This is a genomic window from Bradyrhizobium sp. SZCCHNRI3052, from assembly GCF_032484895.1.
Classification (GTDB): domain Bacteria; phylum Pseudomonadota; class Alphaproteobacteria; order Rhizobiales; family Xanthobacteraceae; genus Bradyrhizobium.
The window spans coordinates 112,539-157,016 of sequence record NZ_JAUETW010000017.1 but is presented as its reverse complement, the minus strand read 5'-3'; the positions used below and the strand labels follow the sequence as shown (position 1 = coordinate 157,016).

Annotated in this window: 43 protein-coding genes and 1 tRNA gene (1 of these 44 cut by a window edge); 25 read left to right on the top strand and 19 right to left on the bottom strand. The window is 64.3% G+C overall.

What is annotated here, in order from left to right; all coding sequences use genetic code 11:
• Positions 1-63 precede the first annotated feature (63 nt).
• Genes QW887_RS31970 through hemA form a run of 4 tightly spaced genes read right to left on the bottom strand, consistent with a single transcriptional unit; the run spans position 64 to position 5,089 of the window.
• Positions 64-684 carry a penicillin acylase family protein gene (locus QW887_RS31970; RefSeq protein WP_316195891.1) on the bottom strand — a complete coding sequence of 207 codons (621 nt, stop codon included), beginning with the start codon at positions 682-684 and terminating at the stop codon, positions 64-66.
• The gene (locus tag QW887_RS31965) at positions 684-2,189 is read right to left on the bottom strand and encodes a hypothetical protein (RefSeq protein WP_316195889.1); all 1,506 of its coding nucleotides are present in this window, start codon (positions 2,187-2,189) and stop codon (positions 684-686) included. Before QW887_RS31965 ends, QW887_RS31970 begins: the two co-directional genes overlap by 1 nt.
• Positions 2,186-3,724, bottom strand: a complete 1,539-nt coding sequence (locus QW887_RS31960; protein WP_315752039.1) for a B12-binding domain-containing radical SAM protein — start codon at positions 3,722-3,724, stop codon at positions 2,186-2,188. The genes QW887_RS31965 and QW887_RS31960 overlap by 4 nt, the downstream gene beginning before the upstream one ends.
• A 57-nt stretch (positions 3,725-3,781) precedes the next feature.
• Positions 3,782-5,089 carry a 5-aminolevulinate synthase gene (gene hemA, locus QW887_RS31955; RefSeq protein ID WP_316195896.1) on the bottom strand — a complete coding sequence of 436 codons (1,308 nt, stop codon included), beginning with the start codon at positions 5,087-5,089 and terminating at the stop codon, positions 3,782-3,784.
• Positions 5,090-5,606: 517 nt separating this feature from the next.
• Between hemA and QW887_RS31950 the strand changes: the two genes are divergently transcribed.
• Genes QW887_RS31950 through QW887_RS31935 form a run of 4 tightly spaced genes read left to right on the top strand, consistent with a single transcriptional unit; the run spans position 5,607 to position 10,003 of the window.
• Positions 5,607-6,416 carry a hypothetical protein gene (locus QW887_RS31950; protein ID WP_316195886.1) on the top strand — a complete coding sequence of 270 codons (810 nt, stop codon included), beginning with the start codon at positions 5,607-5,609 and terminating at the stop codon, positions 6,414-6,416.
• A complete protein-coding gene (locus QW887_RS31945) occupies positions 6,413-7,321 on the top strand; it encodes a DMT family transporter (protein WP_316195885.1) in 909 nt (302 codons plus the stop codon). The genes QW887_RS31950 and QW887_RS31945 overlap by 4 nt, the downstream gene beginning before the upstream one ends.
• Positions 7,318-8,769, top strand: coding sequence for an amidase (locus QW887_RS31940; protein ID WP_316195883.1), 1,452 nt, complete (start codon positions 7,318-7,320; stop codon positions 8,767-8,769). The genes QW887_RS31945 and QW887_RS31940 overlap by 4 nt, the downstream gene beginning before the upstream one ends.
• A 46-nt stretch (positions 8,770-8,815) precedes the next feature.
• The gene (locus QW887_RS31935) at positions 8,816-10,003 is read left to right on the top strand and encodes an amidohydrolase (protein WP_316195881.1); all 1,188 of its coding nucleotides are present in this window, start codon (positions 8,816-8,818) and stop codon (positions 10,001-10,003) included.
• Between the two features lie 191 nt (positions 10,004-10,194).
• Here QW887_RS31935 and QW887_RS31930 read toward each other — a convergent pair whose 3' ends face one another.
• Together QW887_RS31930 and QW887_RS31925 are read right to left on the bottom strand one after the other, a co-directional pair.
• A complete protein-coding gene (locus tag QW887_RS31930) occupies positions 10,195-10,662 on the bottom strand; it encodes a GNAT family N-acetyltransferase (RefSeq protein ID WP_316195879.1) in 468 nt (155 codons plus the stop codon).
• A 936-nt stretch (positions 10,663-11,598) separates the two neighbouring features.
• A tRNA-Gln gene (locus tag QW887_RS31925) sits at positions 11,599-11,673 on the bottom strand.
• Positions 11,674-11,962: 289 nt separating this feature from the next.
• Here QW887_RS31925 and QW887_RS31920 point away from each other — a divergent pair.
• Positions 11,963-13,741, top strand: a complete 1,779-nt coding sequence (locus QW887_RS31920; RefSeq protein WP_315828096.1) for an acyl-CoA dehydrogenase — start codon at positions 11,963-11,965, stop codon at positions 13,739-13,741.
• Between the two features lie 1,044 nt (positions 13,742-14,785).
• On the top strand, positions 14,786-15,079 hold the full coding sequence (locus QW887_RS31915) for an HdeA/HdeB family chaperone (protein ID WP_315715557.1): 294 nt from the start codon (positions 14,786-14,788) through the stop codon (positions 15,077-15,079).
• A 115-nt stretch (positions 15,080-15,194) separates the two neighbouring features.
• On the opposite strand, the gene QW887_RS31910 is transcribed toward QW887_RS31915, so the two are convergent.
• Together QW887_RS31910 and QW887_RS31905 are read right to left on the bottom strand one after the other, a co-directional pair.
• The gene (locus tag QW887_RS31910) at positions 15,195-15,887 is read right to left on the bottom strand and encodes a phytanoyl-CoA dioxygenase family protein (RefSeq protein ID WP_315715556.1); all 693 of its coding nucleotides are present in this window, start codon (positions 15,885-15,887) and stop codon (positions 15,195-15,197) included.
• A 353-nt stretch (positions 15,888-16,240) separates the two neighbouring features.
• Positions 16,241-16,411: a hypothetical protein gene (locus QW887_RS31905; protein WP_316185993.1), complete on the bottom strand. Its 171-nt coding sequence runs from the start codon at positions 16,409-16,411 to the stop codon at positions 16,241-16,243.
• Between QW887_RS31905 and QW887_RS31900 the strand changes: the two genes are divergently transcribed.
• Together QW887_RS31900 and QW887_RS31895 are read left to right on the top strand one after the other, a co-directional pair.
• Positions 16,404-16,526, top strand: a complete 123-nt coding sequence (locus QW887_RS31900; protein ID WP_316185992.1) for a hypothetical protein — start codon at positions 16,404-16,406, stop codon at positions 16,524-16,526. The genes QW887_RS31905 and QW887_RS31900 overlap by 8 nt on opposite strands.
• A 265-nt stretch (positions 16,527-16,791) precedes the next feature.
• Positions 16,792-17,049 carry a hypothetical protein gene (locus QW887_RS31895; RefSeq protein WP_315715554.1) on the top strand — a complete coding sequence of 86 codons (258 nt, stop codon included), beginning with the start codon at positions 16,792-16,794 and terminating at the stop codon, positions 17,047-17,049.
• Between the two features lie 337 nt (positions 17,050-17,386).
• On the opposite strand, the gene QW887_RS31890 is transcribed toward QW887_RS31895, so the two are convergent.
• Positions 17,387-18,655, bottom strand: coding sequence for a DUF892 family protein (locus tag QW887_RS31890; RefSeq protein ID WP_316195876.1), 1,269 nt, complete (start codon positions 18,653-18,655; stop codon positions 17,387-17,389).
• Between the two features lie 395 nt (positions 18,656-19,050).
• On the opposite strand from QW887_RS31890, the gene QW887_RS31885 reads away from it, so the two are divergent.
• Together QW887_RS31885 and QW887_RS31880 are read left to right on the top strand one after the other, a co-directional pair.
• On the top strand, positions 19,051-19,551 hold the full coding sequence (locus tag QW887_RS31885) for a hypothetical protein (protein WP_315752048.1): 501 nt from the start codon (positions 19,051-19,053) through the stop codon (positions 19,549-19,551).
• Position 19,552: 1 nt separating this feature from the next.
• Complete coding sequence (locus tag QW887_RS31880) at positions 19,553-19,927, top strand: hypothetical protein (protein WP_315828092.1); 375 nt, start codon at positions 19,553-19,555, stop codon at positions 19,925-19,927.
• Between the two features lie 26 nt (positions 19,928-19,953).
• Here QW887_RS31880 and QW887_RS31875 read toward each other — a convergent pair whose 3' ends face one another.
• Positions 19,954-20,766 (bottom strand): hypothetical protein, encoded by an 813-nt coding sequence (locus QW887_RS31875; RefSeq protein ID WP_316195874.1) that lies wholly within the window; start codon positions 20,764-20,766, stop codon positions 19,954-19,956.
• Between the two features lie 246 nt (positions 20,767-21,012).
• Here QW887_RS31875 and QW887_RS31870 point away from each other — a divergent pair, with 246 nt between their 5' ends.
• Together QW887_RS31870 and solA are read left to right on the top strand one after the other, a co-directional pair.
• Positions 21,013-21,777, top strand: a complete 765-nt coding sequence (locus QW887_RS31870; protein ID WP_316195872.1) for a crotonase/enoyl-CoA hydratase family protein — start codon at positions 21,013-21,015, stop codon at positions 21,775-21,777.
• A gap of 21 nt (positions 21,778-21,798) precedes the next feature.
• A complete protein-coding gene (gene solA / locus QW887_RS31865) occupies positions 21,799-22,992 on the top strand; it encodes an N-methyl-L-tryptophan oxidase (RefSeq protein WP_315715548.1) in 1,194 nt (397 codons plus the stop codon).
• Positions 22,993-23,004: 12 nt separating this feature from the next.
• Here solA and bla read toward each other — a convergent pair whose 3' ends face one another.
• Positions 23,005-23,892, bottom strand: coding sequence for a subclass B3 metallo-beta-lactamase (bla, locus tag QW887_RS31860; RefSeq protein WP_315828088.1), 888 nt, complete (start codon positions 23,890-23,892; stop codon positions 23,005-23,007).
• Between the two features lie 107 nt (positions 23,893-23,999).
• Here bla and QW887_RS31855 point away from each other — a divergent pair, with 107 nt between their 5' ends.
• The 7 genes from QW887_RS31855 to QW887_RS31825 all read left to right on the top strand — a co-directional run bounded on the left by QW887_RS31855 (position 24,000) and on the right by QW887_RS31825 (position 32,697).
• On the top strand, positions 24,000-25,676 hold the full coding sequence (locus QW887_RS31855; protein WP_315715546.1) for a bifunctional metallophosphatase/5'-nucleotidase: 1,677 nt from the start codon (positions 24,000-24,002) through the stop codon (positions 25,674-25,676).
• 111 nt (positions 25,677-25,787) lie between these two features.
• Complete coding sequence (locus QW887_RS31850; RefSeq protein ID WP_315715545.1) at positions 25,788-26,717, top strand: histone deacetylase family protein; 930 nt, start codon at positions 25,788-25,790, stop codon at positions 26,715-26,717.
• Between the two features lie 100 nt (positions 26,718-26,817).
• Positions 26,818-27,069, top strand: coding sequence for an exodeoxyribonuclease VII small subunit (locus QW887_RS31845; protein ID WP_315715544.1), 252 nt, complete (start codon positions 26,818-26,820; stop codon positions 27,067-27,069).
• Between the two features lie 963 nt (positions 27,070-28,032).
• Positions 28,033-29,958, top strand: coding sequence for a 1-deoxy-D-xylulose-5-phosphate synthase (gene dxs, locus QW887_RS31840; protein ID WP_315715543.1), 1,926 nt, complete (start codon positions 28,033-28,035; stop codon positions 29,956-29,958).
• Positions 29,959-29,987: 29 nt separating this feature from the next.
• Complete coding sequence (locus QW887_RS31835) at positions 29,988-30,548, top strand: nucleoside 2-deoxyribosyltransferase (protein WP_315715542.1); 561 nt, start codon at positions 29,988-29,990, stop codon at positions 30,546-30,548.
• Between the two features lie 183 nt (positions 30,549-30,731).
• Entirely contained in the window at positions 30,732-31,469 is a 738-nt protein-coding gene (locus QW887_RS31830; protein WP_315715541.1) for a TlyA family RNA methyltransferase, read from the top strand.
• On the top strand, positions 31,462-32,697 hold the full coding sequence (locus QW887_RS31825; RefSeq protein ID WP_316174743.1) for a class I SAM-dependent RNA methyltransferase: 1,236 nt from the start codon (positions 31,462-31,464) through the stop codon (positions 32,695-32,697). The genes QW887_RS31830 and QW887_RS31825 overlap by 8 nt, the downstream gene beginning before the upstream one ends.
• Positions 32,698-32,895: 198 nt before the next feature.
• Here the strand turns inward: QW887_RS31825 and QW887_RS31820 are convergent, their stop codons facing one another.
• Positions 32,896-33,468 carry a septal ring lytic transglycosylase RlpA family protein gene (locus QW887_RS31820; protein ID WP_316174744.1) on the bottom strand — a complete coding sequence of 191 codons (573 nt, stop codon included), beginning with the start codon at positions 33,466-33,468 and terminating at the stop codon, positions 32,896-32,898.
• A 199-nt stretch (positions 33,469-33,667) separates the two neighbouring features.
• Between QW887_RS31820 and QW887_RS31815 the strand changes: the two genes are divergently transcribed.
• Positions 33,668-34,510 (top strand): nucleotidyltransferase domain-containing protein, encoded by an 843-nt coding sequence (locus QW887_RS31815; protein WP_316174746.1) that lies wholly within the window; start codon positions 33,668-33,670, stop codon positions 34,508-34,510.
• A gap of 64 nt (positions 34,511-34,574) precedes the next feature.
• On the opposite strand, the gene QW887_RS31810 is transcribed toward QW887_RS31815, so the two are convergent.
• Positions 34,575-35,429, bottom strand: coding sequence for a DUF1194 domain-containing protein (locus QW887_RS31810; protein WP_316164255.1), 855 nt, complete (start codon positions 35,427-35,429; stop codon positions 34,575-34,577).
• A gap of 226 nt (positions 35,430-35,655) precedes the next feature.
• Between QW887_RS31810 and clpS the strand changes: the two genes are divergently transcribed.
• Positions 35,656-35,961, top strand: coding sequence for an ATP-dependent Clp protease adapter ClpS (gene clpS / locus QW887_RS31805; RefSeq protein WP_315715536.1), 306 nt, complete (start codon positions 35,656-35,658; stop codon positions 35,959-35,961).
• 59 nt (positions 35,962-36,020) lie between these two features.
• On the opposite strand, the gene QW887_RS31800 is transcribed toward clpS, so the two are convergent.
• The 4 genes from QW887_RS31800 to fabI all read right to left on the bottom strand — a co-directional run bounded on the left by QW887_RS31800 (position 36,021) and on the right by fabI (position 39,901).
• Positions 36,021-37,196: an adenylate/guanylate cyclase domain-containing protein gene (locus tag QW887_RS31800; protein WP_316164254.1), complete on the bottom strand. Its 1,176-nt coding sequence runs from the start codon at positions 37,194-37,196 to the stop codon at positions 36,021-36,023.
• A 58-nt stretch (positions 37,197-37,254) separates the two neighbouring features.
• Positions 37,255-38,340, bottom strand: coding sequence for a chorismate synthase (gene aroC, locus QW887_RS31795; protein ID WP_315715534.1), 1,086 nt, complete (start codon positions 38,338-38,340; stop codon positions 37,255-37,257).
• Between the two features lie 115 nt (positions 38,341-38,455).
• Complete coding sequence (locus QW887_RS31790) at positions 38,456-39,055, bottom strand: histidine phosphatase family protein (RefSeq protein WP_315715533.1); 600 nt, start codon at positions 39,053-39,055, stop codon at positions 38,456-38,458.
• A 12-nt stretch (positions 39,056-39,067) separates the two neighbouring features.
• On the bottom strand, positions 39,068-39,901 hold the full coding sequence (fabI, locus tag QW887_RS31785) for an enoyl-ACP reductase FabI (RefSeq protein ID WP_316195868.1): 834 nt from the start codon (positions 39,899-39,901) through the stop codon (positions 39,068-39,070).
• 206 nt (positions 39,902-40,107) lie between these two features.
• Here fabI and QW887_RS31780 point away from each other — a divergent pair, with 206 nt between their 5' ends.
• Positions 40,108-40,596, top strand: a complete 489-nt coding sequence (locus QW887_RS31780) for a sigma-70 family RNA polymerase sigma factor (RefSeq protein WP_316195866.1) — start codon at positions 40,108-40,110, stop codon at positions 40,594-40,596.
• 91 nt (positions 40,597-40,687) lie between these two features.
• Complete coding sequence (locus QW887_RS31775) at positions 40,688-41,461, top strand: anti-sigma factor (protein WP_316164252.1); 774 nt, start codon at positions 40,688-40,690, stop codon at positions 41,459-41,461.
• 361 nt (positions 41,462-41,822) lie between these two features.
• Here QW887_RS31775 and QW887_RS31770 read toward each other — a convergent pair whose 3' ends face one another.
• Together QW887_RS31770 and QW887_RS31765 are read right to left on the bottom strand one after the other, a co-directional pair.
• Positions 41,823-42,785 carry a DnaJ C-terminal domain-containing protein gene (locus QW887_RS31770; RefSeq protein ID WP_316195863.1) on the bottom strand — a complete coding sequence of 321 codons (963 nt, stop codon included), beginning with the start codon at positions 42,783-42,785 and terminating at the stop codon, positions 41,823-41,825.
• 112 nt (positions 42,786-42,897) lie between these two features.
• On the bottom strand, positions 42,898-43,302 hold the full coding sequence (locus QW887_RS31765; protein WP_315752065.1) for an RT0821/Lpp0805 family surface protein: 405 nt from the start codon (positions 43,300-43,302) through the stop codon (positions 42,898-42,900).
• A 125-nt stretch (positions 43,303-43,427) separates the two neighbouring features.
• On the opposite strand from QW887_RS31765, the gene pdxH reads away from it, so the two are divergent.
• Positions 43,428-44,078: a pyridoxamine 5'-phosphate oxidase gene (gene pdxH / locus QW887_RS31760; RefSeq protein ID WP_316195861.1), complete on the top strand. Its 651-nt coding sequence runs from the start codon at positions 43,428-43,430 to the stop codon at positions 44,076-44,078.
• A gap of 139 nt (positions 44,079-44,217) precedes the next feature.
• Positions 44,218-44,478: the beginning of an SDR family oxidoreductase gene (locus QW887_RS31755; protein WP_316195860.1), read on the top strand. Its footprint extends 492 nt past the window's final position; the window shows 261 of its 753 coding nt (coding positions 1-261); it begins with the start codon at positions 44,218-44,220; its stop codon lies beyond the right edge, outside the window.

Sequence of the window (44,478 nt, the reverse complement as noted above, 5' to 3'; positions counted from 1 at the left end):
CGCTTTCGCTTCATCTGTCCGTCCTTCGTCAGGCCGGACTCTAAATCGTTCTGGAGGAAATTCTTAGGGGCAGGTCATCAGCTCGGCGAGATAGTTCCGGCTCATTTGCCAAGCCATGAGCTTGCCCCACACGATTGAATCAATGGGAGACCATGGCTCCGGCCGGATTCTCAACCAGACCATCTCAAACGGCAGTTTGCTTCGGTGGGTCGACAAGAATGCATTGACGCCGTCCGCATAGGCCGAAAGCGTGGATTGAGTTTCCGGCGCAAGCGCGGCAAAGCTGGCCTTGGCCAGCTGGTAGAGACCTAGAACACGAATGATTTTGTCTGTGTCGACGAAATCCGCCCCGAAGATTTCGGAAAGTCGCCCTTGTCCAGCACGTCGGTGAATTTCCATCTGAAACAGGCGCTCGCTTGCGTGCAGGTAACCCAGGCACCGCGCGGCATCCTGAAAATTCTCCGAGAAGATATGGGGAACGCCATGCTTGTCGTGATAAATCCTGACCTCGTTCCCCAACCCGGCAAGCCTGCGTTCACCCGATCGCCTTGGCATCGCGCGCACGAAGATCGTCGCGACCAGCGCCAGCCCGAAAAGAAAACACGGCCCAACAACGCATAGCGTCCCTGTCACCACCACGGCCGTGAAAGCAGGCATCGAAAATGAGTTGTTCAGCACGAACATCAGTCCGAGACGGCCGCCAAGCGCCGCGTCGCCTCCGCGTTCTTCTCTGACGGGGCGATATCGAGGCGAAGGCTCGGATCTCCCATCAGCAGGATCGGCTCATCGCCCAGGCACTCTTCGCGGACCAATCGGATTGATTGTCCGATCGCATAGCCAACCTTCAGCAATTCTGAAATGGACGCTACGGCAGCTCGCCATATCCTGGCGGGCACGACGAGCAAATGATACGGGCCAATCGTGGCGACGGTCATTTCTGGTCCACCGGCGAGGCTCCACAAACCTGGGCCGAGCCCACCACCGCACGCGCCTGTCGGCGCCTCGTACGACACAAGACCCACCGGACGGACCGCGATCGCGACTTGTGTTGGTCCAATGAAGTTCAGATACGAGCCGAGCAACGTGGACGAGAGAGCCGGCAGGTCCGCGGCGGTCAGGAGCCCGATAGCGCATCGGCGTTGCGCTGCCGATAAAACCGCCTTCGACAGCGCCCGGTCAGCCGGTCCGATAATGGCTGTCACGCTCGATACGGACGGTGGGCAGAGAGAGGGCAGTTCCCCCCAATCGTTCAACTCGACCAGACGCTTGCAGGTCAGGACAGCGTATAGTCGCGCGAAGACCAACGCCTCCGAGTCGACAAGAACCGCCACCAGGGTCTTGGACGAAAACCGAGCATTCAGATGCGCGAACCGACTGCTCGCGGTGATGGTCGTGCGATCCGGGCAGGCAGGGCGAGTGGGAGATGCTGTTGAAGTTGCCGAAAAGAATTCATCGTCATCTGACCGCACCTCGACTGTCCTCAGATGACGCGTAAACGCCTCATCGTGCGGCAGGTCGATCACCCGGTCGGGACGAGCCAGATACGGCAGATGCCCAGGGATCAGATCCTTTTCGAGAAGGGTCTCGAAAGTCGCCCCGAATGCCGACGCGGTGTCACACCGATGAAACACGGTGTCGAACACCCATGTCAGATCGCTCTCGGTCCACGGTTCAAAATGAGCCGCCGCGCGTTCTGAAAGACTTTCCTCCGCCGCTGCATTGACACCAATGTCGTAGCGCATCGGTGTCCAGTCGCAGACAAATCCTGGCTTCTTGAACTTTCCTCCGATGGGAACGCACCCCATCGCCTGATACATCATCAGATTTGCGTCGGACGAATCCGCCCTGATTGACCTGATCCCATTTCGCTTCATGAGCAGAATAATGGCTCCGAACAACAGCCGCAGATGCGCTTTCCGGCGGTATTGCGCCGCGAGGCATAGGTAGCTGACATAGTACTCCTGCCAATCTCGGATGTAGGCAAGACGAACAGCACCTATCAAACGGTTGCCCGCAAGCAAAACGACATTCTTCGAATACCAATCGAAAATGACGTCGTGATAGGATCGCTCCTGAATCCCAAGCTCATCGCAGAACACCTCGCCCCGCAGAGACCTAAGCGCGGCAAAATCGTCGGGGCGTCCGAAGCGCAGCTTGATATCATTCGTGACGTCGGCCTCGTCCGTCATGACGGAACCCCTGTCGGAAACACCTTGTCGATGTCGACGGAGCCATATTTCTTGTCCGCTACCGCGTCACCGCCGCAGCTTCCGCGCCGCATATCAACCCATGGAAGTGTTGGAAGTTCGCCCCCGCTTCGCTCTACGTAGCCGTAGTGCTTGTAAGACGTGTAGACGCGAAGAAAGTAGATCCAGAATGACGGAACGTTACAAATGAATTTGAACAGACCTATGCGCCGGATCTGCTCGAGTGGCGGTCTCTGGACCTTGAGCAGCATCTTCCCATAGAGATGGCAGAACTCCTTGATATCGAGCCTTGTGGGGAGCACGGCGTGCTGAAAATCGTAGTACGTCGGGTTCTTGTAAATGAGCGCGTCTTCGTTCTTGGCGTAGTCTGTCGTCCCCGGCATCGGCGTCGCGACAGTGATGTTCGGGATATCGACTTTTCGGCTGCGGATGTAGCTCGTCAAGTTTTCGAACTGTTCTCTTTTGTAGTCGACACCGACGATAAACAGGCCTTCGATCAAGACTTCATGCTTCTTGAGAATCTCGATGGCCCTGTCGTTGTGCGCCACGGAGCTGCCCTTTTCCATGGCACCGAGCTCGGAATCGGAATAGCTCTCCAGACCCATCCGAAGGCGCTTGAGCCCAACCCGCGACCACAGCGCGACCAAGCTCGGGTCTCTGACAATCGCGTCCGCCCGACTGTAGAACAAGTACTCCTTCTTGATGCCCGCCCGAAGGATCGCTTCACCAATGGCGTGCGCCCGGCGCCCGTCCCCGAAGAAGTGGTCGTCTGTAAATATGACATACGGCTCCTCGATCGTCTTGAGGTACTCGACGATGTATTCCGGGCTCCACGTTAGATACTTTCCGAGGTTCGGCCGCCACAAGTTGCAGAACGAGCATCTTGCGGGACATCCCATGGACGTCCTCAGGGCAGCAACCGGCTTCCACCAGAGGTGATAGTATCTGCCCTTATACTTGCCGAGGATGCTTCGGTCCGGGAGGGGGAGGCTGTCGAGATCGAAGGACTTCGGAACGACCGCCTTGCCGTTCGAGAAGAATTTGCCGTTGTCCTGCCAGGCAACGCCTGCCAGATCAGCTACGTTACGCTCGCTTTCCCGGCAGCGCAGGATCAGATCCCGGAAAGAGAGATAAGCCTCTCCCATCATGACGTAGTCAATGTTGGGGTCCGCAAAGTCGGACGGACTTAGGCTAGCATGATGCCCCCCTACCGCAACGATGATCGACGGGTCGATCTGCTTGACCAGCGCCGCCTGCATCCGCACGAGGTCGACATGCATCGTCCAAGACGTGAATCCGACGAAGTTTGGACGCAGGCGCCTTATCGTCTCGAGCAGGGCCAACGGGCGGCGATCAAGGCGCTGATCCAGCAGAGAAATGTCCACCTCATCCTTGTCCAGCATGGACGCCAGCACTTCGTACTGGATGGGTTCGACAATATAGATCCGGTCGTCTGCCAGATGAATTGGATGATAGTGCTGCGTTACGAACAGGATCTTGTACTTGGAATGCGTCATGTATCCGCCCTCGCCATGCCTGATGCCGCATCGTCACGACGCGCGGTGCGTTCGCCTTTACTCCGCCGGAACCGACCGCTGATTCGTCATGTCTTTCGGATTGACCGCGTCGTCCGTCATGCCAACGATCGGAGATCGCGCGGCCCGTTCATCGTACGGAAGCTCGAGAGACGCCCAGACGTCAGAGAGAGCAGCGACCAACAGATCGATGTGCACGTCTCGATGGGCCGGTGTCGGAGTCAGACGAAGCCGCTCCGTGCCTTTGCTCACAGTGGGATAATTTATGGGCTGAACATATATCCCGTGTCGTTCCATCAGCATCTGGCTTGCGGCGGTACATTTCTGCGCGTCGCCCACCACGACCGGAATGATATGCGATTCATTGGCCATGACCGGCAGGCGCGCGGCCTGGAGCGCGCGCCGGACCCTGCGCGTCACCGCCTGCTGTTGGTCGCGTTCGGCCTTGGACCGGCGCAGATGACGTACCGCCGCCGTTGCGCTCGCGGCGACGTTTGGCGGCATCGTCGACGTGAAGATGAACGACGGCGCATAGCTTCGGATTGAATCGACGATCGATGCATTTGCGGCGACATAGCCGCCAAGCGATCCGAACCCTTTGGCGAGCGTACCTTGAATGACGTCGATCCGATCTGCGAGGCCGTCTCGATCGCAAATGCCCCCACCTTGAGGTCCATACAGCCCCACCGCATGAACTTCGTCGATGTAGGTCATGGCACCGTAGCGTTCAGCGAGAGCAGCGATCCCGCCGATGGGCGCAATACTGCCGCTCATCGAATAGAGACTTTCAAATACGATGAGCTTTGCGCGATTGCGGGGCTCCGCGGCAAGCAGCTGCTCAAGATGCCTCACATCGTTATGACACCAGATCTTCTTCTCGCATCTCGAGCGGCTGATACCCTCAATGATCGAGTTATGGTTGTCCGCGTCTGAAAATATCACGCAGTCCGGCAACAGGGTCCCGATGGTAGAGATTGCTGCGAAGTTCGAAACCCAGCCTGACGTAAAGACGAGCGCCGCCTCCTTTCCATGCAGACTGGCCAGCTCCTGCTCCAACTCTACGATTTTTTGGTGCGTGCCGGAGATGTTCCTTGTTCCTCCCGCGCCCGTGCCAAAGCTCCGGGACGCTTCCGTGGACGCTTCGATCACATCCGGATGCAGGCCCATGCAGAGATAGTCATTGGAGCACCAGACGGTGACCGGCTGTGGTGCTCGTGTCTCGCCCGGCGGTCGCCAGAGCGCAGTCGGCGCAGTCTCGGGATTGCGCACCAGAGTGGCAAATGTCCGATATCGCCTTTCCTCACGAAGAGCGTCGATCGCCCGGACAAATATGCCTTCATAATTCATCATCGCTGATTCCACTCTACTGAGCGAACACATCGTCGGTGAAGTCGAGGTGGCTTGAGAGAGAGCTCCGAGCAGCGGTGGATGACACGGTGATTAGCAGGCAAGCAGCGCCGCGGCGAACGGCACCGACGATGAACGCCGAACAGGTGGCGTGACGTAGGGAGGATGTCCGTCGAAGACGCACTCATTAATTTCGCGACACGATACTGAACGCCAAGGAGCCGCGTCGAACATTCGCAATATCGCGCCGCATCCTGCTTGTCTCTCGCTCACCGACGCCGTCCTTCGTGATTTGTCACCTTCAACGCGAAGCAGAGCGAGCCCAATGCCCTGTTGTCCATAGCTACCGACGACCACCGCGGGCGGCCATATCCGAAAAATACGGTATCGATACTTCCATGGCCCACAGGCACCGTACAGAACGACGGAGGCAGTCGCGACGCGCGCGATGCATAGCCGCACGTCCTCGGGCGGGGGGATCCGCCCTGGCTCTTTCAGCAGCGAAATTGAGGTTGCAATGAATCTGTCAGCAAACTGCACGTCCACAGACACCGAGCTGCGCCTCGCCAGTCACATTGGCGGCCTGTCGCAAGGCGCCATCGATCAGCTGTCACAAACGTTCAGGAGCAACCACGTCGCGGTCATCGATCAGCTTCTTCCGAAGGATATGGTCGAAGCGCTCACCAGCGAAGCGAATATCCTGCTCGACCGGGAGTCGAAGCGGCGAAAGCTGACCATCAAGGAAAGCGGCAATACACCAAGAGCCTACAGTAGCGTCGGGCGCGACGCTATTTGTCAACATGACGGGATTATTCCGGCCATCTTCAATAGCGACGCGGTTCTCTCCTTCCTCCGGAAGCTCGCCGGTGAGAACATCGAACGGGTTCCTTACCGACCCGAGGAGTATATCATCAACAGCCAGTGCGAGCCTGGCGACACCCATGGATGGCATTGGGACGATTATGCCTATGCCCTCATTTTTGTCATTGAGGCTCCAGATCCGCTCCTCGGGGGACGCGTCGAGTACCTCTCGAACGTCGAATGGCAGAAAGGCTCCACTGAGCCATATCTCCGGCGGGTCCTGCAAGACAACGTCGTTCGGTCTCTCTACGTCAACAGCGGACATTGCTATTTTATGAAGGCGAATACGACACTGCATCGTGTGGCGCCCCTGACGGGATCTACCAAGAGAACCGTTGTGGTCCTGACGTTTGCGTCGCCGGAAGACATGGTGTCGGATTCCATAACGCACAACTCGATGGAAGACATCTATCCAGACGATACCAGGTCTGATGACGCAACAGTCGAGACGGCTAACGTCGGATGACGGTCGGCGTCGAAGTTGCCGGGCTTGGAACCGCTGCGTGCCTGGCGATCAGTAGCCTCATTGCCGCTGACGTCAGTCGCACCACAGGTGTTTTCGAGTTCACGAAGACGCGAATGATCTTCGCGTCTTTTTTCATGCTTCCAGTTCTGCTCATCGCCGATGTTCCGCTTCGCGTGAGTGTCGCGGACGCGCTGACGCTCGCGGCATCGAGCCTCATCGGAATTGTGATCGGCGACCTGTCTCTCATTGCCGCAATCAGCAAAATTGGGCCGAAGAAGACCAGCATCATATTCTCATCCAACGTCGTTATCGGCGCCGTGCTGGAGGCTGCCATCTATCACAAGAGGACCACGATAGAGGCAGGAGTTGGTATTCTTCTTGTACTGACTGGGGCGTTGATCGTCATTGCCTTCAGAGGAGGCGCCGGCGCTCCCCTGAATGGACATCTCAACGCCGAACGTCAGAACACGGGCGTCGCATTGGCGGTTCTTGCAGCCGGATGCCAGGCGATCGGCACGCTGATTTCGACTCCCGTCGTAACGGCGGGAACGTCGCCCATCATGGCGACGACAATACGGTTTTGCGCAGCGTCCCTATTGTTTGTCATCATGGGCCGGACCCGCAGCGACGACATCAGGACAGACGCCAGCTCAGCCACCGTTTACGCCAAGATCGTTGTGAGTGCGCTCGTTGGAATGTGCGGCGGCCTGACGCTTCTTATGCTGGCGATCACGAGCGGAAAAATCGCAATATCTATGACATACGCGTCCTCGACGCCGCTGGTGCTCCTGCTTCTGCTCTGGCTTACGCGGGGTGAGAGACCGAATGCAAGTTCGCTCCTGGGCGCAATCACGACAGTGGCGGGCACCGCTTTACTCATCTTCGAAGGGGCACACCAGCGATGAACGCCTTGCTCGACTATTCGGCTGTTGAGGTCGTGTCCCTGCTTAGACGCGGTGACGTGACTCCGCATGATTGCCTTGATGCGGTGGAACAGCGCGTCGGCGAGGTCAACTCGACCGTCAACGCCCTGCCGACGCTCTGCTTCGATAGGGCGCATGATCGTGCATCAAAATTGATGCAGAAGCCTCGCGACGAGCGCGGCCAACTGTCTGGCCTGCCGCTGGTCATCAAGGACCTTCAGAGAGTGTCCGGGGTTCGATCGACAGCCGGATCTCTCATATATAGCGATCATGTTCCAGCCTTCACTGATGCGGTCGTCCAGCACATCGAAGATGAAGGGGGACTTGTATTTGGAAAGTCCAACGTCCCTGAACTCGGCGTTGGATTCAATTCTCTGAATCCGGTCTTTGACCCATGTTTGAACCCTTGGAACGTCAAATATTCGCCGGGGGGATCATCTTCCGGTTCGGCTGCTGCTCTGGCGTTGAATATGACGTGGCTTGCTCATGGCTCTGACATGGGGGGATCCTTGCGCATTCCCGCGAGCTTTTGTGGCGTTGTTGGGATGAGGCCGTCGCCGGGGCGGGTCGCGATGGCTAACCGCGCATCCGTTGATCAGACGCTAGCCGTCCAAGGCCCCATGGCACGAAACGTCGTCGATCTTGCAATGTTCCTTGACGCCATGTCGGGCGAGACCCACAGGGATCTGCTTTCCAAACCACGTCCATTGCGGTCGTTTGCCAGCGCGGCTGAAGTCCAGAAGTTGCCGAAGCGAGTCGCCTTCTCTGCTGATCTGAACATCGGCCCTGTGGACCCCGAAGTCGCTTGCATCGTGCAAAATGCCGCGGCGCGACTTCAGGCCGATGGCGTCGTCGTGGATCAGGCGTCTCCGAATCTAGATGGTGTCCAGCGATGTTTTCGAGTGATGCGTGCTTACGTATTGGCGTGCAGCCTTGGTAGCGTCCTGAGGAAGCAGGGTACGCTGGTGAGATCAACCGATATCAGGGAGAACGTGACCGAGGGGCTGCAGCTGACGATCGACCAGATGCTTGAAGCCGAACAGGCGCGGGTTCGCATCGTGCAGCATGTGGCTGATTTCTTCGAAACATATGATCTCTTGATATGTCCGTCGACAATCGTGCCGGCTCATCCGATCGATCAGCCGACCGTGGTTGAATGTGCAGGCCATGTATTCGATGGCTATTTCGACTGGACAGCGTTGACCTACGTTGCGGCCGTGGCCGGTCTTCCTGCGTTGTCGCTGCCTTGCGGTATGACGCGGTCGGGTCTTCCAGTAGGACTGCAGGTGATCGGGCCGACAAATGGCGACCACGACGTCATTTCCTGTGCGGCCGCCCTGGAGGACATGCTGTCGTTTCACCAACTCGCTCCTGTTCGTGGAAGGTCGGGGGCAATGGCCTTGTCCGAGAACATCCAGAGGCTGGCGTAGCGGGTCGCAGCGACGAGGACGCCCGCTTCGAGACAAAGGAGATGATATGTCATTGCGTGACGCACTGCAGCCAGACACTCTCGATCAAGCGATACGCATCCGCAGGGCGCTGCATTCGATTCCGGAGTTAGGGTACAAGGAGCTCAAGACGTCGGCGATGGTTGTGGAGTGTCTGCAAGCGCTCGGTGCCGACGAGATACAAACCGGGATCGGCGGAACCGGCGTGGTCGGCATCATTCGCGGCATCAAAGGGACTGGCCCCAGAAAGTATGTGGGGTTGAGGGCAGAGTTGGACGGCCTGGAATTGACGGAGCAGACGGGTCTTGCTTGGCAGTCGCAGAACAGCGGCTGCATGCATGCGTGTGGTCACGACGGCCACATGGCCATTCTGCTCGCCACCGCACGAGAGCTTTCAGCGAACCGTGAGTTTTCCGGAACCGTATGTTGCATCTTTCAGCCCGCTGAGGAGGGGGGAGCGGGTGCAAAAGCGATGATCGAAGATGGATTGCTTGAGAGATTCCCGCTCAGCTCGATCTATGCAATTCATAATGCGCCGTGGCTTCCAATCGGAAAGATCGCCATCAATAGCGGGGCGGTGATGGCCGCGGCGGACCGGATCGAAATCTCCGTCCTTGGAGCGGGTGGCCATGGCGGAATTCCCCACCAGACGAGGGATCCGATCGTTGCCACCGCAAACATCATCTCGATGCTGCAAAACGTCGTATCGCGCTATGTGGATCCCGGGGAGGCTGCCGTCATATCTATCGGAGGCATTCACGGCGGAAGCCCTCTCAAGGGCAGCATGATTCCCGATCGGGTCGACTGTGTCGGCACGGTTCGTACATATTGTACGGACGTTCAATCGACTATTGAGAAGAAGATCCGAGATATCGTGGACCACGTCTGCGATGCCCATGATTTGACGGGATTGGTGACCTACAAAAAGCTCTATCCAGCCACGATCAATCATGCGGACCGCGCTGCTCTCGTGACCGGCGTTGCAGACATCTTGCTTGATCAAGACGACATCCTGAGCAACGTTCGTCCGAGCATGGCCGGAGAGGACTTTTCGTTCTTTCTACAAAAGGTCCCGGGGGCGTATTGCTTGATTGGTCAGGGGACGGACAGCGCTGCCAGCCTGCACAGCCCCTCATATGATTTCGACGATCGCAATATCGAGCGTGCCGCGTTGCTGTTGAAGCGCATAGCCCTTAGGGAACTGGCGTCCACTTGATGCTCCTCAAATGGAAAGACAGGGTTCTAATGCCCTTCTCTCCGATTCAAATCCTGTTCGAGCTTGACCTCAATAGGCCACCTGCGGCCGCCGCGCAGAAGAGCGAATACCGCGCAACGACCAAGACAATGACAGAGTCCAACATCGGCACCAAAGTGCAGGCAGATGCCTGTGGGACATTCAGCAGGTTGCTAAAGGTCGCGCTGCATGAATATGCTCAGCGGGTCGATGCCGTAACCGCCGAACGGCGGAATTTCGAAGAAGCCGTTCTTTCGATACAATGCTATCGCGGAATGCTGCAAGTATCCGGTTTCCAAACGAATACAAGATAGCCCTGCCCCTCGCGAGGCCTGCAGGATCGTATCCAGCAGATCTTGCGCGACCCCCAGCCCCCTATAGGCAGGATCTACATACATGCGTTTCAACTCACCATAGTCAGGTGACAAGACGAGGGCCGTGCAGCCAATCACCCTGTCGTTGATCTGAGCGACGAAGAAAAGAGTATCGTCCTTCGCCAACTCATTCACATCGATCAAGTGGTTGCTTTCTTGCGGGTAAAGCGACGCATAATATTCGTCTGCGTCTCTGAGCATACGGACGACATCTGCGTGAAAGGGATTTCCCTTCGCGATCTCGACGCCTCCACCCTGCTTGTTCATCTCCAGCAACTCCATTGCACCTACATCGACGTATGACGATGATATCTTTCATGTCGTAACAAGGATAGCGAACTACGCCGAAAAAGATAGAACGGGCACGAAGAATCTAGGCTCTGTTACCAAGATCTCGCCGAGCCAAGGCGGACGTCTCTCTCGTCATCGCTCAAGCCCCGGCTCATCACCCGTGAGGCCATAGCCGCTTGCATCTGCGCTTCCCTCAACGTCTTCGATCAGATGGTGCAGGCAGGAAGTATGCCGAAGCCCGCACTCATTGGCGCTCGCCGAAGAGCATGGAACGTCGGAGAGCTTGATTGTGCCAATGATCGGCTGCCTTCGGATGACAGTGATTCTGACGACGAGACGTGGAGTGATGCCGATGCCAAAATCGAAAGGGCATCCCCGATCCAAAGGCTTCTGTAGCGCGCGTCGGCTCGGTTGATTGGCTTTTCCGCGAATATGCGCAGACAAAGGCATGTCTCGAAAAGGTCTCGAAGCGCTCGCGACCCGGCTACGAGCACAGCATGCAAGCCATCTGCGACGTGCGCAACAAAGGAGGCGAGCGCATCGGGTGCTTGCCGATCAAGAGTATCACCCCGCGTGCCGCTGATAAGCTCTACGAAACGTTCATCAGGATGACGCGGGCGAGAGCACACTCTTTCGGCGCGGCGAGAAATTCGTTGGCCTGTGCCGCAAGGCATGGCGCGTGGTTCATCGGCTGTACCCGGCCGAATTCGCCAGGGATATCCCGAATCCTTGGCCCGGAGTAACGCCGGCTACGCCAAGCGCACGGCTCCGCGCGTCCTTGCGGCAACACGCAAACGACGAGCTCACGTTTTGGCGAACACAACGCAAACAGAGTTTCGGAATGCGGCGTCTGGCGAGTTTCAGAACAACAAGATCGTAAAAATGTAAGATACCGACTGGGCTCCGGAAATCTGGCTGGGGCGGGAGGGATCGAACCTCCGAATGGCGGAATCAAAATCCGCTGCCTTACCGCTTGGCTACGCCCCATCAGGCCCGGCGGATCGGCATGGCGCGCGGGCGCCATGCGATTCCGGATCGGCGCCCGTGGTCTACAGAGCGCGCCGGCCCATTTCAACCGCTGCGCCGCAGGAAATTTGCGCGGGCTCCGGGTGATCCGCCGCGCTCGCCGATTCGTCAATCTGAACAAGCCTTTACCCTGTCCCGCCGGGTCCGCCGCGGCCGCCCGCCGCAACGGCTTGCGAAAAAGTTGAGACCCGGCCGGTTTCATGGGATGACGGCGGCCAAACCGGCCAATTTCGACCCCCGAGGACACGCCATGACCTATCGCGCCCCGCTCAACGACATGCTGCTCGCCCTCAACCATGGCGCCGGGCTGAAGGCGGCGGTCGAGGCCGGCCATTACGGCGATTTCGACCCCGACATCACCGCCGCCGTGCTCGAGGAAGCCGGCAAGTTCGCCACCGACGTGCTCGCCCCGCTCAACCAGATCGGCGACAGGAACGGCGTCAAGCTCGCCGACAAGAAGGTCACCACCGCGCCGGGCTGGCCGGATGCCTACAAGCGCTGGACCGAGGCCGGCTGGAACGCGGTGTCCGGCCCCGAGGCGCATGGCGGCCAGGGCCTGCCGCTCGCCATCAACGCCGCCTGCACCGAGATCTGGAGCGCGGCCAACGTCGCCTTCGGCCTGTGCCCGCTGCTGACCTTGTCGGCCATCGAGGCGCTCGACGCCCATGGCAGCAAGGAGCTGAAGGACATCTATCTCGGCAAGCTGATCTCCGGCGAATGGACCGGCACGATGCAACTGACCGAGCCGCAGGCCGGCTCCGACGTCGGCGCCTTGCGTACCCGCGCCGAGCGGGCCGCGGACGGCAGCTACCGCATCACCGGAGCCAAGATCTTCATCACCTATGGCGACCACGACATGACCGACAACATCGTGCATTTCGTGCTCGCGCGGCTGCCGGACGCGCCGGCCGGCACCAAGGGCATCTCGCTGTTCCTGATCCCGAAATTCCTCGTCAATGCCGACGGCTCGCTCGGCGCCCGCAACGACATCTACGCCACCGGCGTCGAGCACAAGCTCGGCATGCACGCCTCGCCGACCTGCACCATGACGATGGGCGACAATGGCGGCGCCATCGGCTATCTCATCGGCGAAGAAAACGCCGGCATGCGCTGCATGTTCACGATGATGAACCAGGCGCGGCTCGGAGTCGGCCTCGAAGGCGTCGGCGTCGCCGATCGCGCCTATCAGCAGGCGCTCGCCTACGCGCAGGACCGCCGCCAAGGCCGCGCCGTCGGCAGCAAAGGCACCGGCTCGGACGCGATCATCGCCCATCCCGACGTCAAGCGCATGCTGATGCAGATGCGCGTCCTGACCGCCGCGTCGCGCTCGATCTGCTACGCGACCGCCGTGGCGCTCGACGTCGCCGTGCGCGCCAAGGATCCCGCCGTGCGCGCCGAGGCGGCCGCGCGCGGCGCGCTGCTGACGCCGATCGCCAAGGCGTTCTCCACCGACATCGGCAACGAGGTCGCCTATCTCGGCGTGCAGATCCATGGCGGCATGGGCTTCATCGAGGAGACCGGCGCCGCGCAGCACTATCGCGACGCGCGCATCACCGCGATCTACGAGGGCACCAACGGCATCCAGGCGATCGACCTCGTCACCCGCAAACTGGGTGCGAACGGCGGCGCCTCGGTGTTCAAGCTGCTCGACGAGCTCACCGACATCGTCCGCCGCGTCGAGGCCTCCAACGATCCGGCGTTCGGCACGACAGGCGCCAAGCTGCGCGACGCGCTCGGCGCGCTCGACCGCTCCAGCCGCTGGCTGTTGGAGAAGCTGGCGACAGCCCCGAACGACGCGCTTGCCGGCGCCACGCCGTACTTGCGCCTGTTCGGTTCGGCGCTCGGCGGCTGCATGCTGGCCAACGAGGCGCTCGCCGCGCGCAGCGAGAGCGAGACCGTCGGCGCCCGTCACGTGGCGCTGGCACGGTTCTTCGCCGAGACGTTTGCCGTGCAGGCGCCGTCCCTGGAAAAGACCGTCACCGACGGCGCCGATGCGGTGCTCGGCGCCGAGGCCGTGCTGGTGGCGTGAGTTCGACTCGGTCGTGACAGCGCAGCTTTGACGTCCTTACATCATGGCTGATCACCGGGCTCCCACCCTCCCCTGGAGGGAGAGGGTCGCCTCACGAGGAGCGCAGCGAAACGTGAGGCGGGGTGGGGTGATGTCTCCACACGCACCCGTGCCGGTGGAGACATCACCCCACCCCGCTCGCCCGCTTCGCGCGCGATCGACCCTCCCCCTCCAGGGGAGGGTGAGCACCGGCCATGTAGCATCGTGTGATCCACAATCTCAAACAGCATGTCACGATCAGCTCGGAGCGTAGCTCGGCATGAGCATCCGCGCTCTCGCGACGCGCTCCGCGCCCGAGCTATGAGCTAAATTCCCGCCCTCACCGAGTGGAGGGCGCGAGGAAGGCCGGACCTCGGCTGAGGCCCGTGGCCCGCCTGCAGAAAAAAAGCAGGCGGCAGTCACCACAGGTACAGCCGGACAGACCCGGCCTTCCCCGCGCGATGGTTTTAACGGTCTATAGCGCGCTCTTCCTGGTGCACCGGGCTTTCTGGCCACCATGTCGCGCAATGCGCTCTCTCGCATTACGCTTGATACTAGCGTCGGAGTATCAGAACCACACGCCTTCACCGTCCGCGAGCAGCCGTTCGTCCGTGCCAACAGCACTGCGCCCGCCCGCGTCCACCGCATCCCGCTGCCAACGTCCGTGACGACCGCGAAGCGTCCCCTACCGTGCAACGGGATGGGCGTACCATAATGCTGATTTGGGGAAACGACAAAGCGATTTATGTTTTTCAGCAAACCTTGACACGATCATTTCGGGTCAACGTGATTTGCCCGACAGGCGCGCGCGCCCGCCGAGGCTCCCAATTCAGACCTCGGAGCCGGAAAGGCTCGATGCACCCTGCGGCTCTCCCGCTCATGCTTGACTTTCTCCGCGCGGTACGGACAGTTCCGGCCACCGCTCCCGTCGCGATCGTGATCACGGAATTCGCGCCGCTTCGCGAAGGGATTGGTGAGCCTCTGCATAGTTCATCGTTTTTGATCATGCCCGTTCGGAGAAGACATATGAAATCGCTCGTTGCCCCACTATTTGCCGTCGCCCTCCTGCTGTCATCTGCGCCGGCGTCGGCGGTCGTCCTCGATCTGTCGACCATGAGCTGCAAGCAGTTCGTCGAAAGCGGCGACGACACCATCAAGATGGTGCTGATCTGGCTGGACGGCTGGTACAAGGGCGATCAGGACGAAGCGCTGTTCGACACCGAGGAGTTCATCGCGAACGCCAAGAAGTTCGGCGCGTACTGCGCCGAGCATCCGACGGTCAGCATCGTGACGGCGGCCGAGAAGATCCTCGGCAAGTAACCGGCGACGCGCACCATCCGTGTCGCGTAGGGCGGGTTGGTGTTAGTGTGACCCGCCTTTCCACCGCGCCGCCAAGGGCGGATGACGCTCCGCTCATCCGCCCTCCTCCGTTGTCTCAAATGCCGAGCCATTCCAGTCCGCCCGGCAGCTCATCCGCGGCAAAATCGACTTGCAGCACGCGGCGATGGCCGGGCTGCACGGATAGTTCCGAGGCGTGCAGGATCGGTGTTGCATACAGCCAGATGTCGCCCGGCTCGGCGTGGCACGCGACGGTGCCGCACCGCGCGACGACGATCGGCACATCGGCTTCCGGGATGCGGCCGAGGCAGTGTGAGCCTGGCGCAATCAGGAGCGGGGCGTTGCCGTCGGGCACGGCGTCGAGGTGGACACGCAAGGTGACCATCCGCGCCAGCACCTCGTAAGGCGGCGCGACGTGCTGCAGGCCGCCCTTGGTGGTCCAGGGACCGAAACCCGAGAGCTCGATGCGCTCGCGCACGACGATGGTCCGGTCCTGATGCCACGGGACCGCCCAATTCATCTGCGGCGTCTTGTCGAAATAGACGGCGCGCACCGGGCGCGCGGCATCGCCGAGAACGGCGGCGGCGGCGCGGCCGACCGGACCGTCATTGGCGAGCAACGGCGTCAGCGCGGCAACACCGTGCAGCCGGGTGCCGGCCTGCGCCGGTGCGTGGCGGGACAGCGCGGCGGCGAGAGCGTGCAAAGCGGACGCATCGAGTGCCGTCGTGACGTGCAGCGCGCCGGCGTCGGTGAACTGCGATTTCTGCTGGGAAGAGAGCGCGAAGGTCATGCGCGCAGGAGACTAGAGTGCGCCGCGGGAGCTTGGCAATCGCTCTTCTTTCCCGCCGCCGAGTTCGCAATCCATGCCCACGATGGACATGAGATGCGAGCGCGATGGGGCCACCGGCGTCAAACTTCGGTCTTGGTCCGGCATCAGGACGGCGGCGTCCGGACATAATCAGACGCAACTGGCGCCGCCAGTTTCGGGCGGCAGTTGCGTTGAAGAAGCGGGCCGAACGCCCACCGCGCGGCCCGGCTTCCTTCTTCACGCGAGAGTCCCATGTCGATCAGCTCTGTCACAACGCCCGTCGCGGCCACCGCGTCCCAGGCAAGCACCGCCACGCAATCCACCTCGTCCACGTCTCAGACGTCGTCGTCATCGGCCACCAGCTCCGCCAGCGCCACGTCTGAAAGTTCTTCCGGCAGCGGCGGCTCATCGTCGGGCAAGACCGTGGTCAGCGAGGTCTCGATCACCCTCGACGGGATCACCACGACGACGATCACATATTCCGACGGCTCGACCGAGGTGACCAAGACTGCCGCTGCCTCGAACGGAAGCGGCAACAACGCGCAGACCTACAATGCGCAGGGCGCGACCAATGGCGCAGCCGGCAGCACGGCTGCGTCGAGCCAAGGCGTGACGGCCTGAGGCTCGTTCGGAATCCCCGCGCCGTCCTACGAGCTGCGCCGAGCGATGGCGTGGCGCCGATCGCGAGCGTCGCATCCGAACGCGCCGGTTCCGAATGAGGAACTGGACGAGCATTGCAACAGCAAAACGCGCTGCGACGCACGCGTCGCGGTGACGCCGTGAAGCAACAGTCCGCGCGCGATGTCATGCGCGGCCCATTGTTAATTTGCCCCGGCGCGCCGAGTCACGCCTGCTGGCAGGCGGCTACGACAATGGGGAGACGACGATGTTGCGGAGCGTGATCGGCGCGGGAGTGCTGGTGCTGGCGATGGGGTCCGAGTTGCAGGCGGCCAACGAAGCAGGTCCGGAGACACGGATGTCGTGCTCCGAGGTTCGCTACTACGTCGAGAAATATACCGCCGAGGTGGCCGAGATGTATGCGCGCAGCCGGGGCGCCACCGACGCCCAGATCAGCCGGGCCCGGCGCTGCCTGTCGCCGGTTCACTTCCGCCGGGCGGAGCGGTCGCACAGCTATACGGAGTGAGACGGCAGCCCATATTGGCTTGCTCGTTGTTGTCATCGCTCCCTCCACCGTCATTCCGGGGCGCCCGCAGGGCGAGCCCGGAATCCATACTCACGATGGTTGTGAGGTGCGAGCGGCATGTGGCGCGTGCTCGCCTCAAACTGAGGCCTGTGGTTATGGATTCCGGGCTCATTCACGCTGCTTCAAACGGCTGCGCCGTTTGCGCGCGAATGCCCCGGAATGACGACTGGGAGAGAGTTGAGACTCTTAGGGCAGGTTAGCCGCAGGCGTAACCCGCCGTCTTGATTTGGAAGGCGGCGGATGACGCTGCGCTCATCCGCCTACGACTACGCCCTCCTCACGCCTGCTCGATCGCGGCCGGCATCTTGGCGACCGACATCAGCGAGCGCGCGACCTGGTTGAGGAGCTGGTCGGCGTTCTCCTCCTCGGCCAGCGACTTCGACAGCAGCGCGACGACGGCGCTGTGGCGGAGCTGCTGGGCGAGGTTGCGCGCGGTGGTGTAGCCGGAGATCTCGTAATGCTCGACCCGCTGCGCGGCGCCGATCAGTGCGAGGTCGGCGGCGGCATCCTCCTTGTCCTCGCTCTGGGTCATGATCTCCTGCCCCTCCTCGACCAGGCCCATCATGCCCTTGCAGGGTTTTGCGCGCGGCGTCTTCCCAAGGAGCTCGAAGCACTCGTTGATGCGCTCGATCTGCGCTTCCGTCTCGGCCAGATGCTGCTCGAACAATTCGCTCAACTGGTCGAAGCGCGCGGCCTCCGCCATCTTCGGAAGCGCCTTTGTGAGCTGTTTCTCAGCATGCAGGATGTCGCGCAGCTCGTCCATGAGGAGATCGCTGAGGCCGGATTCGTCGGCCGGCGGCGAGCTTTCGGTGACAATCGCCGAGGCTGCTCCGGGCTCGCCGGCCTGGATCGCCGGCGATTCCGTGAACACCCAGTCGCCGCCCTCGTTCCAAGGGCCGCGGGTGTCGATCTCGCCATGATCCCCGGAGCCGGTGGAATCGTTGAAGAACTGATCGACCAGGCCCGGCGTCGGCGCGAGGCGGCCGATGCTGAAGGCGGGCTTGCCCATGCTCTCCAGCGCCAGCGCGAACGCCTTCATATGGGTGATCTCGCGCGTCATCAGGAATTGCTGCGCGTCCTTGGTCCCGGCGTCGTCGGTGAAATTGATCAGCCGCTCATAGACGATCTTGGCGCGCGCTTCGGCGGCGATGTTGCTGCGCAGGTCGACGTCGAGCTCGCCGGTGATCTTGAGATAATCGGCAGTCCACGGATTGCCCTGCGAGTTGAACAGGTTGACGCCGCCGCCGCCGGCGATCGCGATCAGCGGGTCGGCCTCGGCCGCCTCGCGGTCGAACTTGGCGGGCTTCAGATGCATGCGGGCGAGCGTGCCGACCACCTCGAGATGGCTCAGCTCCTCGGTGCCGATGTCCATCAACAGGTCCTTGCGGTCGGGATCCTCGCAATTGAGCCCCTGGATCGAATACTGCATGGCCGCGGCGAGCTCGCCATTGGCGCCGCCGAACTGCTCGAGCAGCATGTTGCCGAAGCGCGGATCCGGCTCGTCGACACGGACGGTGAACATCAGCTTCTTGACGTGGTGATACATGGAAGGCCTCGGACGTTTGCGGGGGGACGGCAAGCAAGGTCCGAACGGCCGGCCACCACGGTTGTTCCTTACCGCCGACTGACGCCATGCGCGTTCCTGCCGCCGCGCGATCGAGGCAGGCCGGCCACGGCACGAGGGGTCAGGGCGATGCCGCGTCAAACGCGCCTTCCCCTTGTCGGCGAGCTCCATTATGCACGCCAAGACGCACTCCACACCCGGATTGCCGGTATCATCGAGGCTTTGCGCGTTGGTGCCAGGAATGCGCAAGAGGGAACCTGCCGGTCGGCGCCTGCGCCACCGGCGCGGGCTGCCACGCGACATCCTGTTGGCAGCTGAACGATGGCCCCTTGCTAAGGTTTTCCCTGCTCGCCTAAGCTGTTCCGCTGGAGAGTGACATGTTGATGCGAACACCGGCCAGGGAGAAGCCAGGTCTCGGCGCGCGAGTCCGCCGGGTCATCGAGCGACTCCGCGACCACGCATCGTCATTCACCTCATCATCGCCCGCGAATGGGGCGACACTGCGGAAGCCGTCCTACGTTGTCGACGATGAGCCTGACGACAGCAACATGGACGTCGCGCTGGCGGCGCTGATTGATCAGATCGAACGTCCGGCGCACACGCCGCCACCACGGTTTCCGAGTCTCGCGCGCGTCACGTCGTCGCGCCAGGCGCCGCACATCCCGGTGTACGAGCGGCCACCCTATTTCGACGTCGCGCCGCGCCCCGTCGAGGTCGAGCCGCGGCGGATGGCCTATGATGAGGCCGCCGAGCGCATCGTGCCCGAGGACGAACTGTCGGAACTGCGCAAGGACCTGATGAGCGCGATCTCAGCGCGGCTCGGATCGCCGGAGGATCATCTGGCGACGATCAGGAACCTGCTGAGGTCGGTAAAGTAGGATGTGGGGCCGCAGCAATATCGGCAAGACGGTCGAGGAGCTGACCGATCATCTGCGGCTGGTCGATCACGTGCGCGCGCTGCAGGATGGCCAGAAGGAGATCGCCGAGGCGATCAGGGCGGTCAACAACCGCCTGACCTCGATCGAGGCCGAGTTCAGGGTGCTCAAGGCGGAGACGCAGCGCGATGCGCTGCGCGAGGTGCAGCACGCCGTGCAGGGTGTCCAGGGCTCGGTGCATGACGAACTGACCCGTATGGCGACTCGGCTGGTGGTGCTGGAGCAGGCACTGCGGCGCGAGGCTGTCCGACAGCAGGCATCGCCGGCCGCCGGCCCGCGCCCGCCGGCTGCCCCGTCCCGCCCGGACGGATCACGCTGAGGCGCGACAACTGGACCGCGGCAGACTCAGCGCAACTTTGCCGAGCGGCTTGCAATCTCGATGATGACGCTGCCGCTCTTGGCGTAACCGTCCGGCACAAAGGCTTCGCCCGGTGCGAGTTCGCGCATGTCCTCCGCGTCCTTCGGCTTCGGAAAGCCTTTGGCGCAGGCCGTGCTGATCGTCTCGTGATCGGCGTAGCTGACGGCGGCGACCACGCTGCCGGGGGTTGGCCCGGCCGCGAGCTTCGACAGGCCGAAATATTTGAGCTGCTCCGAACAGGTAACGATGTTGGTCAGATAGGCTCCCTTCGTGTCCTCGGCCTGCAGCAGAAAATCGTAGGACATCTCGATGGACCCGCCGCTGGCACTGGCGAAGCCGACGCGCGCCACGCCGGTCTCGACCACCCCCTGCCCCATATGCCCGGTCAGGCAGACGAGCACGTCCTGCGCTTCGTCCCTGGTGGTGGAGATGACGCATTCATTCACCTGCATGCCCGGCTGGAAGCCGCGAAATTTGTAAGCGCCGCCGACCTGCTCGAACACGACCGCGCCGCCGAAATCGGTCGCGTGCGGCTCGCAGCCGCTGCCATAGCTCACGACCAGCAGCGGATTGGCTCCGGCCACGAATTGCCCCTGCTGCCGCTGCGGCTGGAGAGTGACGTTACAGCGACGCCCCTCGGCCTCGGGATAGGATTTGACCTCTTTGCAGGTCGCCCCTGTAATCGACTTGGGCGCACAGAATTGCGACAGCAGCGCGCGATCGCTGGGGGCGGCCTCGGCGCTGCTCATGAATGCGCAGCACAGCAGCAACGAGATCAGCACGGAAAGACATCTGGTCATGGAATTTTGCCTTGCTATGACGACACGCTTGGCGTGCAACGATAGCTTATCGCCGATGCGGTTGAAAACCAGTCGTCAACCATGAACGCGCGCGGCCGCGCCTGCGCGCCTCGGCCGCGCCCGCCCCGGCCGGCGACGGCCGCTTCGGCCCTTGGCGCGGTCGGCGGATGATGTAGGCTGATGCGCGAGAAACGACTCAGGACAACGACCGGCGCATAGCGGCCGGCGCACACGCGCGAGGGGCCCATGACCGACCATCTGATCGTGACCGACGAGGGCGAGACGCGGACGATCAAGCTCAGGCGCCCGGAGAAGAAGAACGCGATCACCCAGGCCATGTATCTCGGCATGAGCGATGCCATCGACACCGCGCAGAACAATCCGCTGGTGCGATGCATCATCATCACCGGCGGCTCCGGCGTGTTCACCGCCGGCAACGATCTCGAGGACTTCCTGCATGCGGGGGCGGCCGGCAACGACGCCGCGCGCACCTCGGCAGCGACCAAGTTCCTGTATTCGCTGGCGCATAACGTCAAGCCGATCATCGCCGCCGTCGACGGCGTCGCGATCGGCATCGGCACGACGATGCTGTTTCACTGCGACTACGTGCTGGCCTCGACCACGGCGACGTTCTCGACGCCCTTCATCCATCTCGGCCTGGTGCCCGAGGGCGCCTCGAGCCTGCTGATGCCGCAGACCATGGGCTATCAGCGGGCGTTCGCCATGCTGGTGATGGGCCGCACGATGACCGCGGCGGATGCGCAGATCGCCGGCTTCGTCAACAGCGTGGTGGCGCCGGGGCATACCGAGGTCGAGGCGCACAAGGTGGCGCGCGACATCTGCCGGCTGCCGGCCGAGGCGGTGGCGATCGGCCGCAAGCTGATCCGCACCGCGCCGGACGAGTTGACCCGCCGCATCGACCAGGAGGCCTATCTGTTCGCCGAGCGCATGACCTCCGAGGAGGCGGTCGGCGCGTTCAAGGCGTTCCTGTCGCGCAAGAAGAAAAAGTGACGCCGGGGTCGTCGGAGGCGCATGCCGAGTTTTGATGTCATCGTGATCGGCTGCGGCGCGGTCGGCAGCGCCGCGCTGCTGCATCTCGCCAAATCCGGCAAGCGCGTGCTGGGCATCGACCGCTTCCAGCCGCCGCATCCATTCGGCTCGACCCATGGCGAGACCCGCATCACCCGCGCGGCGATCGGCGAAGGCGTCGACTACACGCCGCTGGCGCAGCGCTCGCATGTGCTGTGGCGCGAACTGGAGCGCGAGACCGGGGCGCATCTGTTCGAGCAATGCGGCTGCCTGTTCATTCCGGCCCGCGATGGCGGCGAGGTCCACGGCGTCTCGAGCGCGCAGTTCTTCGCCAATATCGAGACCGCGGCCCGGCTGCATGGCGTCGATGGCGAGATCCTGTCGTCGGAGCGACTGCGCGCGGACTTTCCGGGCTTCGCCACTTTGCCCGGCGATCGCGCCTTCCTCGACCGCGAGGGCGGCTATCTCCTGGTCGAGGACTGCGTGCGCGCCGAGCTTGCGGTCGCCGTGCAGCTTGGCGCGAAGTTGCTGTTCGGCCGCCAAGTCAAATGGTTTCGCCGCGCCATGGGTTCGCTCGTGGTGATGACTGACGACGGTACAGCCGCATCGGCCACGACGCTGATTGTCACGACAGGGCCATGGATCACCGAGTTGATCACGCCGCTGCAGCGGCGCGTGAACGTCACGCGGCAGGTGCTGTACTGGTTCGAAATCCTTGCCAATCCCGAGCGCTTCGGCCCGAACGCGCCGGTCTTCATCTGGGACGTCAGCGGGCGCGAGCGCGCCGCATCCGACATCTACGGCTTTCCCTGGCTCGGATCGCCGGACAACGGCGTCAAGATCGCCAACGAAGTGCTCAGCGGCGAGACCGATCCCGACAACGTGTCCCGCGAGGTGACGGCGGCCGAGATCGAAGCGGCCTATGAAACCTATGTCCGGCCGTTCGTGCCGGATCTCGGCCCGCGCTGCCTGCGCAGCGCGGTCTGCCTCTACACCAATGCGCCCGGCGGCCGCTTCATCATCGATCGCGATCCCGGCGATGAGAACGTCATCTACGCCTCGCCCTGCTCCGGCCACGGCTTCAAGCATTCGCCCGCAGTCGGCGAGGCGCTCGCGGCAATGGCCCGGGGCGAGACGCCGCGCGTCGACCTCTCCGGCTTCACGCTGGACCGGCTGGCCGTCGCCGATCCAGCATAGCGGACGGCGCAACTACTTGCCGGACTGCAGCGCCGCCGTCTGCTTGGCCAGCCCGTCGTTGAACTGCGTCTCGAGCTTGTCGAGATAGGCGTTGAATTCACCCGGCTTGACGAACGGGTTGGGCGCGCCGTCGGCGATCTTCGCTCGCTTTCCGGCCATGTCGTACATCTCCGGATGCGGCGCCAGCAGGATGTCGGGATGCGCCGTCCTGGCCCAGGCGAAGGTCTTCTTGTAGTCGTCGACGATGCCCGGATAGGTGGGACGGCCGACCAGCCGGTTCAGCGCCACGGTGGCGCTGCAGAAGAAGATCAGGCTGCGGGTGGCGTCGCCATCCTTCACGTCGGTCGTCCAGCTGGTGCAGCCCGGCGAATGGCCCGGCGTCTCATGCGCCGTCAACGTGACGCCGCCGAGCGTGACGGTGTCGCCCTCGCGCACGGCGCGGTCGACCTTGACCGGCGGGAAGCCGAGATAGCGCTCCTCCTCGCGGCCCGGATAGAAGCCGCCTTCCAGCAGCGGCACGTCCTTGGCGCCCGCCACCATCTGCGCCCCGGTTTCCTGCTTGATCTGCGCCAGCCCCCCGGTGTGGTCGATATGGGCGTGGGTGTTGAGGATGTATTTGATGTCGGCGACCTTGAAGCCGAGCTTGCCGATGCTGGCCTCGATCTGCGCGGTCGATTCCGGCATCACGGTATCGATCAGGATGTGCCCTTGCGGCGTGGTGATCAGGTAGGAGGCGAGCCCGTTGGTGCCGACGTAATAGACGTTGTCGATCACCTTGAACGGCTCGGTCGGCTTATTCCACGCCGCGACCATCTGCTTCATCAGGTCCGGCAGCGATTGCGCTGCAGCGGAGCCGGCGGCCAGCGACAATGTCGCCGCGAGCAGCATCATTCTTTTCATTCCGGCCTCCCGATGTATTGGTGTTATGAAATCGTTTTATGTCATTGCGACCGCGGCGGGGCAATCGCGCTTCGTCCCGCGGCCCCTGCATCACACGTGACCCTGCCATGAGCCGTCTCTCCCGCTTCGCCCTTGCCTGCCTGCTGACCGGCGCCGCCGTTGCAAGCATCGTCGGCCCGCCAGCATCGGCCGAGGACGAGCCGATAGCGTTGCGCATCCTCGCCATCAACGACTTCCACGGCAATCTGGAGCCGCCCTCTTCCGGCATCCGCGTCGCCGATCCCGCCGATCCAACCAAGACCACCGTTGTTCCAGCCGGCGGCGCCGAGCACATGGCGAGCCTCGTCAAGCTGCTCGCCGACGGCCAGCCCAACACGATCTTCGTCGCAGCCGGCGACCTGATCGGTGCGAGCCCGTTCCTGTCGGCGATGTTCCACGACGAGCCGACCATCGAATCGATGTCGCAGATGGGGCTCGCGCTGTCGGCGGTCGGCAATCACGAGTTCGATGAGGGCAAGGCCGAGCTGCTGCGGATGCAGAACGGCGGCTGTCATCCGACCGACGGCTGCCGCGGGCCGCAGCCGTTCACCGGTGCCAAATTCCACTATCTCGCGGCGTCGACGTTCCTCGCCGGCACCGACAAGACAGTGTTTCCGCCCTATGAGATCCGCACCTTCGAGGACGTTCCGGTCGCCTTCATCGGGCTGACGCTGAAAGGGACCCCGGGCATCATCTCGCCGGCGAGCGCGGCCGGCCTCGACTTCCGCAACGAGGCCGAGAGCGTCAACGCGCTGATCCCGGAATTGAAGGCCAAGGGCGTGCAGGCGATCGTCGTGCTGATCCACGAGGGCGGCTGGCCGTCCGGTGGCATGAACGAATGTCCCGGGCTGTCGGGGCCGATCGTCGACATCGTCAAGGAGCTCGACAGCGCGGTCGACATCGTCATCTCCGGCCACACCCATCAGGCCTATGTCTGCACCATCGACAAGCGGCTCGTCACCTCGGGCGACAAGTTCGGCACGCTGGTGACGGCGATCGACGTCAAGCTCGACCGCACCACGCGCGACGTGATCAGCGCCACCGCGACGAACATCGTCGTCGACACCAGCCTGCCGAAGGATCCGGCGCAGACCGCGCTGATCGACGCCTATGAGAAGCTCGCGGCGCCCTACGCCAATCGCCCCGCCGGCGTGCTCACCGCGACGCTGTCGCGGCTGCCGAACGCCTCCGGCGAGAGCGTGCTCGGCGACGTCATCGCCGATGCCCAGCTCGCAGCGACAGCCGCGGCGGACAAGGGAAGCGCGGTCGTCGCGATGACCAATCCCGGCGGTATCCGGACAGATCTCGTTCGTCGAGACGACGGCGCGGTGACCTATGCCGACGTGTTCGCGAGCCAGCCGTTTCGCAACCAGCTGATGACGGTCACCCTGACCGGTGCCGAGATCAAGGCCGCGCTGGAGCAGCAATGGCTCGACCCGGCGCGGCCGCGCATCCTGCAGGTCTCCAGCGGTTTCTCCTATGCCTTCGATGCGAAACAGTCCGCGGGCGCGCGGATCGATGCCGCCAGCATGATGCTCGAGGGCAAGGCCATCGATCCCGCCGCATCCTACCGGGTCACCATCAACAACTACCTCGCGCTCGGCGGCGACGGCTTCACCGCGTTCAAGAGCGGCCGCGATCCGATCACGGGACCCTATGACGACGAGGCGCTGTTCGCCTATCTCAAGGCCAACAGCCCGCTGGCCCCGCCGCCGCGCGGTCGTATCGTCAACAAGGCTTCGTGACGCCTGCCGCGCCGGGCGGAAAGCCGGTCATATCGCCCGCGGGGCTCTTTCCGAGGCTGCGTTCAGCGCATAGATTGGGCCCTCCCGCAACGCGCGAGTGGCAGAGCCCTGATGTCGACGCTGTATCTCTCTCATGAAGCCTGCCTCGATCACGCCACGCCGTCCGGCCACCCCGAGCGCGCCGACCGCCTGCGCGCCGTCGAGGAGGCCCTGACCGAGGAGCGCTTCGCCCTGCTCGATCGCGACGAGGCCCCGGAGGCCGACATCGAGCTGGCCCTGCTCTGCCACAACGAGCACTACGTCACCGAGCTGCGCCACATGGCCCCGACCTCGGGCATCATCTATCTCGACGGCGATACCTCGATGTCGCCGGGCACCTGGGAGGCCGTGATGCGCGGCGTCGGCGGCGCCGTCGCGGCGACGGAGTCGGTGATGTCCGGCCGCCACCGCAACGCCTTCGTGGCGGTGCGCCCGCCCGGACATCATGCCGAGATCGCCAAGCCGATGGGCTTCTGCTTCTTCGACAATGTCGCGATCGCCGCCCGCTACGCCCAGCGCACCTTCGGCATCGAGCGTGCCGCCATCGTCGACTTCGACGTCCACCATGGCAACGGCACCCAGGACATCTTCTGGGCCGACAAGAGCGTGATGTACTGCTCGACCCATCAGATGCCGCTGTTCCCGGGCACGGGTGCCCGCGGCGAGCGCGGCGAGCACGACACCATCGTCAACGCACCGCTGGCCTCCGAGGACGGCAGCCTCGAGTTCCGCTCCGCCTTCGAGAACCTGATCCTGCCGCAGCTCACCAAGTTCAGCCCCGAGCTCGTGATCATCTCGGCCGGCTTCGACGCCCACTATCGCGACCCGCTGGCGTCGCTCAACCTGCGGGCGGAGGATTTCGGCTGGGTCACCCGCAAGCTGATGGAGCTCGCCGACAAGACCGCCGGCGGCCGCGTCGTCTCTGTCCTGGAGGGCGGCTATGACCTTCAGGGACTTAAGGAATCCGTCGCGGCCCACGTTGCGGCGCTGACCGGGGCGTAATCCCCAGGTTCCAGCCGATCCACCCCGGCAGGGCCTGACAGGGCCGCGAGCGGGGTGTAAAAGCACGGCCCCGGAGTTGAGTGAGCTGCAGGGAACCCGCATGGCGGACAACACCGTAACCGACGTCAAGAAGCTGTCGTTCGAGCGCGCGATCGAGGAGCTGGAATCGATCGTGAAGCGCCTCGAGGACGGCAAGGTGCCGCTCGAGGAGTCGGTGGCGATCTATGAGCGCGGCGAGGCGCTGAAGCGGCGCTGCGAGGAGCTGCTGCGCCAGGCGGAGGCCCGGGTCGAGAAGATCACGACCGACGCCAGCGGCCATGCGGTGGGAACCGTGCCGCTCGACGTGCAATAGCGGCTTGCGGCCGACCGGCCGTCTCCGAGCGACAGTCCGGATTTATTTCGCTGGTTGTGGCCCGACGCGACACGCGGGCAAAGCGCCTCCCATTCGTGCAATTCAGCCGCGCATCGGTGCAACTGCATCGTCAATGGGCTTGGCCGCCAAGTGTCCCCCGGCGAAGTCTCTGCCACCGCGTTCACCGCTCGAGAGTCAGCGCGACGTCCTTCGTTTACCATGCGACACGATTGGATCCGGGCAGTTCGCCGTGGCGCCCCCCGATCCTACGATCGTGCCGTTCCGCGTCTGCGATCGTCCGGCCCGATCATGACAATGTGCTTGGCTCGCAGGTCTTCCGCGTCCGCTTCGTGACGATCCACGAAAGGCCGCACGCCTGCGACTTCTTCATGATCGTCTGCGGACCGATCCCCTGACGCGGACGCATGGCTCACCGTACCGCGGCGCGCGCAATCGCCGCATCGGCCGATTCTGCGGCGCGGGAAAAAGCCTGGACCGAGTTCGCGTCCCCGGTCTATTCCGGAGCGACGGCTGCCGTCGATTTGAGCAGAGCAATGGAACCTCCGGCATGCCGCCGCGGTTGAGACGTGGCGCAAAGGTACCGTTTGCGGGCTTGCCAACTCCCGCCGGGTTGGCTTTAAGACGCACTTTGGTGTAAAGCTTCTCGCAACTGCGGGTTTTTGGAAGTGTCCATCCTCTCCGGAGAGAGGAATCTAAGCGCTTGCAAGAGCTAGCAAAACTGACTTGGCTGAACGACTTGGCGATCTTGGGCGACTAACGAGGACGGCAAGGCCACCAAGAGTGACTTACATCACATAGATCGATCCCAAACCCGGCTAGTCTTCGGACTGCGGCTTCGATCCGCGCGGATGTGACCTTCAAGACCTCAGGTTTCGCCGCCCGTTACGATGAACCTCTCAGATGTCGGCCCTTGAACCCGACCTGCAAAATTGGAATGTCACCGTGACCACATTTAGTAAGACGCCGCTTCTCGACACCATCAAGACCCCGGAAGATCTGCGCCGGCTGAAGGTCGAGCAGGTCCGGCAGGTCGCCGACGAATTGCGCCAGGAGACCATCGACGCGGTCTCGGTGACCGGCGGCCATTTCGGCGCTGGTCTCGGCGTGGTCGAGCTGACCACGGCCATCCATTACGTGTTCGACACCCCGCGTGACCGCCTGATCTGGGACGTCGGCCACCAGGCCTACCCGCACAAGATCCTGACCGGACGCCGCGACCGCATCCGCACCTTGCGCACCGGCGGCGGCCTCTCCGGGTTCACCAAGCGCGCCGAGAGCGACTACGATCCGTTTGGCGCTGCGCACTCGTCGACATCGATTTCCGCCGGCCTCGGCATGGCCGTTGCCCGCGACCTGTCGGGCGGCAAGAACAACGTGATCGCCGTGATCGGCGACGGTGCGATGTCCGCCGGCATGGCCTATGAGGCCATGAACAATGCCGGCGCGATGAACTCCCGCCTGATCGTGATCCTCAACGACAACGACATGTCGATCGCGCCGCCGGTCGGCGCCATGTCGGCCTATCTGTCGCGCCTGTACTCGGGCAAGACCTACCGAACGCTGCGAGATGCCGCCAAGCAGCTCGGCCAGCATCTGCCCAAGGTGATCGCCAACCGCGCCAGCCGCGTCGAGGAATATTCCCGCGGCTTCATGATGGACGGCGGCACGCTGTTCGAGGAGCTCGGCTTCTACTACGTCGGCCCGATCGACGGCCACAACCTCGACCATCTGCTCCCCGTCCTGAAGAACGTCCGCGACATGGAGACCGGCCCGATCCTGGTCCACGTCGTGACCCAGAAGGGCAAGGGCTACTCGCCCGCGGAAGCGGCGGCCGACAAATATCACGCGGTGGCCAAGTTCGACATCGCCACCGGCACCCAGGCGAAGGCCAAGCCGAACGCGCCGGCCTATCAGAACGTGTTCGGCCAGAGCCTGGTCAAGGAAGCCGAGAAGGACGACAAGATCGTCGGCATCACTGCCGCGATGCCCTCGGGCACCGGCATCGACATCTTCGCCAAGGCGTTCCCGAAGCGCACCTTCGACGTCGGCATCGCCGAGCAGCACGCCGTGACCTTCGCCGCCGGCCTCGCAGCCGAGGGCTTCAAGCCGTTCTGCGCGATCTACTCGACCTTCCTGCAGCGCGGCTACGACCAGATCGTCCACGACGTCTGCATCCAGAGCCTGCCGGTGCGCTTCGCCATCGACCGCGCCGGCCTGGTCGGCGCCGACGGCGCGACCCATGCCGGCTCCTTCGACAACGCCTATCTCGGCTGCCTGCCGAACATGGTGATCATGGCGGCCTCCGACGAGGCCGAGCTGGTGCACATGGTGGCGACCCAGGTCGCGATCAACGACCGGCCGAGCTCGGTGCGCTATCCGCGCGGCGAAGGCCGCGGCGTGGAAATGCCCGAGGTTGGCGTTCCGCTGCCGATCGGCAAGGGCCGCATGATCCGCCAGGGCAAGCAGGTCGCCCTGCTCTCGTTCGGCACCCGGCTTGCCGAGTGCGAGAAGGCCGCCGACGAGCTCGCCGCCCATGGCCTGTCCGCCTCGATCGCCGATGCGCGCTTCATGAAGCCGCTCGATGAGGAGCTGGTGATGAAGCTCGCCCGCGAGCACGACATCCTGATCACGATCGAGGAAGGCTCGATCGGCGGCTTCGGCTCGCACGTGATGCAGTATCTGTCCGACCAGGGCATGCTGGACGGCGGCCTGAAGATGCGTTCGATGGTGCTGCCCGACGAGTTCCAGGACCACGACACGCCGGCAGCGATGTACGCCCGCGCCGGGCTCGACGCCAAAGGCATCGTGCGCAAGGTGTTCGAGGCGCTCGGAAAGGATTACACGACCGAGTCGGTCAAGCTCGCCTGAGGCGAGCTTGCGTCCCGCAGTGGTGAGCCATGAAGATCTATCTGGCAGGTCCCGACGTGTTCCTGCCGGATGCCATTGAGATCGGCCGGCGGAAGGTCGCGATCTGCGACCGCCACGGCCTGATCGGCCTCTACCCCCTCGACAACAGCATCGACCTCGCCTCCTCCGACGCCTCGCGCCAGATCTTCCATGGCAACGAGGCGATGATGGACGACGCCGATGCCATCATCGCCAATCTCACACCGTTCCGCGGGCCCGGCGCCGATGCCGGCACGGTCTATGAGTTCGGCTACATGGCCGGCTCCGGCAAGCTGTGTCTCGGCTACTGCAACGACCCGGCCGTCTACGCCGATCGTGCCCGGCGCTTCACGGCGGTGACGGAGCAGGACGGCCGCCTGGTCGATGGCGAAGGCCTGACTGTCGAGGATTTCGGCCTGCCCGACAATCTCATGATGATCCACGCGCTCGAGCTACGCGGCGCCCCGCTCGTCGCTCCACGCGAACGCCCTGCGGACGTCTGGCATCATCTGGCAGCTTTCGAGACCTGCGTGAGATTGGCGGCGGAGCGGCTGGCGACGAGGACGGTTTGATCCCGGGCCCCTCCGAAGCCGCGAATACGCGCGAACAGCTTGCAACACCCGTCATTGCGAGCGAAGCGAAGCAATCCAGGGCTGCAAAGGAGGTCTGGATTGCTTCGTCGCTTCGCTCCTCGCAATGACGGAGTTCGAAATTCATTGCGTCGCCCTCATCTCACCTATCTCGCGATCCGGCCCATGACCCCTGCCCGCAAACGTGCTGACATCCTCCTCGTCGAACGCGGCCTGTTCGAGAGCCGCGCGCGGGCGCAGGCGGCGATCGAGGCGGGGCTCGTGTTCGCCAACGACAAGCAGGTGGGCAAAGCCTCGGAGAACATTCCCGCCGACGCCGTCCTGCAGGCCGAGCCGGCGCATCCCTGGGTGTCGCGTGGCGGCGTCAAGCTGGCGGCGGCGCTGGAGCATTATGGCATCGAGGTCGAAGACCATGTCTGCCTCGATGTCGGTGCCTCCACCGGCGGCTTCACCGAGGTCCTGCTGGCGAATGGCGCGGCGCTCGTGTTCGCGGTCGATGTCGGCCGCGACCAATTGCACCCATCATTGCGCAATCACCCGAAGATCATCTCGATGGAGCAGACCGACATCCGCAGCTACGACGGCAAGCGCCTGCCGCAGCGCCCCGACGTCGTCGTGATCGACTGCAGCTTCATCTCGCTCAAGGCGGTGCTGCCGGTCGCATTGTCGCTCGCGGCCTCGCCGATGAGCCTGCTGGCGCTGATCAAGCCGCAATTCGAGGCGCAGGGAAAGCACGGCAAGGGCGGCATCATCAAGGATGCAAGCGTGCATGCCGCCGTCTGCGACGACATTGCGGCCTTCGCCGCCTCGCTGGGCTGCAGCGACATCGAGATCTTCCCATCATCGATCAAGGGCGGCGACGGCAACGCCGAATTCTTCCTGGGAGCGCGCCGCCATGGTTGAGCGTCTCGTCATCGACCATGTCGGCCATCGCGGCGATGGCGTGTCGCTGTCATCGGGCGAGGCGCTGTACGTGCCCTACACGCTGGCCGGCGAGACCGTCGAGGCGGCCGTCGTGCCCGGGCATCCCGATCGCCGCAAGCTGCTCGCGGTGGAGGCGGCGAGCTCGGAGCGGATCGCGCCATTCTGTGCGCATTTCGGCGTGTGCGGCGGCTGCGCCATCCAGCACTGGATGCCCGGGCCCTATCAGCAGTGGAAGCGCAACATCGTCGTCGAGACGCTACGGGCCGCCAAGGTCGACTGCGACGTGGCCGATCTGATCGATGCCCACGGCGCCGGCCGGCGCCGCGCCACCTTCCACGCCCGGATGGGCACGCACGACGTCCTCAGGGTCGGATTCTCGGCCGCGAACAGCCACGATATCGTGCCGATCGACCGCTGCCCGATCCTCGACCCCGCGCTGGACGGTGCGCTGGAAGCCGCATGGGCGCTGGCGGAGGCGCTGAAGCCGACCGGCAAGCCGCTCGACATTCAGGCGACCGCGACCAGCAACGGCCTCGACATCGACATCCGCGGCTCCGGCCCGCTGCCGCCGCCGCGCGTCGCGGCCCTGTCCCGCCTCGCCGAACAGCACCGGCTGGCGCGGCTGACGCGCCATGGCGAGCTGGTGCTGATGCGCAATGCGCCCGTGGTTACGATGGGGACGGCACAGGTGACGCTGCCGCCCGGCTCGTTCCTGCAGGCCACCGTGCAAGGCGAGGAGACGCTGGCGCAATTGGTGATGGAGCGGATCGGCAAAGCCAAGCACGTCGCCGACCTGTTCTGCGGCGTCGGCCCGTTCGCGCTGCGGCTCGCCACGCGGGCGCGCGTCACCGCCATGGACAATGATGCCGGCGCGATCGCGGCGCTGCAAAAGGCGTCTGGCACGCCCGGCCTCAAGCCGATCAAGGCCGAGGCGCGCGACCTGTTCCGCCGCCCGCTGATGCCGCCGGAATTGCGCGACATCGACGCCGTCGTGTTCGATCCGCCGCGCCAGGGCGCTCAGGCGCAGGCCAGGCAACTCGCGGCCGGCAAGGTGCCGGTGATCGTCGCGGTGTCCTGCAACGTCACGACGTTCGCGCGGGATATGCGCATGCTGATCGACGGCGGCTACAAGCTCGAGACCGTGGTGCCGGTCGACCAGTTCCGCCACACCCCGCATGTCGAGCTGGTGGCGAGACTGGTGCGGTGAGCACCGTCAGCGGATTTACGAGCGAGATCGGCTTTTTCCGGGAGCGCCAAGCGTTGCCCCTGCAATGACGCACGGAGCTCGCGCATCACGCTCGATGCGCCCCCTCTCCCCGCAAGCGGGGCGAGGTCGACTGAGAACGCCGCTGACTATGAGCACGAACTCGTAGCGATCGGCCAGCGATGTCGCCTATCCGATTCGCTACCTCACCACGCTGACCTTCACCGGCGCGACGCCGGAGTTGACCATGCCGAGCGCCTGCGCGGCTGAGTAGGACACGTCGACCACCCGCCCCTGCACGAACGGTCCCCGATCGTTGACGCGCACCACCACGGAGCGGCCGGTCTTGACGTTGGTGACCTGCAGGCGGGTGCCGAACGGCAGGCTGCGATGCGCGGCCGTCAGCTCGGAGGGATTGAAGCGCTCGCCGCTCGCGGTCTTCTGGCCTTCCGAATAGTAGCTGGCGAGACCGGACGCTCCGGAGTGCGCCGGCGGCGGGCTGAGCTCGGCCCGCCGGACGCGCACCACTGACTCCGGTGCCGTCTCCGCGCGCTGCACCTGCGGCCGAAATTCGGCGCCGGCCTGCTTCGTCGGCGCCGCCCAGCGCGCCTGCCGGACCGCCGATGATTGCGCGCAGGCTGCGAGCGAAGCCGCCGCCGCACACACCAGAGCTGCCCTGAGAAGTTGGCGAGCGAGCCCTCCACGCGGACCTTGGATGACTGACGAGCGCCTGACGCGCTGCGCGGGACGTGCTGTCCGGTCGATGATACGCATGTTCTGTGCGCCTCCGCCTCAACCCGCTCATGGTCGCGGCCCAATCGCGGCGGCACGGTGGCAAAGGGAAATTTGCGAGAGATGCAACCCCTGGTTTTTGGGAGATTGTGGCTTAATGGCAACAGATCAGCCTGAACAGCGGCCCTGTGGAGTTTTTCCACGCAAGAACTTCATACTGTCATCCTGGGAGAACACGTGAATGCCTGACCCGCTGCTGACCCGCATCGTCGGCGAACTTGCCGATGTCCCGGGACTGCGCGCCATCGCGCTCGGTGGATCACGTGCGCGCGGCACCGCGCATTCGGGCTCGGACTACGACGTCGGGCTCTACATCGCATCCAGGCACGACCTCGACACCGACGTGCTGCGCGAAGCAGTGCGGCGGCTCGTCGACGACCCGCAAACGCTCGAACTGACGGCGGTCGGCGGCTGGGGACAGTGGATCGTCGGCGGCGGCTGGCTCAGAATCGACGGGCACAAGGTCGACCTGCTCTATCGCGAGATCGATGCGGTCGGCGGCGTGATCGACGACTGCCGGAAAGGGCGGATCGAGATGCACTACCAGCCAGGCCATCCGCATGGCTTCGTCTCGGCGATCTGGATGGGCGAGGTCGCGCTCTGCCGCCCGCTGCACGATCCCGCGCAACTGCTGGCAGGGCTGAAGTCGCGCTGCACGCCCTATCCGCGCCGCCTGCGCGACGCGATTATTGCGCGCTTCCAGTGGGAGATCGCATTCAGCATCGATAATGCCGAGTTGGCTGTCGGGCGTGGCGATCATACCCACGTCGCGGGCTGCGCCTATCGCGCCCTCGCCTGCCTTGCGCAGGTGCTGTTTGCGGTCAACGGGCGCTACCTGATCAACGAGAAGGGTGCGCTCAATGAGGCCGCGACGTTTGGACTGGCACTCGCCGATCTGACGGCGCGCGTGGAGCTCATCTGGCAATCGATCGGCAATGGCGAATTCGGTGCGGCGCTCCGCAGCCTGCGGGAGGTCGAGGCCGAATTGAAACAGGCGTTGGTCCATGCTGCGACGGCCGGCTGAGATCGGCGCCTTACCAATCAAGTCTCCCCGCGCGCGCGTCTGCTCGGCAGCCCGGGCCTGCGGGTCACCGCCCCCAGCGGTCCTGCCAGATCTTCTCGCCGATCGTGCAGGACACGCGCGGCTCCTTGTCGGCATCGTCGGCGACCGGCACGATGCGCGGCGGCGGTGCGCGTCCGGCAACCTCCATCAGCAGCTTGGTGCGGATGGCTTCCTTGAATTCGTCGCGGCTCTTGATCGTGACCACGAACGAACCGTGGCCGCCGGTCACGCAATCTTTGTAATAGAGATCGAGGTTCTCGATATCCATGGTCGAGTAGGACGGCTCCTTGACCATGATCGGCAGGCCGTTGATGGTGATGCCCTTGTCGACGGCCTCGTCGCGCGCGATCGTCACCGGTGAGGGACCATTGTTGTTGGGCCCATCGCCGGAGATGTCGATGACGCGGCGCAGTCCGCGGTAGGGATTCTCATCGAACAGCGGCATGGCGAAGTAGATCGCGCCGGAGATCGAGGTGCGCGACGCCCGGCGGATCGGCGTCTTCATGATCTCGGCGGCGACGGCGTCGGCACTTTCCGGTCCGTCGATCAGGCGCCATGGAATGATGATCTTCTGGTCGCTCGAGGCCGCCCATTCGAAATAGGTCACGGCGATCCTGCCGTGCACGCCGCTCTTCAGCGCCTGCAGGAACTCGCGCGAGCTGAGCGCCTGGGCGTAGCCTTCGCGCTGGATCGCCAGCTCGTCCAGGTCCATCGAGTAGGACACGTCGACGGCGAGGATCAGTTCGACGTCGACGGACGCTTCCTTCTCGCTCAGCTGCTGCGCCGGCTGGGCCCTCGGCGCTGCCACGACGGTGGCGACGTCGCCGCCAGCCAAGGCGCCCGCCAGACACGCCACCCCGATCGAGATCCACCAGCGCATGAGCTGCCCTCCAATCGCGTCTGATGATGGTGACATGCAATCCGCAGAGCGCAAAGCGGGAACGCACACATCCATTCACATTCCGGTTAGTCCCCTGGGGTTTGCCCGGATGTCAGGCAGCCGCGTGCGCCCATCGCGCAAGGCATGCAGCCCGTGGTTTCCCGGAGCGGCCGAAGCCTGTATCGTGGCGTGACTGCCGCATCCGGAACACAGGCGCGCCCTTAGAATGAACGATGCCGTCACCAAGCCCAAGACGAAGGTACGCACCAAGACCGAGCGTCCGCGGCTCTACAAGGTGATCCTCGTCAACGACGACTTCACGCCGCGCGATTTCGTGGTGATGATCCTGAAGGCGGAATTCAGCATGACCGAGGACCAGGCCTACAAGGTCATGATCACGGCGCATAAGCTCGGCGTCTGCGTGGTGGCCGTGTTCACCAAGGACGTCGCCGAGACCAAGGCGACGCGCGCGACCGATGCCGGCCGCGCCAAGGGCTATCCGCTGCTGTTCACCACCGAGCCGGAGACCTAGAGCATGATCTTTCGGAAAACCGGTTTCCACCTTTCCGGATCGTGCTTCAGGCCGGAGAACTAATCCTCTTCGCGAAGCCCGAACACGCGCTGCTCCGTCGCAAGGCCCGCGATCGGGAACGCGCCGAGATCGGTCCATGGTTCGGCACAGGCTCCGGCGAAAGTCTCCGAGGCGACCACGGTGCGCCTCAGCCGCGCGGCGATCTTCTCCAGCCGGGCCGCAAGATTGACGGCCGGACCGATGCAGGTGAAATCGAGCCGGTTGCCGCCGCCGATATTGCCATAGAGCAGCCGTCCGACATGCAGCGCGACGCCGAAGCGGAAGCGTTCCCCGGTGCCGCTGGCCGCGTATTCGAGCGCATCGACGCGGGCCCGCGAGGCGCGCGCCGCCGCAAGGACGCGGGCGCAGACCTCGGTCGGATCGCCGCCCTGCTCGCGAAACGGAAACACCGCGAGCAGGCCGTCGCCCATGAACTTCAGCACCTCGCCGCCCTGCTCGCGGATCGGATCGACCTGGCAGTCGAAATAGTGGTTGAGGATCGCCACCACGTCCTCAGCCGGCAGGCGATCGGACAAGGGCGTGAAGCCGCGCAGATCCGACAGCCAGATCGCCGCATCCAGCGTATCGGTATGGCCGCGGCGGATCTGGCCGCCCAGGATGCGCTCGCCGGCGCGATTGCCGACATAGGTGTCGAGCAGCATCGAGGCCGTACGTCGAAGCGTGACGATCTCGGTGTAGCGCGCCAAAGCCGGCATCAGCGAGCGGATTGCATTCAGATGCGCGTCGGTGAAGCCTGTTGGAGATTTGGTGGTCCAACTCGACGCGTGGACCGCACGGTCGATGAAGGTCAAAGGAAGAGTGAAATAGTCGGTCACGCCTTCGGCCCGCAGATCCATCAGGATCGGAAAGAGCTCGGCTTCCCGATCGCGAGGATCGGCCCTGAACTCGGTCCCCTGCTCGAACACGCGCGCAAGCGGGCTGTCCCTGTAGGCCGGCGTGCTCTCGAAGCCGAAATCGACCGAGCCCATCTCGACCTCCGCCCCCTGGCGCCAGATGAAGCTGCGGCCGGCGATATCAGGATGAAGGGTGCGGACGAACACGCCCACGCGCCACAGCGGCACGCCGAGCCCGACCAGACGATCGCAGCATTCGGACATCATCTGGCTCGGCGTCGCCGCTGAGCGCGCGCCGTCGACCAGCCAGTCCTTGATGTCCCGCAGCTTGGAAGTGTCCATGGGACGACACTAGGCGAGCAGCGTGGCAACAGCAAACAGCCGCGGCGGCAGCGTGCGGCTACCCCACCTGGCCGCGATGGCGCAGCAGGTGATCGGCCAACACACAGGCCATCATCGCCTCGCCGACGGGAACCGCGCGGATGCCGACGCAGGGGTCGTGACGGCCCTTGGTCAGGATCTCGGTCTCCTGGCCTGAGCGGTCGACGGTCTGGCGCGGGGTGAGGATCGACGAGGTCGGCTTGACCGCGAAGCGCAGCACGATCGGCTGTCCCGTGGCGATGCCGCCGAGAATGCCGCCGGCATTGTTGGAGAGGAAGCGCGTGCCGTCATTGGCCGAGCGCATCTCGTCGGCGTTCTCCTCGCCGGTCAGCTCGGCCGCGCCGAAGCCGGCGCCGATCTCGACGCCCTTCACGGCGTTGATGCTCATCATCGCCGCGGCGAGATCGGCATCGAGCTTGCCGTAGAGCGGCGCGCCAAGTCCCGCCGGCACGCCCTCGGCGACGATCTCGAGCACGGCGCCGATCGACGAGCCGGACTTCCTGATGCCGTCGAGATAGTCCTCGAAGAACGCCGCCTTGTCCTTGTCGGGGCAGAAGAAGGGATTGCGCGCGACCTCGTCCCAGTCCCAGTTGCCGCGATCGATCTTGTGCGGACCCATCTGCACCAGCGCACCGCGCACCTTCACGTCGGGCAGGACCTTGCGCGCGATCGCGCCGGCGGCGACGCGCGTCGCGGTCTCGCGCGCCGAGGAACGACCGCCGCCGCGATAGTCGCGCAGGCCGTATTTGGCCTCGTAGGTGAAGTCGGCGTGACCGGGACGAAACTTGTCCTTGATCTCGGAATAGTCCTTGGAGCGCTGGTCGGTGTTCTCGATCAGGAGCGCGATCGGCGTGCCCGTGGTGACCTGCACGCCCGTGTCGGGATCAGCCATCACGCCGGACAGGATCTTCACCTGGTCCGGCTCCTGGCGCTGGGTGGTGAAGCGCGACTGGCCGGGACGGCGGCGGTCGAGATCGCGCTGGATCTCGTCGGCGGCGAGCGGGATCCGCGGCGGACAGCCGTCGACCACGCAGCCGATGGCCACGCCATGGCTCTCGCCGAAGGTGGTGACGCGGAACATGTGGCCGAAGGTGTTGAAGGACATGAGCTGATCACCCAACCGGAAAAACCATCATTCCGGGATGGTCCGAAGGACCAGACCCGGACTCTCGAGATTCCGGGTTCGCCTCCGCGAGGCGCACCGGAACGACGGAGACAAACTAACTGTACTTCTCGAACCCGTTCTCGCCGAACACATAGACCGCGCCCTGCTGGATCGGCAGGTCGACGGCGCCGTGCGGCGTCTCGAAGCCCAGCGCGACCATCAGCGCCCGCGCCGTGCCGCCATGGGCGACCGCCACGATATCGCCAGACAGCCCATCGTACCAGTCGCGCACGCGGCGCTCGACGTCGGCATAGGTCTCGCCGCCCTCGGGCGCCAGCGACCATTTGTCGGTCAGCCGCCTGGCATAGAAGGCGGGATCGGCCGCCTGCATTTCCGGCAGCGTCGCCCCTTCCCATTTGCCGTAGCCGATCTCGCGCAGCCGGGCATCGAGCGCATAGCCCTCGGCTGGCAGGCTCAGGGTCTCACGCACCAACTCCATGGTCGCGCGGGCGCGGCTGAGGGGGCTAGCGACGTAGGGCAGGCGCGCCGCATCATGGCCGTTGCGCGCAGCGAGCTCGGCCAGGATGTTGCCGGCCTGCACCGCCTGCACCCGCCCGAGCGCGTTCAGCGGGATGTCCTGCGTGCCTTGCAGCCGGCCGAGCGCATTCCATTCCGTCTCGCCGTGGCGGATGTAGTAGATCGTGGGCCGTGGCATTGCGCGTTGACGTTATTCCTTGGCGCCGACGGAATTGTTCAGCGAGATGTCGGGCGCCTCGGGCCGCTTCATGCCGACGACATGATAGCCGGAATCGACGTGATGCACCTCGCCGGTGACGCCGCGCGACAGGTCGGACAAGAGATACATCGCGCTGTCGCCGACCTCGTCGATGGTCACGGTCCGGCGCAGCGGCGCGTTGTACTCGTTCCACTTCAGGATGTAGCGGAAGTCGCCGATGCCCGAGGCGGCCAGCGTCTTGATCGGTCCTGCCGAGATCGCGTTGACGCGGATGTTCTTCTCGCCGAGATCGGCGGCGAGATAGCGCACGCTGGCTTCCAGCGCGGCCTTGGCGACGCCCATCACGTTGTAGTGCGGCATCCACTTCTCGGCGCCGTAATAGGTCAAGGTGATGATCGAGCCGCCGTCGGTCATCAGCTTCTCGGCGCGCTGCGCGATCGCCGTCAGCGAGTAGCAGCTGATCAGCATGCTCTTGGAGAAATTGTCCTGCGTGGTTTCGATGTAGCGGCCGTCGAGCTGGTCCTTGTCGGAGAAGGCGATGGCGTGGACCACGAAATCGATCTGGCCCCACTTCTCCTTGAGCACGTCGAACACCGCGTCGATGGTCGTGGGATCGGTGACATCGCAATGGCCGAGCACGAGCCCGCCGAGCTCGGCCGCCAGCGGCTCGACCCGCTTCTTCAGCGCGTCGCCCTGGTAGGTCAACGCGATCTCCGCGCCGGCCGCGCGCGCGGCCTTGGCGATGCCCCAGGCGATCGAGCGGTTGTTGGCCACGCCAAGGACGACCCCGCGCTTGCCCTGCATCAAACCTGAAATCTGCGCCATGCGGCTTCCCATCGAACTGATTATTAAGGACTGGACGTACACCACCGGTCTGGCCCGGTACAGCCCCATTCCGCCCGCTCTGTGGCAAACTCCCCCGCAGGGCTTGCGGTCCGGAATACGCTGATCATCGCGGGGTTATGATCTTTGCAAGACGCCGGCTGCGGCCTGCGCCCTTGTCATCGCAGCGAACAGCCGCAGGGCATTCCATGAACGCGTTCCGCCAGAGCGTCGAGACCATGATTCCGGCACTGCGCCGTTATGCCCGGGCGCTGGCGCGCGACATGGACGCGGCCGACGAGCTGGTCCAGGACACGCTGGTGCGGGCGCTGCGCTCGGAACGGCTGTTCCTGGGCGGCGACATCAGGAGCTGGCTGTACACGATCCTGACCAATCTGAACAAGAACCGCCGGCGCTCCTTGGCGCGGCGGCCGCACTTCATGCCGCTCCAGGACGACAATGCCGACGCCAGCGGCACCGAGGCCGAGGGCCGGGACATCGAGCACGCGCTGGCGACCCTGGTGGAGGAGCAGCGCGCGGCGCTTCTCCTCGTCGTGCTCGAAGGCATGAGCTACCGCGAGGTCGCCGACATCCAGGGTGTCCCAATCGGCACCGTGATGTCCCGCCTCGCCCGCGCCCGCGCCCATGTCCGTGCCGTGCTCGAGGGCGAGCGGCCGGCGCTGCGGAGGGTGAAATGACCACTGCACAAAAGCCGCCCTGCCATGTTCGGCTGCCCAAGCCTGCAGCGACCGCGCATCGCCGCAGCCGCCCGATTGCAACGAGATCCCGATGATGACCGAGCCGACCATTCCCGTCACCGAAGACGAGCTGCACGCCTATGTCGACAACGAGCTGCCGGCCGAGCGCCGCAGCGACGTCGAGCGCTGGCTGGCCGCGCATCCGGCGGACGCCGAGCGGGTGCAATCCTGGCGCAGCATGGCTGAGGCGCTCCATGCCCGCTACGATTCGATCGTCAACGAGCCGGTGCCGCCGCGGCTCGACCTCGACGGCCTGGAGCGCCGGCCGCGGCGCTGGGTCGTCGCGGCCATGGCGGCAAGCGTGGCGGCCTTCGCGGTCGGCGGCGCGGTCGGCTGGGTCGCGCGTGGCGCCGCGTCCTCGCCGTCGCCGCTGCAGGCCCTTGCCGGCGAGGCGCTCGATGCGCACCGGCTCTATGTCGTGGAGGTGCGCCATCCGGTGGAGGTTCCTGGCGACGAGAAGGCCCATCTGCAGCAATGGCTGACGCGGCGCTGCGGTCGCACCGTGCAGGCGCCGGAGCTGGAAACCACCGGACTGAAGCTCGTCGGCGGCCGGCTGCTGCCCGGGCCGACCGGCCCGGCGTCCTTCCTGATGTACGAGAGCACCTCCGGCGAGCGCTTCACGGTGTATGCGACCAAGGTCGGGATTGAGGCGGCCGAGATGCGCTATACGGCGCAGGGCAACACCGCTGCACTCTCGTGGGCGGAGCGCGGCGTCAGCTACGTCGTCAGCGGCGGCAGTGACCGGACGCGTCTCACTCAGGTCGCGCGCCTTGTTTATGACCAGACCGAACGGGCGGGCGGCTAGCGGCGGACCATTGCCCGATTTCGCGAGGTGCCGGCCTCGGCGCGATTACGGCCGTGATCAGAAGCGTTTGCAGGATGGCCGCGAGCGCTGCCCGAGAGGATCCTGATCCCCGCATGGCTCAGGCGGGAGACACGCCAGGGTCGGCGCCGCAATTCGGTCACCGGAAATCTGGAATCAGGTCACCGGCACGTCTCAATATAGCGCCAAATGTTCACGAAAAAATGAGGAGTGTTCGATCCGCCGATCGACACGGAAGCGGCCTCGATCGGGGTTTTGTACCGCGCTGGTCCCCCTTTCGAGGCCGCACTTTTTTCTCAGCTTTCCAGCTCGTTTTCAGCCGAGTCGTCCGCAACGCGCAACCTCAGGAGAGGTTGCTGCGCGGATTGTAGGGATGACGGTCGCGCCATTTGGTCATCAGGGCTTCGAGCTCGGCGTCGTTGCCGTCGGGCAGCACGATCCGGGTGGTGACGAACAGATCGCCGGCCGAGCCGTCGCCCTTGGGCAGGCCCTTGCCCTTGAGCCGGAAGGTCCGGCCGCTGGAGGTGTTCTTCGGGATCGACAGCTCGACCGCGCTGCCGAGCGTCGGCGCCCTCACCTTGGCGCCCAGGACCGCCTCGTAAAGCGTGATCGGCAGATCGAGCCTGAGGTCGCTGCCCTCGACCTTGAAGAACGGATGCGGCGCGATCTGGATCGTGATCAGGAGATCACCCGGCCGGTGTCCGGGCGCGCTCTCGCCCTGCCCCTTCAGCCTAATCTGCTGGCCGGCCGTAACGCCGGCGGGGACCTTGACGTTGAGCTCCTTGCCCGACGGCAGCCGCACCCGCTTCTCGCCGCCCTTGACGGACTCCTCGAGCGAGACCGACATCGCAACCTTCAGATCGAGGTCGAGGCCGACACCGCCGGTGTCGAACTCGAACGAGCCGCCGCCGCCGCGTGCACCGCGCGCGCCGGCGCCGCCGAACATGCTGTTCAGAATGTCCTCGAATCCGCCACCGCCGAAGCCGCCGCCCGGCCCGCCGCCGCTGCGGAAGGTATAGCTCTCGAAGCCGCCCCCCGGCCCGCCGCGGCCGGCGCCGCCCCCGGGAAAGCCCTGGAAGCGCGGCTTGCCTTCAGCGTCGATCTCCCCGCGATCGAACTGCTTGCGCTTCTCCTCGTCGCCCAGGATCTCGTTGGCCGAATTGATCTCGGCAAACCGCGCCGATGCCTTCGGGTCATCCTTGTTGCTGTCGGGATGATGCTTCTTGGCGAGCTTGCGATAGGCGCTCTTGATGGCCGCAGCGCTGGCGCTTCGCGGCACCCCCAAGACCTCATAGGGGTCGCGCATCCGTCACGTCTCCTTACAGAAAGTCAGATACTAACCTATGGGCTCCCCGCCCGCTTCGCATTTCATCTGGGGAGTCCGTTGTATTTTTGCAACGGGTTCCAGACGACCCCGGCTAGCTTTGCTGCCAGGGTTTGAGCGTCTGGATGTCCCAGCGCCCACGCTCGATACGGCACGCCGAGCCCTGCAGCCAGCGTTCCGTCTTGCCGTTGACGTAGCTCGCCAGGAAATCGCGGCACGTGCGGCCGTTGTCGGCCGTGTAGGACTTAGCGATCGGCGTCACCGAGCCGCGGGCGCCGGTCTGGGGATTCTGCCACGGCTGGCTGGAATCCTTGCTCCCCTTGGTCAGCACGTCCGACGCGGCGTTGCGGGCAAAAGCGAGATCGGCTTCGGTCGGCTCGCGCTCGGGCGGCGGGCTGACCGCGCCGGTGATCTCCGCATCGTCCATCTTGGCAAAGGCCGTTTCAGGGCGCGACAGGCTGCAGCCGCCGCCGGACAGGCCGATTAGAATGAGTGTCAAAGCCGTGCCGGCATGACCGATCGCGGATAGGCCAAGCCGGACCGATGCCCTATATAGGGCCGGACCAGAATGGACTTGCACGCGCCTGGCCGCGGGTGAACGCAAAACTCGGACTCCCCATACACATGACCGACCCCACGAGCATCAAACACCAGACAACCTTAACATCCGGTACATCGGCCGATTTTACCCAGGCCGGCGAGCCGTTTGCGCTGTTTGGGGCGTGGTTTGCCGAAGCCGGCAAGAGCGAGCCCAACGATCCGAATGCGATGGCGCTGGCAACGGTCGACGACAGCGGGCTGCCTGACGTGCGCATGGTGCTGATGAAGGGCTATGACGAGGACGGCTTCGTCTTCTACAGCCACAAGGCCAGCCAGAAGGGCCGCGAGCTCGCCGCCAATCCGAAGGCCGCGCTGCTGTTTCACTGGAAATCGCTGCGCCGCCAGGTCCGCATCCGCGGCCTCGTGGCGCCGGTGACCGACGAAGAGGCCGACGCCTATTTCGCGACCCGGCCGAAGCAGGCGCAGCTCGGCGCCTGGGCCAGCAAGCAGTCGCAGCCGCTGGAGAGCCGCTTCGCGTTCGAGCAGGCGATCGCCAAGGTCGCCGCGCAATACATCATCGGCGAGGTGCCGCGCCCGCCAGGATGGAGCGGCTGGCGCATCACTCCCGTCAGCATGGAGTTCTGGCACGACCGGCCATTCCGCCTGCACGACCGCATCGAATTCCGGCGCGAGGCTTCGGGCCGGCCGTGGACCAAGGTGCGGATGTATCCGTAGGGGATCGCCGCGCGGGCTTGCGCCCGGCCTCCAGGCGTCCGATACGCCAACGAATCGCCATCGCGCGCGTGAATCAGGCGCCGAACGCACAACCATTGTGGTAAGTTGATCCCGTCCGGGATCGTGAAAGACGCAGTTCATGCCGACCTCTTCCAATCAGCCACGGCGCACGATGCTGCTGACCGGTGCCAGCCGCGGCATCGGTCATGCCACCGTGATCCGCTTCTCATCAGCCGGCTGGCGCGTCCTCACCTGCTCGCGGCACCCCTTTCCCGAAGAATGCCCGTGGGGCGCCGGCCCCGAGGACCACGTCCAGGTCGACCTGTCCGATCCCCAGGACACCGTGCGCGCGATCGCCGAGATCAAACAGCGGATCGACGGCGGCGAGCTGCACGCGCTG

Bases quoted from the DNA above. Each gene is read 5' to 3' on its own strand.
- QW887_RS31830 (WP_315715541.1), top strand. From the start codon at position 30,732: ATGACCCCTGCCCGCAAACGTGCTGACATCCTCCTCGTCGAACGCGGC.
- QW887_RS31790 (WP_315715533.1), bottom strand. From the start codon at position 39,055: ATGCCACGGCCCACGATCTACTACATCCGCCACGGCGAGACGGAATGG.
- aroC (WP_315715534.1), bottom strand. From the start codon at position 38,340: ATGTCCTTCAACACCTTCGGCCACATGTTCCGCGTCACCACCTTCGGC.
- QW887_RS31920 (WP_315828096.1), top strand. From the start codon at position 11,963: ATGACCTATCGCGCCCCGCTCAACGACATGCTGCTCGCCCTCAACCAT.
- QW887_RS31845 (WP_315715544.1), top strand. From the start codon at position 26,818: ATGGCGGACAACACCGTAACCGACGTCAAGAAGCTGTCGTTCGAGCGC.
- QW887_RS31815 (WP_316174746.1), top strand. From the start codon at position 33,668: ATGCCTGACCCGCTGCTGACCCGCATCGTCGGCGAACTTGCCGATGTC.
- QW887_RS31770 (WP_316195863.1), bottom strand. From the start codon at position 42,785: ATGCGCGACCCCTATGAGGTCTTGGGGGTGCCGCGAAGCGCCAGCGCT.
- QW887_RS31775 (WP_316164252.1), top strand. From the start codon at position 40,688: ATGATGACCGAGCCGACCATTCCCGTCACCGAAGACGAGCTGCACGCC.
- solA (WP_315715548.1), top strand. From the start codon at position 21,799: ATGCCGAGTTTTGATGTCATCGTGATCGGCTGCGGCGCGGTCGGCAGC.
- QW887_RS31885 (WP_315752048.1), top strand. From the start codon at position 19,051: ATGTTGATGCGAACACCGGCCAGGGAGAAGCCAGGTCTCGGCGCGCGA.
- QW887_RS31910 (WP_315715556.1), bottom strand. From the start codon at position 15,887: ATGACCTTCGCGCTCTCTTCCCAGCAGAAATCGCAGTTCACCGACGCC.
- QW887_RS31880 (WP_315828092.1), top strand. From the start codon at position 19,553: ATGTGGGGCCGCAGCAATATCGGCAAGACGGTCGAGGAGCTGACCGAT.
- QW887_RS31875 (WP_316195874.1), bottom strand. From the start codon at position 20,766: ATGACCAGATGTCTTTCCGTGCTGATCTCGTTGCTGCTGTGCTGCGCA.
- QW887_RS31780 (WP_316195866.1), top strand. From the start codon at position 40,108: ATGAACGCGTTCCGCCAGAGCGTCGAGACCATGATTCCGGCACTGCGC.
- QW887_RS31855 (WP_315715546.1), top strand. From the start codon at position 24,000: ATGAGCCGTCTCTCCCGCTTCGCCCTTGCCTGCCTGCTGACCGGCGCC.
- bla (WP_315828088.1), bottom strand. From the start codon at position 23,892: ATGAAAAGAATGATGCTGCTCGCGGCGACATTGTCGCTGGCCGCCGGC.
- QW887_RS31950 (WP_316195886.1), top strand. From the start codon at position 5,607: ATGAATCTGTCAGCAAACTGCACGTCCACAGACACCGAGCTGCGCCTC.
- fabI (WP_316195868.1), bottom strand. From the start codon at position 39,901: ATGGCGCAGATTTCAGGTTTGATGCAGGGCAAGCGCGGGGTCGTCCTT.
- QW887_RS31820 (WP_316174744.1), bottom strand. From the start codon at position 33,468: ATGCGTATCATCGACCGGACAGCACGTCCCGCGCAGCGCGTCAGGCGC.
- QW887_RS31940 (WP_316195883.1), top strand. From the start codon at position 7,318: ATGAACGCCTTGCTCGACTATTCGGCTGTTGAGGTCGTGTCCCTGCTT.
- clpS (WP_315715536.1), top strand. From the start codon at position 35,656: ATGAACGATGCCGTCACCAAGCCCAAGACGAAGGTACGCACCAAGACC.
- QW887_RS31835 (WP_315715542.1), top strand. From the start codon at position 29,988: ATGAAGATCTATCTGGCAGGTCCCGACGTGTTCCTGCCGGATGCCATT.
- QW887_RS31890 (WP_316195876.1), bottom strand. From the start codon at position 18,655: ATGTATCACCACGTCAAGAAGCTGATGTTCACCGTCCGTGTCGACGAG.
- QW887_RS31895 (WP_315715554.1), top strand. From the start codon at position 16,792: ATGTTGCGGAGCGTGATCGGCGCGGGAGTGCTGGTGCTGGCGATGGGG.
- QW887_RS31970 (WP_316195891.1), bottom strand. From the start codon at position 684: ATGTTCGTGCTGAACAACTCATTTTCGATGCCTGCTTTCACGGCCGTG.
- QW887_RS31825 (WP_316174743.1), top strand. From the start codon at position 31,462: ATGGTTGAGCGTCTCGTCATCGACCATGTCGGCCATCGCGGCGATGGC.
- QW887_RS31915 (WP_315715557.1), top strand. From the start codon at position 14,786: ATGAAATCGCTCGTTGCCCCACTATTTGCCGTCGCCCTCCTGCTGTCA.
- pdxH (WP_316195861.1), top strand. From the start codon at position 43,428: ATGACCGACCCCACGAGCATCAAACACCAGACAACCTTAACATCCGGT.
- QW887_RS31800 (WP_316164254.1), bottom strand. From the start codon at position 37,196: ATGGACACTTCCAAGCTGCGGGACATCAAGGACTGGCTGGTCGACGGC.
- QW887_RS31935 (WP_316195881.1), top strand. From the start codon at position 8,816: ATGTCATTGCGTGACGCACTGCAGCCAGACACTCTCGATCAAGCGATA.
- QW887_RS31930 (WP_316195879.1), bottom strand. From the start codon at position 10,662: ATGAACAAGCAGGGTGGAGGCGTCGAGATCGCGAAGGGAAATCCCTTT.
- QW887_RS31850 (WP_315715545.1), top strand. From the start codon at position 25,788: ATGTCGACGCTGTATCTCTCTCATGAAGCCTGCCTCGATCACGCCACG.
- QW887_RS31870 (WP_316195872.1), top strand. From the start codon at position 21,013: ATGACCGACCATCTGATCGTGACCGACGAGGGCGAGACGCGGACGATC.
- QW887_RS31960 (WP_315752039.1), bottom strand. From the start codon at position 3,724: ATGACGCATTCCAAGTACAAGATCCTGTTCGTAACGCAGCACTATCAT.
- hemA (WP_316195896.1), bottom strand. From the start codon at position 5,089: ATGAATTATGAAGGCATATTTGTCCGGGCGATCGACGCTCTTCGTGAG.
- QW887_RS31810 (WP_316164255.1), bottom strand. From the start codon at position 35,429: ATGCGCTGGTGGATCTCGATCGGGGTGGCGTGTCTGGCGGGCGCCTTG.
- QW887_RS31945 (WP_316195885.1), top strand. From the start codon at position 6,413: ATGACGGTCGGCGTCGAAGTTGCCGGGCTTGGAACCGCTGCGTGCCTG.
- QW887_RS31965 (WP_316195889.1), bottom strand. From the start codon at position 2,189: ATGACGGACGAGGCCGACGTCACGAATGATATCAAGCTGCGCTTCGGA.